This is a genomic window from Brevundimonas sp. FG8 (assembly GCF_057808845.1).
Genome location: NZ_JBMDIU010000010.1, coordinates 1 through 55,293, shown reverse-complemented (window position 1 = coordinate 55,293; position 55,293 = coordinate 1). Strand labels below are relative to the sequence as shown.

The 55,293-nt window shown below is 67.8% G+C and carries 54 protein-coding genes, 1 tRNA gene and 1 riboswitch (1 of these 56 only partly in view); of the genes, 26 read left to right on the top strand and 29 right to left on the bottom strand.

Features of this window, described 5'->3' with window-relative positions:
- Window positions 1-300, bottom strand: the 5' portion of a protein-coding gene (locus ACODRV_RS14545; protein WP_141627454.1) for a hypothetical protein. 21 nt of this gene lie to the left of the window's left edge; only the first 300 of its 321 coding nucleotides appear in the window; it begins with the start codon at window positions 298-300; its stop codon lies off the left edge, out of view.
- A gap of 116 nt (window positions 301-416) precedes the next feature.
- Entirely contained in the window at window positions 417-2,198 is a 1,782-nt protein-coding gene (gene sppA, locus ACODRV_RS14540; RefSeq protein ID WP_488908792.1) for a signal peptide peptidase SppA, read from the bottom strand.
- Between the two features lie 224 nt (window positions 2,199-2,422).
- On the opposite strand from sppA, the gene panD reads away from it, so the two are divergent.
- From panD to ACODRV_RS14525, 3 genes are all read left to right on the top strand, one after another.
- Window positions 2,423-2,776 carry an aspartate 1-decarboxylase gene (panD, locus tag ACODRV_RS14535; protein ID WP_141627456.1) on the top strand — a complete coding sequence of 118 codons (354 nt, stop codon included), beginning with the start codon at window positions 2,423-2,425 and terminating at the stop codon, window positions 2,774-2,776.
- A gap of 72 nt (window positions 2,777-2,848) precedes the next feature.
- The gene (locus tag ACODRV_RS14530) at window positions 2,849-3,604 is read left to right on the top strand and encodes an SIMPL domain-containing protein (protein ID WP_488908791.1); all 756 of its coding nucleotides are present in this window, start codon (window positions 2,849-2,851) and stop codon (window positions 3,602-3,604) included.
- A gap of 608 nt (window positions 3,605-4,212) precedes the next feature.
- Entirely contained in the window at window positions 4,213-4,488 is a 276-nt protein-coding gene (locus tag ACODRV_RS14525) for a hypothetical protein (protein WP_488908790.1), read from the top strand.
- 179 nt (window positions 4,489-4,667) lie between these two features.
- Here ACODRV_RS14525 and ACODRV_RS14520 read toward each other — a convergent pair whose 3' ends face one another.
- Window positions 4,668-5,468 (bottom strand): SIMPL domain-containing protein, encoded by an 801-nt coding sequence (locus ACODRV_RS14520; RefSeq protein WP_488908789.1) that lies wholly within the window; start codon window positions 5,466-5,468, stop codon window positions 4,668-4,670.
- Window positions 5,469-5,736: 268 nt separating this feature from the next.
- On the opposite strand from ACODRV_RS14520, the gene ACODRV_RS14515 reads away from it, so the two are divergent.
- Window positions 5,737-5,809: transfer RNA gene (locus tag ACODRV_RS14515), tRNA-Ile, on the top strand.
- Between the two features lie 134 nt (window positions 5,810-5,943).
- On the opposite strand, the gene ACODRV_RS14510 is transcribed toward ACODRV_RS14515, so the two are convergent.
- Together ACODRV_RS14510 and ACODRV_RS14505 are read right to left on the bottom strand one after the other, a co-directional pair.
- Window positions 5,944-7,440: a hypothetical protein gene (locus ACODRV_RS14510; protein WP_488908788.1), complete on the bottom strand. Its 1,497-nt coding sequence runs from the start codon at window positions 7,438-7,440 to the stop codon at window positions 5,944-5,946.
- A gap of 15 nt (window positions 7,441-7,455) precedes the next feature.
- The gene (locus ACODRV_RS14505; protein ID WP_141627459.1) at window positions 7,456-8,937 is read right to left on the bottom strand and encodes a tetratricopeptide repeat protein; all 1,482 of its coding nucleotides are present in this window, start codon (window positions 8,935-8,937) and stop codon (window positions 7,456-7,458) included.
- Between the two features lie 295 nt (window positions 8,938-9,232).
- Between ACODRV_RS14505 and ACODRV_RS14500 the strand changes: the two genes are divergently transcribed.
- The 6 genes from ACODRV_RS14500 to ACODRV_RS14475 all read left to right on the top strand — a co-directional run bounded on the left by ACODRV_RS14500 (window position 9,233) and on the right by ACODRV_RS14475 (window position 16,085).
- Window positions 9,233-9,733: a GAF domain-containing protein gene (locus tag ACODRV_RS14500; protein WP_488908787.1), complete on the top strand. Its 501-nt coding sequence runs from the start codon at window positions 9,233-9,235 to the stop codon at window positions 9,731-9,733.
- Between the two features lie 194 nt (window positions 9,734-9,927).
- Window positions 9,928-10,605 carry an SDR family NAD(P)-dependent oxidoreductase gene (locus tag ACODRV_RS14495; protein WP_488908786.1) on the top strand — a complete coding sequence of 226 codons (678 nt, stop codon included), beginning with the start codon at window positions 9,928-9,930 and terminating at the stop codon, window positions 10,603-10,605.
- Window positions 10,606-10,616: 11 nt separating this feature from the next.
- The gene (locus ACODRV_RS14490) at window positions 10,617-11,438 is read left to right on the top strand and encodes an HpcH/HpaI aldolase/citrate lyase family protein (protein WP_488908785.1); all 822 of its coding nucleotides are present in this window, start codon (window positions 10,617-10,619) and stop codon (window positions 11,436-11,438) included.
- Between the two features lie 96 nt (window positions 11,439-11,534).
- On the top strand, window positions 11,535-12,656 hold the full coding sequence (locus ACODRV_RS14485; RefSeq protein WP_488908784.1) for a beta-ketoacyl-ACP synthase III: 1,122 nt from the start codon (window positions 11,535-11,537) through the stop codon (window positions 12,654-12,656).
- A 111-nt stretch (window positions 12,657-12,767) separates the two neighbouring features.
- Window positions 12,768-15,023 carry a TonB-dependent hemoglobin/transferrin/lactoferrin family receptor gene (locus ACODRV_RS14480; protein ID WP_488908783.1) on the top strand — a complete coding sequence of 752 codons (2,256 nt, stop codon included), beginning with the start codon at window positions 12,768-12,770 and terminating at the stop codon, window positions 15,021-15,023.
- Window positions 15,024-15,044: 21 nt separating this feature from the next.
- Window positions 15,045-16,085: a DUF6607 family protein gene (locus ACODRV_RS14475; RefSeq protein ID WP_488908782.1), complete on the top strand. Its 1,041-nt coding sequence runs from the start codon at window positions 15,045-15,047 to the stop codon at window positions 16,083-16,085.
- 62 nt (window positions 16,086-16,147) lie between these two features.
- On the opposite strand, the gene ACODRV_RS14470 is transcribed toward ACODRV_RS14475, so the two are convergent.
- The 9 genes from ACODRV_RS14470 to petA all read right to left on the bottom strand — a co-directional run bounded on the left by ACODRV_RS14470 (window position 16,148) and on the right by petA (window position 25,572).
- Window positions 16,148-17,782, bottom strand: coding sequence for a saccharopine dehydrogenase family protein (locus ACODRV_RS14470; RefSeq protein ID WP_488908781.1), 1,635 nt, complete (start codon window positions 17,780-17,782; stop codon window positions 16,148-16,150).
- Window positions 17,782-18,207 (bottom strand): thiol-disulfide oxidoreductase DCC family protein, encoded by a 426-nt coding sequence (locus ACODRV_RS14465; RefSeq protein ID WP_141627466.1) that lies wholly within the window; start codon window positions 18,205-18,207, stop codon window positions 17,782-17,784. Before ACODRV_RS14465 ends, ACODRV_RS14470 begins: the two co-directional genes overlap by 1 nt.
- 42 nt (window positions 18,208-18,249) lie before the next feature.
- The gene (locus tag ACODRV_RS14460) at window positions 18,250-18,636 is read right to left on the bottom strand and encodes a RidA family protein (RefSeq protein ID WP_141627467.1); all 387 of its coding nucleotides are present in this window, start codon (window positions 18,634-18,636) and stop codon (window positions 18,250-18,252) included.
- Window positions 18,636-20,300 (bottom strand): M28 family peptidase, encoded by a 1,665-nt coding sequence (locus ACODRV_RS14455; protein WP_488908780.1) that lies wholly within the window; start codon window positions 20,298-20,300, stop codon window positions 18,636-18,638. The genes ACODRV_RS14460 and ACODRV_RS14455 overlap by 1 nt, the downstream gene beginning before the upstream one ends.
- A 94-nt stretch (window positions 20,301-20,394) precedes the next feature.
- On the bottom strand, window positions 20,395-22,041 hold the full coding sequence (locus ACODRV_RS14450; protein WP_141627469.1) for a M28 family metallopeptidase: 1,647 nt from the start codon (window positions 22,039-22,041) through the stop codon (window positions 20,395-20,397).
- 76 nt (window positions 22,042-22,117) lie between these two features.
- A complete protein-coding gene (locus ACODRV_RS14445; protein WP_141627470.1) occupies window positions 22,118-22,693 on the bottom strand; it encodes a DUF1579 domain-containing protein in 576 nt (191 codons plus the stop codon).
- Window positions 22,694-22,838: 145 nt separating this feature from the next.
- Entirely contained in the window at window positions 22,839-23,714 is an 876-nt protein-coding gene (locus ACODRV_RS14440) for a cytochrome c1 (protein ID WP_370450957.1), read from the bottom strand.
- A gap of 8 nt (window positions 23,715-23,722) precedes the next feature.
- Window positions 23,723-25,021, bottom strand: coding sequence for a cytochrome b (locus ACODRV_RS14435; protein ID WP_141627471.1), 1,299 nt, complete (start codon window positions 25,019-25,021; stop codon window positions 23,723-23,725).
- A 17-nt stretch (window positions 25,022-25,038) separates the two neighbouring features.
- Entirely contained in the window at window positions 25,039-25,572 is a 534-nt protein-coding gene (petA, locus tag ACODRV_RS14430; protein ID WP_141627472.1) for a ubiquinol-cytochrome c reductase iron-sulfur subunit, read from the bottom strand.
- 196 nt (window positions 25,573-25,768) lie between these two features.
- Here petA and ACODRV_RS14425 point away from each other — a divergent pair, with 196 nt between their 5' ends.
- The 3 genes from ACODRV_RS14425 to ACODRV_RS14415 are packed head-to-tail and all read left to right on the top strand — an operon-like array spanning window position 25,769 to window position 28,031.
- Window positions 25,769-26,218 (top strand): tRNA (cytidine(34)-2'-O)-methyltransferase, encoded by a 450-nt coding sequence (locus ACODRV_RS14425; protein ID WP_141627473.1) that lies wholly within the window; start codon window positions 25,769-25,771, stop codon window positions 26,216-26,218.
- Between the two features lie 59 nt (window positions 26,219-26,277).
- Window positions 26,278-27,078, top strand: a complete 801-nt coding sequence (locus tag ACODRV_RS14420) for an aspartyl/asparaginyl beta-hydroxylase domain-containing protein (protein ID WP_488908779.1) — start codon at window positions 26,278-26,280, stop codon at window positions 27,076-27,078.
- Window positions 27,066-28,031 carry an aspartyl beta-hydroxylase gene (locus ACODRV_RS14415; protein ID WP_488908778.1) on the top strand — a complete coding sequence of 322 codons (966 nt, stop codon included), beginning with the start codon at window positions 27,066-27,068 and terminating at the stop codon, window positions 28,029-28,031. Before ACODRV_RS14420 ends, ACODRV_RS14415 begins: the two co-directional genes overlap by 13 nt.
- 1 nt (window position 28,032) lies before the next feature.
- On the opposite strand, the gene ACODRV_RS14410 is transcribed toward ACODRV_RS14415, so the two are convergent.
- Complete coding sequence (locus tag ACODRV_RS14410; RefSeq protein ID WP_488908777.1) at window positions 28,033-29,292, bottom strand: dipeptidase; 1,260 nt, start codon at window positions 29,290-29,292, stop codon at window positions 28,033-28,035.
- Between the two features lie 101 nt (window positions 29,293-29,393).
- On the opposite strand from ACODRV_RS14410, the gene hemF reads away from it, so the two are divergent.
- Complete coding sequence (hemF, locus tag ACODRV_RS14405; protein ID WP_488908776.1) at window positions 29,394-30,269, top strand: oxygen-dependent coproporphyrinogen oxidase; 876 nt, start codon at window positions 29,394-29,396, stop codon at window positions 30,267-30,269.
- A gap of 4 nt (window positions 30,270-30,273) precedes the next feature.
- On the opposite strand, the gene ACODRV_RS14400 is transcribed toward hemF, so the two are convergent.
- The 3 genes from ACODRV_RS14400 to ACODRV_RS14390 are packed head-to-tail and all read right to left on the bottom strand — an operon-like array spanning window position 30,274 to window position 34,094.
- Window positions 30,274-30,864 (bottom strand): YdcF family protein, encoded by a 591-nt coding sequence (locus ACODRV_RS14400; protein ID WP_141627478.1) that lies wholly within the window; start codon window positions 30,862-30,864, stop codon window positions 30,274-30,276.
- 8 nt (window positions 30,865-30,872) lie between these two features.
- Window positions 30,873-33,368, bottom strand: coding sequence for an ATP-binding protein (locus tag ACODRV_RS14395; protein ID WP_488908775.1), 2,496 nt, complete (start codon window positions 33,366-33,368; stop codon window positions 30,873-30,875).
- Between the two features lie 36 nt (window positions 33,369-33,404).
- Window positions 33,405-34,094 (bottom strand): type 1 glutamine amidotransferase, encoded by a 690-nt coding sequence (locus ACODRV_RS14390; protein ID WP_488908774.1) that lies wholly within the window; start codon window positions 34,092-34,094, stop codon window positions 33,405-33,407.
- Between the two features lie 130 nt (window positions 34,095-34,224).
- On the opposite strand from ACODRV_RS14390, the gene ACODRV_RS14385 reads away from it, so the two are divergent.
- The gene (locus tag ACODRV_RS14385) at window positions 34,225-34,527 is read left to right on the top strand and encodes an antibiotic biosynthesis monooxygenase family protein (protein ID WP_488908773.1); all 303 of its coding nucleotides are present in this window, start codon (window positions 34,225-34,227) and stop codon (window positions 34,525-34,527) included.
- Between the two features lie 4 nt (window positions 34,528-34,531).
- Here the strand turns inward: ACODRV_RS14385 and rlmJ are convergent, their stop codons facing one another.
- Window positions 34,532-35,350, bottom strand: a complete 819-nt coding sequence (gene rlmJ, locus ACODRV_RS14380; RefSeq protein WP_488908772.1) for a 23S rRNA (adenine(2030)-N(6))-methyltransferase RlmJ — start codon at window positions 35,348-35,350, stop codon at window positions 34,532-34,534.
- A 143-nt stretch (window positions 35,351-35,493) separates the two neighbouring features.
- Between rlmJ and ACODRV_RS14375 the strand changes: the two genes are divergently transcribed.
- The gene (locus ACODRV_RS14375; protein ID WP_488908771.1) at window positions 35,494-36,483 is read left to right on the top strand and encodes a DNA topoisomerase IB; all 990 of its coding nucleotides are present in this window, start codon (window positions 35,494-35,496) and stop codon (window positions 36,481-36,483) included.
- Between the two features lie 3 nt (window positions 36,484-36,486).
- Here the strand turns inward: ACODRV_RS14375 and ACODRV_RS14370 are convergent, their stop codons facing one another.
- From ACODRV_RS14370 to ispH, 5 genes are all read right to left on the bottom strand, one after another.
- Window positions 36,487-36,783, bottom strand: coding sequence for a hypothetical protein (locus ACODRV_RS14370; RefSeq protein ID WP_488908770.1), 297 nt, complete (start codon window positions 36,781-36,783; stop codon window positions 36,487-36,489).
- 185 nt (window positions 36,784-36,968) lie between these two features.
- The gene (gene tdh / locus ACODRV_RS14365) at window positions 36,969-38,021 is read right to left on the bottom strand and encodes an L-threonine 3-dehydrogenase (RefSeq protein WP_488908769.1); all 1,053 of its coding nucleotides are present in this window, start codon (window positions 38,019-38,021) and stop codon (window positions 36,969-36,971) included.
- Window positions 38,021-39,211: a glycine C-acetyltransferase gene (locus ACODRV_RS14360; protein ID WP_488908768.1), complete on the bottom strand. Its 1,191-nt coding sequence runs from the start codon at window positions 39,209-39,211 to the stop codon at window positions 38,021-38,023. The genes tdh and ACODRV_RS14360 overlap by 1 nt, the downstream gene beginning before the upstream one ends.
- A 40-nt stretch (window positions 39,212-39,251) precedes the next feature.
- Complete coding sequence (locus ACODRV_RS14355) at window positions 39,252-40,166, bottom strand: DUF4232 domain-containing protein (RefSeq protein WP_488908767.1); 915 nt, start codon at window positions 40,164-40,166, stop codon at window positions 39,252-39,254.
- A 212-nt stretch (window positions 40,167-40,378) separates the two neighbouring features.
- Entirely contained in the window at window positions 40,379-41,350 is a 972-nt protein-coding gene (gene ispH / locus ACODRV_RS14350; protein WP_141627487.1) for a 4-hydroxy-3-methylbut-2-enyl diphosphate reductase, read from the bottom strand.
- Between the two features lie 150 nt (window positions 41,351-41,500).
- Here ispH and ACODRV_RS14345 point away from each other — a divergent pair, with 150 nt between their 5' ends.
- The 10 genes from ACODRV_RS14345 to ACODRV_RS14300 all read left to right on the top strand — a co-directional run bounded on the left by ACODRV_RS14345 (window position 41,501) and on the right by ACODRV_RS14300 (window position 52,032).
- The gene (locus ACODRV_RS14345; RefSeq protein ID WP_141627488.1) at window positions 41,501-42,187 is read left to right on the top strand and encodes a Tat pathway signal sequence domain protein; all 687 of its coding nucleotides are present in this window, start codon (window positions 41,501-41,503) and stop codon (window positions 42,185-42,187) included.
- A gap of 1 nt (window position 42,188) precedes the next feature.
- Window positions 42,189-43,991 (top strand): arginine--tRNA ligase, encoded by a 1,803-nt coding sequence (gene argS / locus ACODRV_RS14340; RefSeq protein ID WP_488908766.1) that lies wholly within the window; start codon window positions 42,189-42,191, stop codon window positions 43,989-43,991.
- Between the two features lie 29 nt (window positions 43,992-44,020).
- Window positions 44,021-45,028, top strand: coding sequence for an adenosine deaminase (locus ACODRV_RS14335; RefSeq protein WP_488908765.1), 1,008 nt, complete (start codon window positions 44,021-44,023; stop codon window positions 45,026-45,028).
- A 114-nt stretch (window positions 45,029-45,142) separates the two neighbouring features.
- On the top strand, window positions 45,143-45,604 hold the full coding sequence (locus ACODRV_RS14330; RefSeq protein WP_488908764.1) for a peptidase S1: 462 nt from the start codon (window positions 45,143-45,145) through the stop codon (window positions 45,602-45,604).
- 115 nt (window positions 45,605-45,719) lie between these two features.
- Window positions 45,720-45,817: riboswitch (glycine riboswitch) on the top strand.
- Window positions 45,818-45,958: 141 nt separating this feature from the next.
- On the top strand, window positions 45,959-47,071 hold the full coding sequence (gcvT, locus tag ACODRV_RS14325) for a glycine cleavage system aminomethyltransferase GcvT (protein ID WP_488908763.1): 1,113 nt from the start codon (window positions 45,959-45,961) through the stop codon (window positions 47,069-47,071).
- A gap of 24 nt (window positions 47,072-47,095) precedes the next feature.
- The gene (gene gcvH, locus ACODRV_RS14320) at window positions 47,096-47,461 is read left to right on the top strand and encodes a glycine cleavage system protein GcvH (RefSeq protein WP_141627493.1); all 366 of its coding nucleotides are present in this window, start codon (window positions 47,096-47,098) and stop codon (window positions 47,459-47,461) included.
- 64 nt (window positions 47,462-47,525) lie between these two features.
- Complete coding sequence (gcvPA, locus tag ACODRV_RS14315) at window positions 47,526-48,872, top strand: aminomethyl-transferring glycine dehydrogenase subunit GcvPA (protein WP_488908762.1); 1,347 nt, start codon at window positions 47,526-47,528, stop codon at window positions 48,870-48,872.
- Window positions 48,873-48,886: 14 nt separating this feature from the next.
- The gene (gene gcvPB, locus ACODRV_RS14310; RefSeq protein ID WP_488908761.1) at window positions 48,887-50,455 is read left to right on the top strand and encodes an aminomethyl-transferring glycine dehydrogenase subunit GcvPB; all 1,569 of its coding nucleotides are present in this window, start codon (window positions 48,887-48,889) and stop codon (window positions 50,453-50,455) included.
- A gap of 70 nt (window positions 50,456-50,525) precedes the next feature.
- Window positions 50,526-51,452, top strand: a complete 927-nt coding sequence (locus ACODRV_RS14305; protein WP_488908760.1) for an SDR family oxidoreductase — start codon at window positions 50,526-50,528, stop codon at window positions 51,450-51,452.
- A gap of 115 nt (window positions 51,453-51,567) precedes the next feature.
- A complete protein-coding gene (locus ACODRV_RS14300; RefSeq protein ID WP_370450958.1) occupies window positions 51,568-52,032 on the top strand; it encodes a DUF6789 family protein in 465 nt (154 codons plus the stop codon).
- A gap of 153 nt (window positions 52,033-52,185) precedes the next feature.
- Here ACODRV_RS14300 and ACODRV_RS14295 read toward each other — a convergent pair whose 3' ends face one another.
- The 5 genes from ACODRV_RS14295 to ACODRV_RS14275 all read right to left on the bottom strand — a co-directional run bounded on the left by ACODRV_RS14295 (window position 52,186) and on the right by ACODRV_RS14275 (window position 54,782).
- Window positions 52,186-52,701: a F0F1 ATP synthase subunit B gene (locus ACODRV_RS14295; protein WP_141627497.1), complete on the bottom strand. Its 516-nt coding sequence runs from the start codon at window positions 52,699-52,701 to the stop codon at window positions 52,186-52,188.
- Window positions 52,701-53,258 carry a F0F1 ATP synthase subunit B family protein gene (locus ACODRV_RS14290; RefSeq protein WP_488908759.1) on the bottom strand — a complete coding sequence of 186 codons (558 nt, stop codon included), beginning with the start codon at window positions 53,256-53,258 and terminating at the stop codon, window positions 52,701-52,703. Before ACODRV_RS14290 ends, ACODRV_RS14295 begins: the two co-directional genes overlap by 1 nt.
- 87 nt (window positions 53,259-53,345) lie before the next feature.
- The gene (locus ACODRV_RS14285) at window positions 53,346-53,570 is read right to left on the bottom strand and encodes a F0F1 ATP synthase subunit C (protein ID WP_029416762.1); all 225 of its coding nucleotides are present in this window, start codon (window positions 53,568-53,570) and stop codon (window positions 53,346-53,348) included.
- Between the two features lie 53 nt (window positions 53,571-53,623).
- Window positions 53,624-54,415, bottom strand: a complete 792-nt coding sequence (locus ACODRV_RS14280) for a F0F1 ATP synthase subunit A (RefSeq protein WP_488908758.1) — start codon at window positions 54,413-54,415, stop codon at window positions 53,624-53,626.
- A gap of 4 nt (window positions 54,416-54,419) precedes the next feature.
- Window positions 54,420-54,782 carry an AtpZ/AtpI family protein gene (locus tag ACODRV_RS14275; RefSeq protein WP_141627500.1) on the bottom strand — a complete coding sequence of 121 codons (363 nt, stop codon included), beginning with the start codon at window positions 54,780-54,782 and terminating at the stop codon, window positions 54,420-54,422.
- Window positions 54,783-55,293 lie beyond the last annotated feature (511 nt).

Genomic DNA, 55,293 nt, shown 5'->3' with positions numbered 1-55,293 from the left:
GCCATAGGCGACCCAGGCGTCGCCTTCCTTGCGGGCCTCGATCACCTCGTCACCGGCGCGGCGGTCGCGACGGGTCATGGTGCGGCGGGCGCGGAAGGCCAGACCGGCGAAGAAGACCAGCACCGCGGCGATCACCGCGATCACGGCCACGGCGGCAGCGGTCACGACGGCCAGCACCGCCCCGATCGCCATCGCGACCATGGTGGCGATCAGGCCGAACAGCCACACCACCGGTCCCAGCAGTCCGTTGGACGGACGACGGGCGGCGGCGCCGAAGAGCAGGGGGTCGGAAGGGGTCATTGGGTCACCAGTTGGGGCGCTGCGAACAACGCCGGACTCCCAATGTCGGTCCACAGGCCCGCGCGGTCAATGCGCCCACGCTTCACAGGCGAGTGTCCGGCCACGCCCGCCCCCGCTCAGTAAGGCTGATCCGCCAGCACCGACGCGCCCGAGGCCCGTTGACGCTCCACTTCGATGCGACGAACCGCCGCTTCGGCCTCGGGGTCGTTCATGACCCCGCCGATGCCCACCAGCACCCTCGCCGCCTCGCTCGACACGCCGAAAGCCTTCGACAGGGCCTCCCACGGCGAACCGGCTTCCGGATAGCGCTTGAAGCGCACATCGGTATCCGCGGAGATGTTGGCCAGCGACTTGGCCTTGGCGATGGCCTCTTCCAGACCGCCCAGTTGATCCACCAGCCCGATGTTCAGCGCCTGCGCGCCGGTCCACACCCGCCCGCGCGCGATCTCGCGCACCCGCGCGGGCGGCAGACGGCGCCCGGCCGAAACGCGGGCGATGAACTCTTCATAGGTCCGGTCGATCTGGGCCGCGAAGGCGGCGCGCTGACTGGGGGTGAACGCCTGCGACGGAGACATCGAGTCGGCATAGTCGCCGCCGATGCTCAGATGGCGCATGTCCACGCCGAACCGGCCCAGGGCGTCGGACAGCACGAACTTGCCGCCGTACACCCCGATCGAGCCGGTCAGGGTCGAGGGCTGGGCCACGATCCAGTTGGCTTCCGAGCTGATCCAGTATCCGCCCGAGGCCGCATAGTCGCCCATGGACACCACCACCGGCTTGCCCGCCGCCTTGGCCGCGCGCACGGCGGCCAGGATCTGTTCCGAAGCTTCCGGCGATCCGCCCGGCGACGAGACGCGGAAGACGATGGCCTTCACGTCCTTGTCCTCGATGGCGTCATAAATCGCCTTGGCCGTGACGTCCGAAGCGATGGAGGCGCCGCCGCCGAACGGGCTGCCGCCGTTGTCGCGGCCGGTCAGGATCGCCCCCTCGCCGCCGACGATGGCGATGGCGTCACGACCCGATCCGCCGCGTTCGCCCACGCTCCCGGCATAGGTGTGGAAGTCCATGATCTCCGCGCCCTTGCCCGCGCGGCGCTTGATCTCGGCCTCGGCCTCCTCGACCTGACCGATCTTGTCGATCAGCCTGCGCTGCAGGGCTTCCTGCGCCGACCACGGCCCGGCCTCGATGGCGGCCTTCAGCTGTTGCGGGGTCTGGCGACGGTCCTGCGCGGCATGGGCCAGCGCGGTGTCATAGATGGAGGTCATCCACGCCGTCATCGCCTCGCGGTGGGCGTCGGTGAAGTCGCTCTGCGTATATTCGTTGACCGCGTTCTTGTACTCGTAGCGCTGCTCGAACTGGGCCTCGACGCCGTATTTGTCGAACGCCCGGCCCAGGAACATCGCCTCGGCCGAGAAGCCCGTCAGCTGGAACCCGGCGGTGTTCTGCATCCACAGCTCGGACGCCGACGCCCCGACCATATAGCTCGACACCGTCGTCCCGACCGGCTGGAAGCCCTGGCTGTGCGCGATCACAATCTTGCCCGAACCGCGGAAGCGACGGATCGCCTGACGGATTTCATCCGCCGCCGCCGGCGTCGTCCCGCCTTCCGGCAGACGGATCAGCAGGGCCTTCACCTTGTCGTCCTTCTGGGCCTGCGCCAGCGTGTCGACGATCTGCACGGTCGACAGCCCGCCGCCCCCGAACACCGCGAATGGATTCGTCGGCGTCTGGTCGCTCAGTCCCTCGCGCAGGTCCAGCTCCAGCACCGTATTGCCCGGCACAGGCTCCTTGGCGCTCACCGAGGCCACGACGATGCTCAGGAAGACAAGCGGCAGGACGACGAAGAACAGCAGCAGCGCGGCGAACACGCCGCCCATGGTCAGGAAAAATTGCTTCATGGGGTCGACACGTCGTCTCAGGCGCGGGCCGGGTCATGGCCACATTTTGACCATAGAACGGCAGGGCTTGCGGTCAAATGAACGTCTCGTCACGGGCGAATGCGCCGCAGCACATTCATGGTGCGCTGCCGAAAGCGTGATTGATGCGCCGCGCTGAAATCCCTATATCAGCCGCCTGCGAGCGGGGGCCTATCGCCCCGCGTTGTATTCGGACCGCGCTCCCCATGCTGGTCACGCTTATGAAGGCCAAACTTCACCGCGCCACGGTGACCCAGGCCGACCTCGACTACGAGGGCTCCATCGCCATCGACATGGACCTGCTGGATGCGGCGGGCATCTTCCCGCACGAGCAGGTGGATGTGCTGAACATCACCAACGGCGCCCGCTTCACCACCTACGCCATCGAGGCCCCGCGCGGCTCGAAGGTCATCGGCGTCAACGGCGCCGCCGCCCGTCTGGTGCAGAAGAACGACAAGGTCATCGTCGTGACCTACGGCCAGCTGCCGTCCGAAGAAGCCCGCCAGTGGTCGCCGAACGTCGTCCTGCTGGACGACGACAACAACATCAAACACGCCTGATCGCGGGGGGCGGAGCCAAAGCTTCGCCGTATTTGACTGGTCGTTTCCTCCTCACCTGAGGAGGAGATCACCATGTCACGCCTGCCCGCTCTCGCCGCCGCCTGCGGCGGCCTGGTGCTCGTCGCCGCCCCCGCCGGGGCGCAGGACTGGCCGCGCCAACCGGCGACCATCAACGTCACCGGCACGGCCCATGTCGAGGGCGCGCCCGACCGCTTCTCCATCAGCGCCTCGATCAACGGGCGCGGCGCGGATCAGGTCTCCGCCCTCCGCGCCATGGCCGACGCCCAGACCCGCGTCACCGACGGCGTCACCCGACTGCGCGGCCTGACCTGGAGCGAGTTCTCCACCGGCAATCCCGTCGTCCAGCCGGTCTACTCGGAAGAGTGCCAGAACCGGGGCTATGGCCGTCAGGACGGCTGCGACCCCATCGGCTACGTCGTCACCCAGACCCTGTCCCTTGAAGGCGCTCCGGCCGAGCGCGCGGGCGATGCCGTTTCCCTCGCCGCCGAGCGCGGCGCGCGGGACGCCCGGTTGACCGGCTACAGCCTGTCGGATGACAGCGGCCTGCGCCGCGACGCCGCCCGCGCCGCCTTCGCCGATGCCCGCCGTCAGGCCGACGTTCTCGCCGACGCCTCGGGCCAGCGCATCGTCCGGGTCGTCAGCGTCAACCGCCCGTCCGTCGAGAGGGAGGCGGCCTACAATCCGACGCCGGTGGCGATGGCGATAAGCGGCGCCCAGAACTTCGAGTCTCCCACTGTCGCCCTGACCGTCACGCCCGCCCCGATCAAGGTGGAGTCCAGCCTCATGGTGGAGTTCGAGGTCGAGTAGCCCGCTTGACCTCGCGCCTGCCCCGAGGCCTTACCTGTATCGGTGGGGGCTACAGACACATGAAACATCTCACGGCGGGTTTCGCAGCGCTGATTCTGTGCTTGTCTCACGTGCCTGCTTCGGCACAGACAGCCGAAGGGTCACGCCCCGCCCTGCTCCAGCGAATTGATGATCTGGCGAGATCTCCGGGAAACCGCGCGGATGTTGAGCGTGTGTTCGGCGTGCGCCTGCGAGCGGTTGAGGTAAACCGCCTTCGCAACGACTACGAGTTCGGACGGGGTCGACGAGTCGATTGTCAAATCCCTCGACTTCCGCAGCCCAGGTCCGGAAAACACGGCGGGCATCCATTCCATACTTGTCATTGAGGTAGACGGCGTCTGCCTGCGCAGGGGCGATGTAGAGCCGCTGTATGCGTTGCGGCGCGGCCTGAATACATTGGATATTGACTACCAGAACCATAAGGAAGCCTGGGGAACGCTGTCGTTCGGCTTTCTCCATTCGACCGGTTGTTTGACGCGCGTCAGCTTCACCCGGTTCACCTGATCGCCCTCTGACGAGCCCTTGACCTCGCGCCCGCCACGGCCTTCCTTCGGCATCGGAGGAACCCGATGATCCAGACCATCTCCCGCCTGCGCTGGGTGCTGTACGGCGGCTATCTGCTGGCGGCGACGCTGGCGCTGATGATGGCGTTCACGCCGGGACTGGCCCTGCTGGGCCTGCCGCCCGAGCGGATCACCTTCGTCCCCGCCATGATCACCGGCGCGCCCTGGAGCCTGCCGCTGTTTCTGGTCAGGCTCGACTCGGTCACCACCCTGGCCATCACCATGGTCGCCAACCTGCTGAACGTGGCCATCGGCCTGATGCTGGTGAAATCGGGGGACTAGGCGAGTGGCGAGTGGCGAGTGGCGAGTGGCGAGTGGCGAGTGGCGAGTTGATCTGACGGCCGGGTGATCCACAAAAGAAAAGCCCCGCTCGGCAATCCGGCGGGGCTTCACTTTGAGTAGTGGCGAGTGGGAGCGGCCGACAGAAAACTCGCCACTCGCCACTCGCCACTTCCCAGCGCTTACCGCGCCAGATCGTACACACCCGTGATATCGATCCGCACCGTCAGCTCACCGGCCGAGATCGGGGTCATGTCGGCGGCGCCTTCCATCCGCGCCATGGCGTACATCGGGCGCGGCGGTTGCGGGGCGTAGCCGCCGCCCTCGGTCAGCGAGCGGATGCCGCCCAGCGGCGTGCCCAGAGCCTGCGAATACAGGGCCGCCTTGGCCTGCAGGTTGCGCACCGCGATCTGGCGCGCCTGATTTTCAGCCGCCGAGGGGTCCTTCAGGCCGAAGCTGATGCCGTTGATCTGGTTGACCCCGGCGGCCACCACGGCGTCCGCCGTCGAGCCGACCCTGGCCAGGTCGTTGATGATGACCGTCACCTGATTGCTGGCCTGATAGCCCCGCAGACGCGGCGGGTTGTTCTCGACGTAGTCATACTGCGCCGACAGGTTCAGGCCCGAGGTCTGGACGTCCCGCTCATTAATCCCGGCACGGCGCAGGGCTGCGATGACCTGATTCATCCGCGTGGCGTTCTGGGCCATCGATTCGGCGGCGGTCGGGGCTTCGGTCACCACGGCGAAGGTGATGGTCGCCATGTCCGGGGTCGCCTTGACCTCGCCATAGGCCGACAGGTTCAGGCTCGGGCGTTCCGTCACCGCCTGGATGGTCAGCGGCGCGCCGCCGTTCGGCTGCGACTGGGCGTGGGCGGCGGGGGCGCCGGCCAGCAGGGCGGCCGCGGCCATCAGGGCGCCGCCCATCATCAGGGCGCGGTTGGAGACGGCGGGCATCGCGGCGGCGACAGCGGCGGGGCGGTTCATCGGAGAGGCTCCATGAGAGACGAGGTGTTGTTGCGAACACCTTCATCGGCGTCCGTGTTCCAACCATGGCCGTTCCCGCCTGAACGGCCGGTCAGGGACCATTGGCAGAAACCGTTCATCTGCGTGACATCGCCGACAGATCGGCGGCGAAGGCGCGGCGCGGACGCTGTCATCGCCCCTCCGGACCGGATGACGCCAACCGGGCGCGTGCGACGAGCGCTTGGCAACCGCCTCCCCCGCCTGCTAGGCGAAACCCTCCTCGCTCCGGGGGCCCGTAGCTCAATGGTTAGAGCCGACCGCTCATAACGGTCTGGTTGGGGGTTCGAGTCCCTCCGGGCCTACTCGGGGCCATCCCCCCATGATCAGCCCGCCTCAAGCAGGGCGTCGAGGCTCGGAAAGCCTCCGTCCGGCCGTATGGAGCGACAGACCAGAGCCAACCGCCGTTCAATCGCCGGACCGCAACTCGTCTTCACCCTCACCGCCTCCAGAAGCCGCCGCCCCCGCCCCGGCTCCACCGATCCTCCCCGCGATAACGCTCGTCCTGCACATAGCGGCCATCCCGGTCGTACCAGCCGTCGCCGTTCTGGTAGTCGTCGTAGCCGTCCAGCGAATAGCCGTCGTCGTAGTAGTCGACGCCCAACATGCCGTCCTCCTGGCTCCACCAGCTGCGCGGGTACGAGCCGTGGGCGCATTCCCAGCCCTCGCCCGGACGCCAGTAGGGCTCGTACCGGCCGCGATAGCGGTCGCGGAACTGCGGGCGGCAGACATATTGCGACCAGACGCGATTGCCGCTGGCCTGCACATTGGCGCGCGGCTCGCGATAGATGACGTCGCGGACGCCCGCGAAGACGTTGTTGGTCACCACCGCATTGCCCGCGGCGGCGGCCACCCCGACCGCCGAGGCGCGGATGCGGCTGTCGCTCAGACGCAGCTCGCCGCTGTACAGCACCACGCCCTTGTCCGAGCGGCAGACCCGGCTTCCGCTGATGGCGACCGAGGCCCCCTCGACCACCACGCCCTCGACGAAGCCGCAGATGGCGGTGTTGCTGATCTCGACCCGGCCATAGTCCCGCCCGGCGCGCACGATCACGCCGATGCTGCGCGGGCCGAAGGCGTTGGGCGCGTTGGTCCCCAGAATGGTCGTGGCGTTCAGGACCGACGGCGGACCGGCCGTCGGGGTGATCTCCACCCCCGACTGCGAGCCCGAGATCACGGCCTCCCACAGGTTCAGGGTCGCGCCGTCGGCGACCACCGCCGGGGCGATGGTGCGGGCCTCGATCACCGCATTGCGAATGTCCAGCAGGCCGCCGTCGGCATAGATGGCCGTCTCGTCGCCCGCGTGGCGGAAGCCGACCCGGTTCATGACGATCTCGGCGCCGTAGCCCACGATACAGGCCGCGTCGCCCGCGCGCGGCGAGGCGAACAGCATGTCGCGGATCTCGACCCGCACCCCCGCCGCCACCGTCATGCACGGCAGGCCGTCCGGCGCCTGCAGCGCGGGCTGGGCGCCGGCCCAGTCGCGCGGGTCAAAACCGCCCTCGCCGATGATGGTCAGCGGCTTGTCGATGTTCAGCCAGCCGACGCAGGCGCCGGCGCGTGAGCGGATCACCAGCGTCCCGCCCGGCCGCACCCGGCGCACCGCGTCTTCCACCGCGCCCGAGCCGGGATTGCCGCCGCAGTCGACCAGCACGATCTCCTCCCCGCCCGGCCGCAGCGGCGGCAGGCCGGGCCGCCAGCCCGAATCCCAGTCCGGGCGGTGGCGACGATAGTCATAGCGATTGCGGTCCCGGCGCGGGCCCGACGCCCGGGTCGGCGGGTCCAGCAGGACGCCGAAATTGGGCCGCGTCTGGCTTTCCACCCGCGCCGCCGTCTGGGCGTGGGCCGTGTCCGGCGCACTGACCGTCATCAGGGCCGCGCCGGCGACGATCGCCGCCACGCCGCCGATGAGACCGAAGGGGTTGCGGGTCGTCATGGGTTCAGGCCCTCCTTAACGGCGCTGCGAACGGGAGACCTGGGCCAGCACGGCCTGCAGGCGTCCCGCCGACGGGCCGAAGCCCGCCAGGGCGGAATCGATGCGGAATGCGACGGCCTGGGCCTTGTCCTGATCCGCCACGCCCGAGACGCCGAGCGCGAAATAGCTGGACATGGCGAACTTGGCCTCCGGGCTGCCCTGCCGCGCGGCTTCCTCGAACCACTTGAAGGCGCGGGCGTAATCGGCCGGAACCCCGATCCCCTCGGCGTACATGACCGCCAGCACCAGTTGCGCCTCGGACGATCCGTTCACCGCCGCCAGCTGGATCGCCCGCACCCGCTCCAGATAGGACAGCCGCCCTTCCATCGCGTGGCCCAGCATGGCCTCCAGCGTCTCGATCTGCCGCTTGGACAGGTCCTCGGGCCGCTGCGGCGCGGTCTCGACCACGCCCAGATACCGCAGGGCGCGGCCCACATGAATGAAGGGTAGCTCGCTGGCCATGCGGCCCAGCGCATATTCATTGGCGTCGCCGCGCGGACGGCTTTCGTCCGAGAAGGGCACCCCCGACTGCGGCGCGCTGTTCGGATAGAATTCGAACGGCGGCGTCCATTGCCGCGCCTTCACCTCGACGAAGCGCTGGTACTGCGCCCGGTGCGGCGACGACCGCTCGAAGTCGCGCATCAGCACATAGGCGCCCACGTCCCCGGTCTGCACCGCCAGATAGTTGTACAGATAGGCGTCCACGTCATTGCGCTGGAACAGGCTCAGCGCCGCCGGATAACCGCGACGGTTGCGGTCTCGCCCCGGTCCCCGACCGCCCTCGCCGCGTCCCCACGCCTCGCGGGCCTCGCGGTTGTCCTCCGGCTCGCCGAACGGGCCGTACAGGCCGTCATGCAGACGGGCCAGGGTGCGGAAGCCCTCGGCGTCCTGTGTCGACAGCACATAGATGACCCGGTCACGCACCGCCGACCGCTCGTCCACCGTCATATTGCCCAGCAACCGGTCCAGCTTGCCGTAGGCCTCGTGCCGCTCGAACGCGCGGCAGTCGTCATAGCGCGACAGCGGGCGCCAGCCGCCCCAGCCGTCGCGTCGGGTGCGGTTGATCGGGGCGTATCCCTCGTCATTGGCCAGCGCCATCGCCAGCCAGGTCGCCGCCTCGATCGGATCTTCAATGTTCTTGTCGGTCGCGCGCACCGCCGAATAGCGCGCGCCCAGTTCCAGCTGGGCGAAGAAGTCATTCTGGAACGCCGCGCGACGCAGCACCCGCAGACCGGTCTCCTGGGCGTTGAACTCGCTGCCGCTCATCGAGGCCGGGCGCGGACAGCTGTTGGACGCGGCGTCGCCGCCGCCCTGCCAGAACCGCACGCCGTCCCGGCCGCACGACGCCATGCCCAGCGCCGCCAGCGCAAGCACGCCCACCGTGGCCGCGATCGCCACCGGCGCGCGCGAGCCGCGGGAACGCGAGCGTCGTCCGTGTTCGCCTTCCCCGTCCGCCATAAACCCCTCGCACACCCACCGGGCGTCTCCGCCCCCCGACGAGCCGGAATCAGGCCCGTTAACCAAGTTCGTTAACCATTGCGGGACTGCGACAGTCCGGGCCAGTTAACATCCTGTCAAGGTTAACGCTGTTTTGCGACAAAGCGTTGCCGCATCACGGCCATTTTGTGCCGTAGGAGGAGTTTTCCACCGAAATCAGCGCCTTGCGAATGCCCCTCAAAGGCGAGAACACCGGCCTCGCATCCGCTCCGGCCTGCGCCTATATGCCTGCGACGCCCCGCCGGAGTTTGCCCTGATGTCCTACGTCGCCCGCGACGACCGCCCCGCCGACAAGGCCGCCCGCTATGCGGAGGTCGAGGCGGAAATCCTCGCCGTGCTGGACGGAGAGCCGAACCGCGTCGCGCGCATGGCGACCGTCTCCTCCATGCTGGCCGACGCCTTCCCGGCCTTCTTCTGGACCGGCTTCTATGTGGTGGACGAGACGAAGACCGACGAACTGGTGGTCGGTCCCTATCAGGGCACGCTGGGCTGCCTGCGAATCGCCTTCGGTCGCGGCGTATGCGGAACCGCCGCCGCCACCCGGACCACCCAGATCGTCGATGATGTCCACGCCTTCCCCGGCCACATCGCCTGCGACGCCCGTTCGGCCAGCGAGATCGTGGTCCCGGTCCTCGACGCCTCGGGCGCCCTGATCGCTGTTTTCGATGTCGACGCGACCGTTACGTCCGCTTTTGACGCAACGGACCGTTATGCTCTGGAACAGCTGATGGCCAAGGTGTTCGCCGGGACCGCCTGAACCGTCTGCCCCGTCTATCCCGTCCATGCGGCGATAGACGGTCCCGCGGCGCTCCCTCCGGTCAGTTTTGTTGTTTTCGTTGCGTTTTTTCAAAACCCGATAGACGGGATAGACGGCATAGACTGTTTTTTAAAACCGTCTATCGCCCGCACTATTCGCACTGTTCGCACTCGTTTTTCCGCCGGAGAGTCTCAATGTCTGACCGCGTGATCCTTGTGACCGGAGGCCACGGCGCCCTCGGCTCCGCCGTCGTTCATGCCGCGCTGGCCGATGGGCTGAAGGTGGCGATCATCGACCACGCCCGGGGCCATGCGGTCCCCGACGGCGTGCTGGAGCTGGGGGGCGTCGACCTGACCGACCCCGCCGAGGCGGCGCAGGCCGTCAACGCCGCCGCCGACCACTTCGGCCGCCTCGACGCCCTGCTGAACATCGCCGGCGGCTTCGTCTGGCAGACCACCGACGACGAACAGCCCGCGTGGGAGAAGATGTTCGCCCTGAACCTCTCGACCGCCCTGAACGCCAGCCGCGCCGCCCTGCCCTGGCTCAAGGCCTCGCCGGAGGGCCGGATCGTCAACGTGGGCGCCAACGCCGCCATCAGGTCCGCCGCGGGCATGGGCGCCTACGCCGCGTCGAAGGCGGGCGTTCACCGCCTGACCGAAAGCCTGGCCGAGGAACTGAAGTCCACCGCCGTCACGGTCAACGCCGTCCTCCCCTCGATCCTCGACACCGCCCAGAACCGCGCCGACATGCCCGACGCCGACCCGTCGAAGTGGGTCGCCCCCGCCGACCTCGCCCGCGTCATCCTGTTCCTCGCCTCCCCCGAAGCCCGGGCGGTGACGGGGGCGCTTCTGCCCGTCACCGGGAAGGTTTGAGCCCCGGGCGTATGAGATCCGCCCTCTTCCTCCCCGCCGGCAACCCGCGCGCCGTCCAGAAGGCCCGCACGCTGGACTGCGACGTCGCCATCCTCGACCTCGAGGACGCCGTCGCGCCGGAGATGAAGGCCGACGCCCGCGCCGCCGCCGTTCAGGCGCTCCGCGACGGCGGCTTCGGCCCGCGCCTCGGCGTCCGCATCAACGGGCCCGACACCCCGTGGGGCGCCGATGACCTCACGGCCCTGTCCGACGCGGGCGTCACATTGGTCGTCGCGCCCAAGGTCGATGACGCCGACGCCGCTCGCGCCCTGACCGCCGCCCTGCCCTCCGACGCCGTCCTCTGGGCCATGATCGAAACGCCCCGCGCCCTGCTGAACCTGAGCGCCATCGCTGCAACCCCGCGGCTGGAGGCCCTGATGCTGGGGGTAAACGACCTGGCCGTCGGCCTGCGCACCGGCCCGGCGCCGGACCGTGAGCCGCTCAAGCCATGGCTGGCCGCCACCGTCGCCGCCGCCCGCGCCCACGGCCTGCTGGCCCTCGACGGCGTCTACAACGCCTTCACCGACGCCGAAGGCTTCGCCGCCGAGTGCGCGCAAGGCCGCCTCTATGGCTTTGACGGCAAGAGCCTGATCCACCCCTCCCAGATCGCCCCGGCCAACGCCGCCTTCGGCCCGTCAGAGGCCGAAATCGCCCACGCCCGCGCCATCGTCGCCGCCTTCTCCGCCCCCGACGCCAAGGGCAAGGGCGCGATCCGGGTGGATGGCCGCATGGTCGAACGCCTGCATTTTTCAGAAGCCGAACGTGTTCTCAGCCATCTCGACCGGGGCCGCTGACGGGCCTATCTAGTCCGTCCAGAAACAGAACGCGCAGGCGCCCCCTCAAGAAGCGTGGCGCCGCGCGCCGAGCGTTAGGGGCGCTTAAGGAAACCTATGACCCACGCCGTCATCGCCGCCACCGGCCTGTTCACGCCGGACCAGTCGATCTCCAACGAAGAACTGGTGGCCGCCTACAACGCCTACGCCGACCGCTTCAACGAGCGCCACAGCGCCGAGATCGCCGAGGGCGACGTCGCGCCCCTGACCCACTCCTCGGTCGAGTTCATCGAGAAGGCGTCCGGCATCAAGTCGCGCTTCGTGCTGGACAAGGCGGGCGTCCTCGACCCCGAGCGCATGGCCCCGAACATCCCCGAGCGCTCGAACGAGGAACTGTCGGTCCTCGCTGAAATGGCCGTGAAGGCCGCTCGGGACGCCATCGCCGCCTGGGGCAAGCCGGTCAGCGAGATCGGCGCCGTCCTGTGCGCCGCCTCCAACATGCAGCGCGCTTACCCGGCCATGGCCATCGAGATCCAGCAGGCGCTGGGCATCGAGGGCTTCGCCTTCGACATGAACGTGGCCTGCTCCTCGGCCACCTTCGGGCTCAAGACAGCGGCGGACTTCATCGCCTCCGGCTCGGTGAAGGCCGTGCTGATGGTCAATCCGGAAGTCTGCTCGGCCCACCTGAACTTCAAGGACCGCGACAGCCACTTTATCTTCGGCGACGTCGCCACCGCCGTCATCATCGAGTCGTCCGATCAGGCCGCCCCCGGCGGTTGGGACATTCTCGGCACGCGTCTGAAGACCAGCTTCTCGAACAACATCCGCAACAATTTCGGCTTCCTGAACAACGCCGCCCCCGAAGGCATCGGCGCCCCGGACAAGCTGTTCGTCCAGCAAGGACGAAAAGTCTTCAAGGACGTGGTGCCGATGGTCTCGGACATGATCGTCGATCATGCGGGCGAGCTGGGCCTCGACCCCACCGGGCTGAAGCGGATGTGGCTCCATCAGGCCAACATCAACATGAACCAGTTTATCGGCCGCAAGGTGCTCGGCCGCGAGCCCGAACCGGGCGAGAACGTCATCATCCTGGACGAGTACGCCAACACCTCGTCCGCCGGTTCGATCATCGCCTTCCACCTGCACAACGACGGCTTCGCCCCCGGCGACACCGGCCTGATCTGCAGCTTCGGCGCCGGCTACTCCGCCGGCACGGTCTTCGTCCGCAAGCGCGCCTGACGACAAAATTGCGATCAATTCGCAGAATCGTCAGACAGCCAGCCATCTGCGATTGATTCTGCAAATCGTTCGCAGTAATTGCCCCGCCTGTTCATCAAGCGGGGCTTTTCCATGCGTACCCTCCTCCTCTCCGCCGGGCTCGCCGCCCTGACCGTCGCCGCCGCGCCCTCGGCCATGGCCCAGACCACCGGGTCGCAGGAGGCCGCCCAGCTGCCCCCGGTCAGCGTTCTGGCCACTCGCACCGAGACCCGCACGGACGAGGCCCCGGCCACCGTCACCGTCATCACCGCCGCCCGGATCGAGGCCGAGCTGGCCACCGACATCAAGGACCTGGTCCGCTTCGAGCCGGGCGTCAGCGTCGTCAGCCAGCCCCAGCGCTTCGGCGCCGCCCTCGGCACGACCGGCCGTGGCGGCAACGAGGGCTTCACCATCCGCGGCATGGGCGGTGATCGGGTCCTGATCGTCGTCGACGGCGTCCGCGTCCCCGACGGCTTCACCTTCGGGGCCCAGAGCGTCGGTCGCGGCGGTTACTCGGACCTCGATCTGATGAAGTCGGTCGAAATCCTGCGCGGCCCTGCCTCGGCCCTCTACGGCTCGGACGGCGTCGCCGGCGCGGTGGCCTTCACCACCCGCGACCCCGCCGACCTGCTGCGTGACGGCCAGACCTTCGGCGCCCGCGCTCGCGTCGGCTTCAACTCGGCGGACGAAAGCACCACGACCTCGGGCGTCATCGCCGGTCGCGTCGGCGCCTTCAGCGGCATGGTCGGCTGGACCGGCCGCGACGGCGAGGAGACCGAGACCCAGGGTAAGATCACCGGCGAAGAGACCGTCATGGTCGGCGCCACGCCCTCGATCGTCTATTCGAACCGCACCGTCGCCAACCCGATGGAGTTCAGCTCGGACGCCTGGCTGGCCAAGCTGGTCTGGGACTTCGCGCCGGGTCAGAGCCTGCGCCTGTCCTATGACAACTTCCAATCGGAGATGGACGCCGATGTCCTGAGCGGCCGCACCACCCGCACCCTCGCCGCCCCGCCGACCGCCGCCACCGCCGTCCTCGGCCTCACCGCCCACGACACCACCGAGCGTGAACAGTTCCAGCTGGCCTACCGCCTGAAGGACGTGCTTGGCTTCGACAGCGGCCAGTTCACGGTCTACCAGCAGGACTCGACCACCCGTCAGTTCACCGCCGAAGACCGCGTCGGCACGGACCGCACCCGGGACAACACCTTCGACAACGAGGTGTTCGGCCTGTCGGGCGACCTGACCCGTACCTTCGGTTTCAACCGCATCACCGTCGGCGGCGACTGGTCCGAAACCACCCAGCAGGGCGTCCGCTCGGGCGCCGTGCCCCCGGCCGGCGAGACCTTCCCCACCAGCGCCTTCCCCAAGACCGACTTCACCCTGGGCGGCCTGTTCATCCAGGACGAGATCAGCCTTCTGGACGGCGCCCTGAAGATCATCCCCGCCGTTCGCTGGGACACCTTCGAGCTGAGCACCGCCAACGATCCGCTTTACCCGGGGCCGCGCGCCGACCAGTCGGACGACCATTTCTCGCCCAAGCTGGGCGTGGTCTGGTGGAGCAACGACCAGTTCGGCCTGTTCGCCAACTGGGGTGAAGGCTTCAAGGCTCCGACCCCGAGCCAGGTGAACAACTACTTCGCCAACCTGGCCTTCGGTTACACCTCGGCTCCGAACCCCGACCTGAAGCCGGAAACCAGCCAGAGCGTCGAGTTCGGCGCCCGCTTCCGCAACCTCTCCCTGCTGGGCGGGACCTTCGCCGGTCAGGCCGTGGTCTTCCAGACCGACTACTCGGACTTCATCAGCCAGCAGGTCGTCTCGGGCGCCGGCACCCCGGCTGATCCGATGGTCTATCAGTGGATCAACTTCACCGACGTCGAGATCAAGGGCTTCGAAGCCCGCGCCGACGCCTGGTGGGACAACGGCGTCAGCGTCCGCTTCGCCTTCGCCTATGCCGAGGGGGAAACCACCAGCGCCGGTGTGACCACCCAGCTGTCGACCATCGACCCGATCAAGGTCGTCTTCGGTCTGGGCTACGATGAACCGGCCGGTCGCTTCGGTGGCCAGCTGATCACCACCTGGTCGGACGCCAAGGACGTGGCCGACACCGATGGCCTGAGCTGCTACGCCGCCGGCTGCTACGTCGGCGACGACTTCGCTCTGGTCGACCTGACCGCTTACTGGAACGTCAACGAGCAGGTCACGGCCCGCATCGGCGTCTTCAACCTGCTGGACGAGAAGTACAGCTGGTGGAGCGACGTCCGGGGCGTCGCCGCCTCCTCGGCGGTCAAGGACGCCTACACCCAGCCGGGCCGCAACATCGGTCTGTCGCTGGCCTTGCGGTACTAAGCCTTCTTCCGGATAACGAGAATGACTCTCATTCAACGGACCCGTCACATGCGCCGCGCCCTGTTGCTCACCACTGTCCTGTCCGCCGCCCTCGCGGCGTCCGCCCCGGCCCTTGCCGAAGTCGCCCCAATAGCGAACCCGGGGGCGGCCCCGGTCACCACCCCGGCGACCAGCCAGTTCGAGCGGGATCGCCAGTCGATCCTCGCCCAGGCCGGCCAATGGCGGGTCCGGTTCGACATGCGGGAGAACGTCAGCTTCCGCGCCGGCTATGAGCCGCTGGAAGAGAAGCTGTCCGCCGGTAACGAGATCGTCCGCGTCGTCCATGACGACGGCGCCCGGATCAGCCTGCAGCACATCCTCGTCATGAGCGATGACGCGGGCAACCACATGGTCATCAAGCACTGGCGGCAGGATTGGGTCTATGAGCCCGAAACCGTCCTGACCTACGCCGGTCCGAACCAGTGGGTCCTGACCCCGGTGCCCGCCGACCAGCGCCGGGGCGCCTGGTCCCAGACCGTCTGGCAGACGGACGACAGCCCCCGCTACGGCGGCGTCGGCCACTGGAGCTATGACCATGGCCGGTCGGAGTGGACCTCCAACCCGACCTGGCGTCCGCTGGCCCGCCGCGACGCGGTCCGCGACCCGATCTACGACCGCTATCTGGGCACAAACCGCCACGCCCTGACACCGGAAGGCTGGGTCCATATCCAGGACAATGTGAAGATGGGTCCGGCCGAGGGCGAAGGGAGCGAACCCGTCGCCATCGTCCAGGAAGACGTCATCAACACCTACCGCCGCGTCGACAACTATGACCCGACGCCCGGCGACGCCTACTGGGCCGCGACCAGGGACTACTGGGCCGGCGTCCGGGCCGCCTGGGACGAGGTCGCTGTCCGCAACGGCGGCATCTGGCTCGAGGAAGAAGCCAACCGCGGCGCCGTCACCGGCAAGCCGCTGATGGACTGGGCCGACGAAATCCAGGCCGGAACCCTTACCACCGACGCCGCCATCGCACGGGCGCGTGAACTGATCGGCCGCGCCACCGTGGCCCCGGCGTCGTAGCCGAACCGTTCACGCGAAACGGGGGGGGAAGGGGGGACGCGGTACGGCGTCCCCCCCTTTTTTCATGCCCGCTGCAACCAGCCGCGATAGCGAACCAGCCGCCTCAGCAAGGGGGCGTTGATCGTCACGTCGAAGACGAAGCGGCCCTGCTCATCGACCTCCTCTAACGCGACGGCCGAGGGGCCGAGAGCCTTCGGCAGCGGGATCGGCCCCAGCCGCCAACCGATAACCTGATAGATCAGCCGCCCGCCTTCCGGCGTCAGGCTCAGGTCCATGCTGACCGGCCCGAACCGCTCGCGCACCACGCCGCCCAACCGGGCGTGCGACAGGACGCTGGCGAAGCGGTGTCCGCCGATCCGGCGTCGCCAGATCGACCGCTCCCCATCTGCATCGATGGCCACCTCGGCCTCGCAGTCCGCCTGCGCCTTCGGGAAGCCGACGATCCGGGCGACCAGCGCCGCCAGCGGCCCTGATGCGCCCTCCGTCATCGCCCTGCCCCGCCACACCGACCGCCCCGGCGTCTCATGCAGCGCCCGGACGGGTTCGGGCAGATCGTCAAAGGCCGGGCCGATGGCGCGGGGATACAGGCCGCGCTCCACGACCACTTCGGTCGCCAGCCTGTGTGGTGACATCTCCTGTGTGATCGCTTCCAGAGAGAGGACGCCGACACAGGCCCTCGCCCCCGGCGTAACCCGCCCGGCGATGATGGCGCGGATCACGGCCAGTGCGGGCAGGCTGGGCGTCACCGGCCCTTCCCCCGGCTCGGCGACCAGCCGCCACACCGCGCGCACGGCCCGCCCCTGCCCGTCCACGCCGAGCGCCTGCACGCGCATGGCGCCGCGATCAGATCCGCTCACGGAATGCAGGCTCGCCAACGCCAGCAGAGGTCTGGCCAGCGGCACGGGGTTTAACCGGAACAGGCTGACCAGCCGGCCCAGCAGCCACGCCTCGAGATGAAGGGGCCAGGGCTCCATGCCGGCCAGAAACAGCGCTCGGTCGCGGGGCCGGAACCGCTGAGGGAACAGATCAAGGTCCGGCGTCTCGCACAGCGACACTGAGCGCCGCCCCGCCGCCCCGAAGTCCCGCCGGTACAGCCCGCTCCAGCCGCGCCGGGTCGTCCATGCCCCATCCTCGAACACCCGCACGGGTCGGCCCATCCACGACAGGATGGCCTGCATGACCGAAAGCCCCTTGGGCGCCCGCGCGCCGGGCGAGATGGCGGCCTCCACGGACACGGCCTCCCGCCAGCCTTCGGTCAGATGATCCAGCACGGCGTTGGACAGGGCCGGGGTCGAACTACACCCGGTCAAGGCGACCACGCCCGCCGCTCTCGCCGCCGCATCCAGCGCAGGGAAGGCGGCGACGAAGTCCCGCCCGTCGGCCAGATCGACATAGTGCAGGCCTGCGGCGATGGCCGCCCGCGCCGTCGTCGGCTGCGCACCCTGAAACGGCCCGGCCATGTCGGCGACGATACTCGCGCCGGTCGCCGTCAGTTGCTCGGGGCTCAGGGTCGCGGTGTCCAGAACAGCGACCTCGACCGAAGCGCCCGAGAACGCCTTCCGCAGTCGCGCGGCCAGCGCCTCGGCCCGTTCCCGGCTGCGCCCCGCCACGACCAGACCGAAGCCGTGCCGCAACAGCCCCTCGGCCAGCCGCGAGCCGAACACCCCACCCGCGCCGATCACCAGAACCTTGGTCATTACAGGAAGCGTTTCCGGTCTTCTGGCGAAGGGATCATACAGGCATCGGTCCGCCCGAAGATCGCATAGCGATTGCGGGCGATCAGATCATAGACGGGGTTCCGCAACAGGCGCGGCACGACCTTCAGTCCCCTGAACGCCATCATCCCCGGCAAGGCGCCCAGCACCGTCAACGCCGCGTCAGACTTGAAGTGAATTCGCCCGTTCAGGACCACGGCGTTCGTCTGCGGCGCCTCCGGGTCGATCCCGTACCGCACCGCCAGCGCCTGACCGGCCTCCGACTGGATCGGCAGGAAGCGGAAGCGCTTCTCGGTGTCACGGTTGATCACAAACCGCACCCAGCGCGAACAGAAGATACAGACCCCGTCGAACAGGATCAGGCCGTCAGGTTCGTCAGGAGCGGGCTGGGGCGACCAACGGGTCATGGAGTGACAGTGGGCCTCTCGGTGAAGCTTCTCAAGGCGACGTCAAGCCGCCGCCACGGCCTCGATCTCGACCAGCCAGCCCTCTTCGAACAGGCCGGTGACAATGACCGTCAGCGCCATCTGCCGCCCGCCGAGCCGACGCAGGCGCACTTCGCGGTTCGGCAGGGCGTATGCCCGGTCAGACAGATAGGTCGTGACCTTCACCAGATTATCCAGCGTCATTCCCGCCGCGCGCAGCTGGGTCTCGACATTGTCCCAGACCTGTTCGCACTGGCCGGTGAAGTCCGCCGCCAGCGAGCCGTCCGGGGCGACCGGGATCTGGCCGGACAGGTAGAGCCAGCGGGTCGCCCCGCCGACTTCACAGGCCTGCGCATACTCGCCCTCCGCCGGCGGCGAGCCGTCGCCGGTCAGAGGGCGGATGGACAGCATCAGCGGCGCGCCGCGTCCGAGCGGGCGCGGACCTGACCAAACTCCGACGACGGCTTCCAGCCGGGCCATTCGTCGCTGTTCGCGAGGTCCAGACCCAGATGGTACAGCAGGGTCAGGTTCTCGACCGCCGAGGTGAAGTTCAGGTCGGCCGACCATTCGTCCGACGGCTTGTGGTAGTCGGCGCCGAACTTGGCGCGCCAGGCGGCCTCACCGGTCTCGCGACCGCCCTCGACCCAGTCCCAGCCGTGCCAGGGCATGATCGCCGGCACGCCCGCGCGGGCGAACGGGAAGTGATCCGACCGGTAGTAGAAGCCCTGCTCCGGCATGCCGTCGTCGGAGACGTAGCGGCCCAGCGGCGCCGCCAGAGCCTGCAGGCGATCTTCCAGATCATTCTGGCCCTTGCCGAAGATCGGCACGTCACGGGTCGAACCCGACAGCGGCAGCATGTCGATGTTGATGTCGGCCACGGTGGTCTCGAGCGGATAGACCGGGTCGGCGACATAGCCGTAGGCGCCCAGAAGCCCCATCTCCTCGGCCGCCATGTGGGCGAAGATGATCGAGCGCTTCGGACGCGGCGCGCGGCTCAACTGACGGGCCATCTCGACCACGCCGACGGTGCCGGACGCATTGTCCCAGGCGCCGTTGAAGATCTTGTCGTCACCCGGGGTTTCCGGATGCTGGGCCTCGCCGCCGACGTGATCCCAGTGCGCCGAATAGATGATCGTCTCGTTCGGACGCTCGGTCCCCGGGATTTTGGCCAGCAGGTTGTGGGTGACCAGGGTGTCGATGGTCTCGGACACATCGACCGACAGGCTGACACCGTTCAGCGCCACGGCCTTGAACGTCCCGCTGCCGGTGTTGGCGAAGCTGTCCATGCCCAGACCGGCGGCCGAGGCCATGGCGAAGGCGGTGTCGTGGTTGATGGCGCCGGAGAACTCCAGATCCGCCGCGCCCGGCGTCAGGGTGCGGGTGCGGTTGGCGCCGCGCATCATGCCCTGCCACTGGGGCGAGGACGCCGGCTGGGCGATCAGGGTGATGACCCCCACCGCCCCACGGCGGAAGGCCTCGTCCGCCTTGTATGCGCCCGACTGGTAATTGGTGGTGTACTGACCGTTGAACAGCTCGCCGTCCGGCTCGCCCGGGATGACCACCACGACCTTGCCGCGCACGTCGAGGTCGCCGTAGTCGTCCCAGTTCCGCTCGGGCGCCGTAATGCCATAGCCGGCGAAGACCACGCCCGCGTTGCGGATCGCGGCGCGGCCGTCATTGGTCACGGCGCGCAGGGTGATGTCGGTTCCGACGGTCAGGGCGTGCGACTGGCCGTCCGGGCCGGTCCAGCTGGACGTGCCGCCCGTGACGGGGGTGTAGCGCTTCAGCGCGACCGGTTGCAGCCATTGGCCGTTCGGACCGCCGGGCTCCAGCCCCATGGCCTCGTACTGGGCCTGCAACCAGGCCAGCGTCAGTCGCTCGCCCTCGGTGCCGGGATAGCGGCCCTGGAAGGAGTCGTCGCTGATCGTGCGGATGTCGCTGCTGATCCTGTCCGCCGAGAAGGCGGGCTCGACCGCCGCCGTGCCGCCGGCGCCCGCCGTCGCGCAGGCCGACAGCAGCAGCCCCGCGGACAGGACGGCGGCGATCGCCGAACCGCTCTTCAGTTTGCGAAACATGGTGAGACTCCCATCCCCAAAATCGATGGCGCGCACCTTAGGGCGGCCCCGAAAGACCGCCCCTTACTTTTTTGTCATCTAATCCGGAAGCGGATTAACGCCGCTGATCCGCCGTCGCGGCGCGTGCCGGACCGAACTCGGAGCCATCTTTCCACTGCGGCCACTCGCGGCTGTTCGCGAGCGCCGAGCCGACCGTGTAGAGCACCTGCAGGTCCTCGACCTGACCGCGCAGGTCCCAGTTCGGCGACCACTCGTCCGCCGCCTGATGGTAGCGGCTGCGGCCATACTCCGAGCGGCTGGCCTGGCGCTCGGCGATTGGCTCGTCACGGAAGTCGCCGCTGGAGCCGCCGTAGGTCATCGGCACGCCGCGCTTGGCCAGCGGGAAGTGGTCCGACCGGAAGTAGCCGCCCGAGGCCGGGTTGGCGTCCGGCAGGATGCTGCGTCCCTGGCTCTCGACCACGGCGCCGATCCGCTCATCGAGGTCCGACTGGCCGTAGCCCGTGATACCGTAGCGGGTCACCCGGCCATAGACGTTCATCGAGTCGACGTTGAACCCGCCCACGGTCGTGGCCAGCGGATAGACCGGGTTGGAGGCGTAATACTCCGAGCCCAGCAGGCCGCTTTCCTCGGCGGTGAAGCTGATGAAGACGATCGAGCGTTCCGGGGGCGGCCCCGATCCGAAGGCGCGGGCCAGTTCCAGCAGACCGGCGGTGCCGGTGGCGTTGTCGACGGCGCCGTTGAAGATGGTGTCGCCCTCGGCGTCCGGAGCGCCGACGCCGATGTGATCCCAGTGGGCGGTGTACAGGACGGTCTCGTCGGGGTGGGTCGTACCCGGCAGCCGGGCGATGACATTGTGCGTCGTCACCTGGGTCGAGGCCACGTCATACGTGCCGCTGAAGGTCGCGCCGGGCAGTTCGACAGGCCGGAAGTCGCGGCTGCGCGCGGCGACCTTCAGGGCCTCGAAGTCCAGACCGGCGCGGCGGAACAGGTCCACGGCCACGTCGCGCTGGATCCACGATTCCATCGGTACCCGCTCGGCGGCGGCGTTCTGACGGACGATGTCGAACTGCGGGCCCGACCAGCTGTTGGTCACGGTGGCCCAGCCATAGGAAGCCGGGGCGGTTTCGTGGACGATGATCACGCCCGCCGCGCCCTTCCGGGCCGCCTCTTCGTACTTGTAGGTCCAGCGACCATAGTAGGTCATGGCCCGGCCGCCGAAGGTGTTCAGCTCGGGCGCCTCGAAGTCGGCGTCGTTGACCAGAACAACGATGACCTTCCCACGGACATCGACGTCCTTGAAGTCGTTCCACTGACGCTCAGGCGCATCGATGCCGTAGCCGACGAAGACCAGCGGCTTGTTCATCAGGTGAACATGGTCGCCCGGCAGACGGGTCGAGATGACGATCTGCTGGCCCTGCGTCAGCGGAATGCTCTCGCCGCCGACGCTGAAGCCCGCGCGGATGTTCGAGGCGGTGAAGCGGTTCAGGGTGACGTCCTGCGTCCACTGCCCGTTCGGCCCGCCCGGCTGCATCCCGGCGGCGGCGTACTGGGCGCTGAGGAAGTCGATGACCTTCTGTTCCGCCGGCGTGGCGATGCCGCGGCCCTCGAAGCTGTCATCGGACAGAACGCGGGCGTCTTCCGAAAGGCGCTCGGTGCTGAAGGTCGGTGTCTGGGCGCTGACGCCCGTCGCGGTCAGCAGGGCGCCGGCGACCATCGCGGCAACGGAAACGGACAGACGCATGCTCGGGACACCCTCAGCCTTTTGAACAGGGTGCGGACCGTAGGGCGCCCGATCCGGGCTGTCGATCAGGCCGGGCTCACTGCGGCGACACGGCGCCTGCGCCGGGCCAGTCCGTGTCACCGACGCGGGTCAGGCGCAGTTCGATGAAGCGACGGGGCGGCTGGCCTTCAGCGACATAGTCCCCGACCTCGTGCCAGGTCCCGTCGCGCACGGTCGCCACGTACCGGATCTTCGCATTGGGTCCGGCGGGCATCTCCCAGCGAAAGCCGTCCCCGGTCAGTTCGAACGGGTACTCCCCGGTGTAACCATTGGCGTAGCTCCGGAAGCTGTACTTCCCGGCCCGCTCGTCCCACGACAGGATCGCGAAGGCGTTGAACTGGGTCGTGCCGTCGGCGGCGTATCCCCGCCCCTCGATCAGCTTGACCGAACCGCCCAGCAGCGGACCGACCCGCTCGGTCTGGGTCAGGACCGTGGTGTGACCGGGCATGGTGGTCGTCGCCGTGCCGCGCCACTCGCCGTTCAGAAAGTCGAGCGCTCCGACCCGCTCCCGTTGAGCATCGCTACCGGCGGGCTGCTGGGTCTGGGCGACGGCGGGCGGGGCGGCCAGCAAACTCAGGGCCATCAGGACGGGGGCAAGGGAAAGGCGGGGCATGGAAACCTCCGTGAACCTCGAAGCCGCTTTATGAGACAGGAACCCCCAATTTCGCAACACAACGTTTGGTCACGACCGCGACAATGAAAAACCCGCCGGAGCGAGGCTCCGGCGGGTCGGTCATGTCAGCCTGTAAAGCGGTCGCCTAGTGGGCGACGCCCTTCCAGATGCGGCGGTACGACAGATAGGTCACACCGGCGAACAGCAGAAGGAAGATCAGGGTGCCGACGCCGGCGCGCTTGCGCGCGACCTGCTTCGGATCCGAGGCCCAGGCGATGTAGGCGGCCACGTCCTTGGCGTAGTTCTCGACGGTCGGCGCGGTGCCGTCGTCATAGGTCACCTGACCGTTCCGCAGCGGGTTGGGCATGGCGATGAAGCCACCCGGCGGCACGTGAGCGCCTTCCGCGACGAACGGGGTCAGGTCGCCGGCCATGTACTCGTTGTAGTTCTGGCCCGGACGGATCTGCAGGCCGGCCGGCGGCGCCTTGTAGCCGGTCAGCAGCGAGTAGATGTAGTTGGCGCCGCCGTGACGGGCCTTGGCCATCACCGACAGGTCGGGCGGAGCCGCGCCGCCGTTCGCGGCGGCCGCGGCCGTCGCGTTCGGATACGGATTGGGGAAGCGGTCGGCGGCGGTGCCGTCGCGCATGATCGGCTCACCGGTTTCGGTGTCGATGTCCGCGATCTGCACTTCCTTGGCCAGAGCCTTGACGAAGCGGTTCTCGGCCGCGCTGGCCTGACCCGCCTCATAGAAGGGACCGCCCGGTTCCGCGAGCGTGCGGAAGTGCATCAGGTCCATGCTGTGGCAGGAGGCGCAGACCTCGCGATAGACCTTGTAGCCGCGCTGCAGCTGGCCCTGATTGAAGGCGCCGAACGGACCTTCGAACGAGAAGCCGCCGTCGCGCAGGGCGTGGCCGCCGCCGCCCGCCGCGAGGGCGGGACCGGAGGACAGGGTCAGGCCGGCCGCCGCGGCGATCAGGACCAGGGTCTTCTTCATGGAGCGCATCGGAGTCTTGAGGGTCATGTGCACTATCAGCCCTTCTGCTCTTCGGCGCCCGACAGAACGGGTTCCGAGATGGTCGCAGGGATCGGCAGCGGCTTCTCCTTCAGACCCACCAGCGGCAGGATCACCAGGAAGAAGGCGAAGTAGTACAGAGTCGCGAAGCGGGTCAGCCACAGGTAGCTGTTCAGCTTGCCGTCAACCAGGGTGAAGCTCGGCATGCCCGGGATGACCTGGGCGTCCGGCAGCTGGGCGCCGCACCAGCCGAGGATCAGACCGACCGCGACGAAGATGAGGAAGAAGACCCGCATCGTCGGACGGTAGCGCATCGAGCGCACCTTCGAGCGATCCAGCCAGGGCAGGACGAACAGCACGCCGATGGCGCCGAACATCGCCAGCACGCCGCCGAACTTGTCGGGGACAGCGCGCAGGATCGCGTAGAAGGGCAGCATGTACCACTCGGGCACGATGTGCGCCGGCGTCTGCAGCGGGTTGGCCGGGATGTAGTTGTCGGCGTGACCCAGGGCGTTCGGCATGAAGAAGACGAACGTCGCGAACAGCATCAGGAACAGGATGATGGCGAAGCCGTCCTTGACCGTGAAGTACGGGTGGAACGGGACCATGTCCTTCTTCTGACGGTCCTTCGGGATCAGGATGCCGACCGGGTTGTTCTGACCGGCGTGGTGCAGGGCCCACAGGTGCAGAACCACGCAGCCCGCGATCACGAACGGCAGCAGATAGTGCAGCGAGAAGAAGCGGTTCAGCGTCGCGTTATCGATCGCCGGGCCGCCGCGCAGCCAGATCAGGATCGGCTCGCCGATGCCGGGGATCGCCCCGATCAGGTTGGTGATGACCTCAGCGCCCCAGTAGGACATCTGGCCCCACGGCAGGACGTAGCCGAGGAAGGCGGTGGCGATCATCAGGAAGAAAATCACGCAGCCGACGATCCAGATCATTTCCCGCGGCGCCTTGTAGGAGCCGTAATACAGGCCCCGCAGCATGTGCAGGTAGACCGCCACGAAGAACATCGAGGCGCCGTTGGCGTGGGTGTAGCGGATCAGGTCGCCGCCGTTGACGTCACGCATGATGCGCTCGACCGAGGCGAAGGCCAGTTCCGTGTTGGGCACATAGTGCATGGCCAGCACGATGCCGGTCGCGATCTGGGTCGCGAGGCAGAGGGCCAGAATGCCGCCGAAGGTCCACCAGTAGTTCAGGTTCTTCGGGGTCGGCAGCGACATGTAGTCCGCACCGAAGCGGACGATCGGAAGACGCGTGTCGAGCCATTTCTCGACGGCGGTCTTGGGGACGTAGGTGGATTCGTGATCGCTCATCGTTCTCTCGTACGTCCTCAGCCGATCTTGATGCGGGTGTCGGACACGAACTCGTATTCCGGCACGACGAGGTTCAGCGGCGCCGGGCCCTTACGGATACGGCCCGAGGCGTCGTAGTGCGAGCCGTGACAGGGGCAGAACCAGCCGCCGTAGTCACCGGTGCCGAAGGTCGGGACGCAGCCCAGGTGGGTGCAGTTGCCCAGGACCACCAGATACTGGCCGTGGCCTTCCTTGGTGCGGGCGCTGTCGGGTTGAACCGGCTTGCCCTCGTTCGGTTCGGCCTGAAGCTTCTGCAGCTCGGCCGCCGAACGGTAGCGGACGAAGACCGGCTTGCCCTGCCACTTGATCACGACCTGCTGGCCTTCCTGGACCTTGGTCATGTCGAATTCGATCGACGCCAGAGCCAGGGTGTCAGCCGCCGGGTTCATCTGGTTGATCAGCGGCCAGACGACCATGGCGCCCGCGCCGACGGCGGCAGCGCCGGCTGCGATGTGGATGAAGTCCCGGCGGGTGGCGTCGCCGCCTTCGCCTTCAACGACCGATTCGGCCACGTGTCACTCCTCATACGCCGCATTCCACGCCCGAAGCGGAGCGTGGTGGAACGGCATGGATGCTTTAGCGGAAACCCGATCAACCCGCCCCGATCCGACTTTGCGGCGGTTCGACGCAAGTGGCTGACGCTACTTGCGAAACGGTCGCAAAATGAACCGCGACAAGCCCCCGGGCCGCGCGTATGAGGGCTCTAGAATGCGTCTCGTCCTTTTTCAACCAGCCATTCCGCAGAACGTGGGCGCCAGCATCAGGCTGAGCGCCTGTTTCGGCGTTGAACTGCACATAATCGAACCCACCGGCTTCCGTTTCGACGACCGGGCAATGAAGCGCGCGGCGCTGGACTATGGCCCGCTGAGCCATATGACGCGGCACGCGGACTGGGAGGCTTTCCAGAAGGATCGCGCGCCGGGACGGCTGGTCCTGTTCACGACGAAGGGGGCGACGCCCCTGTCCGACTTCACGTTCAAGACCGACGATGTGTTGCTCTTCGGCAGCGAACCGACCGGCGCGCCGGACTATGTGCATGACGCCGCTGATGAGCGGGTGGTGATTCCGTTGAAGGCCGGGGCGCGGTCGCTGAACCTGTCGGTCTCGGCGGGGATCGCGCTGTTCGAGGCTCTGCGGAAGACCGGCGGCCTCCCCTGAGGCCCCGACCCTGACGCGTCTGGACGCGCGAGGCGGAACAGCCAATACAATCGTCGGTCATGATCGACCGTTTCCGCCTGCCTCTGGACTTTGACGTCGCGCCCCTCCTCGCGGACCTGTCGGCCCTCTCGGGCGCGGGCTGGCTCCCGCATTTCAACACCGGCTTCTATGACGGCGACTGGAGCGGGGTCGCCCTGCGCGAGCCCGTCGATGGGAACGGCGGCCTTGTCGCCACCGGCCGGACTTTCAGCGACACGCCGCTGATGGAGCTTTGCCCGGCCGTCCGTGAGGTGCTGGCGGCGCTGAAGTGCCCCCTGAGGTCGGTCCGCCTGCTGCGATTGGGGGCGGGCGCGACAATCCGTGAGCATCGCGACTATGATCTGGGTTACGAGCAGGGCGAGGCGCGGCTGCATGTGCCGATCCTGACCAACCCGGACGTGGCCTTCCACCTGAGGAACCGTCAGGTCGAGATGAAGCCGGGCGAGACCTGGTATCTGGACCTGAGCCAGCCCCACCGGGTCTTGAACGGCGGCGCGACCGACCGCGTGCATCTGGTGATCGACGTGGCGGTGAACGATTGGCTGTGCGGCCTGGTCCCGTTCGAGGACGACGATCCCTTCCGCCCCTCCCCGCCCCTGATCGACGCAGAGACGGCGGCGAGCAATCTGGAGCGCTTCCGCGCCCGGGTCGCCGCGGAGCCGGGCCTGCACGCTATCCTGCGCGACACCACCGACCGCGACCTGTTCGTCGAGGAGGCGATCCGGCTGGGCCTGGAGCACGACCTGCCCTTCACCGCCGATGTGGTCCGTTCGGCCCTGGCGGAGGAACGCCGCCGATGGAACGAACAATGGATGAAGTGACTACGCTGGACGGCTGGTTGCCCGGCCGCATCTTCTGGGACGACGCCGATATCGAGGCCTCGGTCGTGGAGTGGATCTGGTGCGACAGCCCGCGCTTCACCGAGGCCTTTCTGGATGACACCTTCACCCGACTGATGCGCCACCCGGCCAACACCTTGTTCCGGCGACGCACGACACTGGCGGGGCTGGAGGCATGGGCGAAGCGATCACCCGGCATCCCGCCGACAGGCTTCATCTTCCACGTCTCGCGGTGCGGCTCGACCCTGCTGGCGCGCCTGCTGGGTGAACTGGACGGCGCGCTGATCCTGTCGGAGCCGGGTCCGGTGGACAGCCTGATCCGCGCCGGAGAGCGGCTGGACCGGGAACGTCAGATCACGCTGCTGAGGGCCGTGGTCAGCGCGCTGGGTCAGGCGCGGGCGCCGGGACAGGATCGGCTGTTCCTCAAGATGGACGCCTGGAACACGCTTCATCACGGCCTGATCCGCGAAGCCTACCCGACCACGCCCTGGGTGTTCCTGTATCGCGATCCGGTCGAGGTTCTCGTCAGTGCTCTGAACCAGCGCGGGGTGCACACCGTGCCCGGCCTGCTGCCGGGCCGCCTGTTCGGAATCGAGACGGAGCCTGATCCGGACGCCTATGCCGCAAGGGTTCTGGGGGCGATCTATGAGGCTGGAATCGAGGCGCTGGCGGCCTCACCCGGCCTGCCGGTTAACTATGCGGACCTGCCCGGCGCCGCATGGGAGGCAGTGGCCGGGCATTTCGGGATCACCCCGACGCCGGAGGAGATCGCGCGCCTGACCGCCCAGTCCGGACGCGATGCGAAGAGAGGCAACCAGCCCTTCACTGCAGACTCAGCGGCCAAGCGCAACGCGGCGCCCGACGCGCTGAAGGCCTTGGCGGAGCGCTGGATGCGCCCCGCCCATCATCGTCTGGAAGCCCTGCGGACCGCCTGACCTATTCCGGCGCGCCGCCATCGAAGGCCGCGAGGCTGGGACGCTCGCTCCGCTTGCTCGCCGCCACCGCCTCGACCGAGCGCATGACACGCAGGACGTTCTCCCCCGCCAGCTTGCGGATGTCGGCCTCGGTCCAGCCGTTCGCCATCAGGGCGGCGAGGATGCGGGGATAGGCATCCACGCCGTCCACTCCATCCGGCAGGGCGTCGACGCCGTCGAAATCTCCGCCCAGACCAACGTGATCAATCCCGGCAACATCACGCACATGCTGGATATGAGCCACGACGTCGGCAACGCCCGCACGCGGGATGGGGTTGGCGGCAGTCCAGGTCGCCATTCCGGCGGTGACCGCCGCCGGGTTGCCCGGATTGAGCGACTTCAGCCGGGCGTCCTCTGCGGCGCGGGCGGCGCTCCATGCGCGAACCGTCTCATTGATGAAGCCCGGTACGAAGGTGACCATCACCACCCCGCCGTTCTGCGGCATCAGGCGCAGGACATTGTCAGGGACGTTGCGGGCATGCCCCGTCACAGCGCGCGCCGATGAGTGGGAGAAGATCACCGGGGCCTCGGACACGCGGATGGCGTCCAGCATGGTGTCTTCTGACACGTGGCTGAGATCGACCATCATGCCGAGGCGATTCATCTCCTTGACCACCTGCTCGCCGAAGGGAGACAGGCCGCCCCACTTGGGCGCATCCGTCGCGCTGTCGGCCCAGGTCGTGGTCTTCGAGTGGGTCAGGGTCATGTAGCGAACCCCGGCCTCATGGAACTCGCGCAGCAGGCCGAGCGAGTCGTCGATCGAATAGCCGCCCTCGATCCCCATCAGGCTGGCGATCCGTCCACGACGATGGATGCGGACGATGTCATCGGCGGTCGTGGCCAGTTCGAAGACCTCGGGGTGGGCGGCGACCATGCGGCGAACCACGTCGATCTGCTCCCACGTCGCGACCGCCGCATCGGGCGGGGTCAGGCTGGCGGGCACATAGACCGACCAGAACTGGCCGCCGACGCCCCCGGCGCGCAGGCGCGGAATGTCGGTGTGCAGGTCTGTCGAGGCGTGAAGATCGTGGGTCAGATCAACCGCATAGGGGTCGCTGCCGTGCCCCTGACGCAGGGCCCAGGGCAGGTCGTTGTGGCCGTCGATCAACGGCGTCCGTTCAAGGATGCGCCGCGCCTGGACCTCGCCGGGACTGGTCTGGGCCATCGCGGGAAGCGCGACGGCGGACAGGGCGGCGGCGGCCAGAAGGACGGTGCGGAACATCGGCGAACTCTCCGGAAACGGGACCGTGACAGTGGCAGAGCGACAGCGAGGGTCAACGGCGACACTTTCGTCCGGCGCGCGGGCGGCCTAGTGAAGCCGCCATGACCGACGCCGCCGATCCCCTCGCGCAGAAGAAAGCCGCCGCCCGCCAGTGGTTCGAGGCCCTGCGCGACCGCATCCACGCCGGGTTCGAGACGCTGGAGGACGCGGCGCCTGCTGATCTTTTCACCGGCGAGCCCGGCCGCTTCGTCCGCACGTCGTGGGACCGCAAGGAAGGCGGTGGCGGCGTCATGGGCATGATGCACGGCCGCCTGTTTGAAAAGGTCGGTGTCCACGTCTCTACCGTTCACGGGACCTTCCCCGCCGACTATGCGAAGTCGGTGCCCGGCGCGGCGGAAGACCCACGCTTCTTCGCCACCGGCATCAGCCTGATCTGCCACCCGGTCAGCCCGCGCGTACCGGCGGTGCATATGAACACCCGTTTCATCGCCACGACGAAAAGCTGGTTCGGCGGCGGCGGCGACCTGACGCCTGTGCTGGACGTGGACCGCCATCAGGATGCGGCGGACACCGTCGCCTTCCACGCCGCGATGAAGGCCGCCTGCGACGCCCACGACCCGAGCTGGCATCCGAAGTTCAAGGCCTGGTGCGACGAGTATTTCTTCCTGCCCCACCGCAACGAGCCGCGCGGCACCGGCGGCATCTTCTATGACCACCACGACAGCGGCGACTGGGACCGCGACTTCGCCTTCACCCGCGATGTCGGCGAGGCCTTCCTGGACGTCTATTCGCGGATCGTCGCGGGCCGGATGACCGAGGCCTGGACAGCGGATGAACGTGAGGAACAGCTGGTCCGGCGGGGCCGCTACGTCGAGTTCAACCTGCTGTACGACCGCGGGACCATGTTCGGCCTGAAGACAGGCGGCAACGTCGACTCGATCCTCAGTTCCATGCCGCCCGTGGTGAAGTGGCCGTGAGCGGCTAAAGCCCCGTCGAAAGATATTGCGCGAGGAACCAGGTCTCCCGGGCCACGAACGGCGCCTGGGTCCGCCAGGTGCGATACCGGCTGGTCCGCGTCGGCGACGGCTCGACCGTCAGTCCCAGCCGCCGCGCAATGATCGTGGACCGGCGCATATGCAGGGGATCGGAGACCAGCAGGACCGTCCGCACGCCCCGCGCCTCCAGTATAGGCAGGGAGAAACGCAGGTTCTGGATGGTGGTGCGTGATCGTGTCTCGACCGCGATGTCCGCCGCCGTAACACCGTGTGCGATCAACCAGTCGCGACCGGCTTCGCCTTCACTGAGCGCGTCTCCGGGGCCACGCCCGCCGGTGACCACGACAAGACGCACCCGCCCGGCATGATAGAGCCCGGCGGCATGACGGAGCCGTTCTTCGAACACGGGCGTCGGGGTTCTGTTCGCAACCGCGGCGCCCAGCACCATAGCCGCATCCGCAGACGCACTTGAGGTCTGGTCTGCATACCGGGTGATCGAAAGCGCCAGTCCGGCGCCCGCCACGACCACGATCAGGAACGCCACGGCCGACAGCGCGCGCCAAAGCCGCCGCAACATACCGCGCCTCAAGCCGCCTCGGCCTGTTCCTCGCCTTGCAGGGCGGCGCCGATGGCGTCGAACAGGCTGGCGAGTGTGACCGGCTTGGTCAGGTGGCCGTCGGCGCCCGCCTGACGGCCCGCCTCGACGTGTTCGGCCATGGCGTTGGCGGTCAGCATGATCAGCGGCGTGCGCGTCAGCCCCTGCTCCATCTCGACTGCGCGGATAGCGCGTGTGGCGGTCAGGCCGTCCATGACCGGCATCTGCATATCCATCAGCACCAGATCGAAGCCGCCCTCGCGGAAGGCGTCCAGCGCCTGCTGACCATCCTCTACGGCCACCATCTCCATCGCGGAGGCGGCCAGCATGATCTCGACCACCTTGCGGTTGGCGGGGTGATCGTCGGCCAGCAGGATGCGCAGCGGGGCGGCCGAGACGTCGAGCGTGTCGCTGTTCGCGGCGGGTTCGACCGCCACCGCCTCGGCGGCGGGCAGTGGAATGTCGAACCAGAAGGCCGCGCCTTCGCCCGGCGCGCTTTCGCAATCCAGCGATCCGCCCATCAGATCGACAAGCGCGGTAGAGATGGCGAGGCCCAGTCCGGTGCCGCCGAAGCGGCGGGTGATCGACCCGTCGGCCTGCTGGAAGCGCACGAAGATGCGGCTTTTCTGCTCGGCGTCGAAGCCCACGCCAGTGTCGCTGACCCGGAACAGGGCGCGCCTGTCGCCGGTCGCCTGTACTGCAATGGAGACAGCGCCTTCAGCCGTGAACTTCAGGGCGTTGGAGACCAGGTTGTTCAGCACCTGACGCAGGCGGACCGCATCGCCCTCGACAAAGCCCGACAGGGCCGGGTCGAAATCGACATGCAGGGCCACCCCCTTGTCTTCGGCCTTGACCCGCCACAGGGCGGCGACATCGCCGACAGCCTGCTCAAGATCAAAGGCGACGGGCTCCAGGGTGACCTGACCGGACTCGATCTTGGCGCTGTCCAGAATGTCGGACAGCAGGCGTTCGAGGGTCGCGCCGGACGAGCGGATCAGCTCGACCATCTCATGTTCCTGCGGCTCCAGATCGCGACGCGCGAGGGAGTCGGCCATGGACACCACGCCGTTCAGCGGGGTGCGGATCTCATGGCTCATGTTCGCCAGAAACTCGGACTTGGCCCGATTGGCTTCCTCGGCGCGGCCGCGCGCCTGACGCAGGTGACCGGCCTGCCGCCACAGCCAGGCGACAGCGCCGACCGCGCACAGCATGAACAGCACCGCGATGATGGTGATCGCCAGTTGCAGCCGGGTGTTGGCTCCGGCGGTTTCCAGCTGACGACGGCGCTCGACCAGCTGCTGCTGCATGTTGCCAGTGACCTGATGGACCCCGGCGCTGAAACTGCGGGCGGCGTCGGTTTCGCCAGTCAGCATGTGGGCGCGCAGGATGCCGAAGGCTTCCTCGGCACGTCCTTCGGCGAACAGCACCTCGGCCTCGACGTGGTCCACCTCGGACTGCGCGCCCGCGCCGACCTCGATCCGGCGCAGCTTCTGCAAGTCCCGACGAGCTGCGGCGGTCTGGCCCAGACGCGCCCGCGCGATGGCTCTCAACGGCAGGGCGTCGCGAGCGAGGAAGGCCGCATCGCCCAGATCTTCGCCATAGGGCGCCAGGCAGGCCAGCACGTCCCGAGGCGACTGCAGGGCATTCGCCACGGTGGCGCACAGGCTGGCGTCGTAGACCTTCAGCGTCTGCAGGTCGGAGCGCTGGGCCAGACGGGTATGGGCGGCGAAGTAGCGTTGGGCCCGGTCCGTCGCACCGACCGAAACCGCCATCATGGTCAGGTTGTAGAGGCTGTCGAAATCCGGGCGGGGATAGGCGGGATCAGAGTAATCGATCTCGAACTTGCGGAAGGCGTCGGCGGCGCCCTCGACATCGTTGAGGTCCTTCAAACCCATGCCCGCCACTTCCCAGATGCCCGCCCGGGCCGTGTCGGCGAAGGGATCGGCGTCAGGAATATCCGCCTCGGCGCGGGTCAGGATCTGAAGCCCCTCGCCGATCCGGGCGTGATCGATGAGCCACAGCGCGGTCAGTCGGGTGGCGTGGGCGCGCACGAACCAGTCCCGGCCCCCGGTCGACATCCGACGCATCTCGGCGGCGACGGCGCCGTCGCCCTGGTCATAGCGGACCGTCAGGGCGTTCAGGTGGGCTATGTCGATGTACCGCAGGTCATTCTGCCGACGGGCCGCCTCGGCCAAACGCCGGTTCCAGACCAGCGCGCGGTCGAACTCGCCCTGATTCAGGATCGTCCAGGTGACGTGGTAAAGCCGGTTGAGACCTTCGCGGTCATTGCGGCGCATGGCCTCGCGACCGAAATCCTCCAGCGCGGCGAAGCTGCTGGAGGCCGCCCGGCGCTCCACGAAGTCGGCCAGCCGCAGCGCATCCTCGACCCCATGGGATGCGGGGGCGTCATGCGCGCGCGCGGAGGCCGCCCCTCCCGTCAAGGCGATCAGAACAGCGACAACGAACGCGAACCGGGACAACGACATGCTGCTCCGTCTTCGCACGCATTTCTTGAGTAAGGTTTACGGCTGGAAGAACGCCCGTATCCAATCGCTGACCAGCGCCCGGTCGTCGGGCTCTTTCAGACTGTCCAGAGCCCGATCAACCAGCGCGCCGTCGATCCGTCCCCGTCGCCCGGCGGTCAGATCGGAAGCATAGGCCGGGGTGAACTCGGGGTGCCCCTGGAAACTGATAGCCGCATCGCCCCACGCCAGACCGGCATAGGGCGTGAAGTCACTACGCAGCGTGACGCGCGCGTGGTCGGGAACCGCCACGACCTGATCCTGATGCGAGACCGGAATGGCCACCGTGGCAGCGGCGGGCTGCATCCACTCCGCCCCATCGGTCACCTGATAGCGGTGCAGACCGACGCCCCAGCCGCGCTCCGACTTCTCGACACGTCCGCCGAGCGCCTGCGCCATGGCCTGATGTCCGAAGCAGACGCCGACCAGCCGGGTCCGCCCGTGGGCAGCCCGGATCCATTTGAGCAAATCGCCGATCCAGGGATCGTCTTCGTACACGCCCGCCGCCGAGCCGGTGATGATCACCCCGTCGAAGCCATAAGCGTCAGCCCATTCCCCGCGCTGCACGTCGAACACCGTGGTCTCGAACGCTTCGCCCAGCAGTGTCCCGAACATGGTCGGATAATCGCCGTGGGCCGGAGCCAGTTCGGGCGGCGGGGCGCCGGTCTTGAGGATGGCGATACGGGGCATGCGGCTCTCCATTGGCCCAGCGATATGGCGCGTCGGGCCTGCCGGGCAAGATCGCCGCGCGACCGGAAAGCGCACCCCTTTTTGATGTCAGGCGTACAAAGCTGAAGCAAATCCGGGTTAGAGGGCGCCCATGTCTGATGCCGACCCCGTAGTCCTGATCAACGTCTATCGCTGCGCACCCGAGAAGCAGTCTATGCTGATGGAGCATCTGGCGGTCATGGTCACCGCCCAGCGCGGCGCGGAGGGGTTTGTCTCCGCCACCCTGCACAGGGGACTGAACGGCAAGGTCGCCGCCGTTCACGCCGTCTGGCGCTCCCGCGAGGACTGGAAAGCCATGGCGCGATCGCCCGAAGTGGTCGCGGCGATGGAGCCGATCATGGCTATCGCCACCTTCGAGCCACACCTCTATGAGCCCGGCGAAGTCATAGAATAGGCGGTCAGGCCATCCAGACCTCGGCCTTGGCCCCGGCGTCACCCAGCGTCGCGGCGACCCAGTCGCAGACCTGACGCGCCGCCTCCTCCGCGCCCGCGGGCGGGTTCAGGATGACCATGGCGCAGCCGTTCATCTTCATCGGATTGGTCAGGGGGCGCAGACGGGCCTCGGCCACCAAGACCCGCTTGGCCCCGGCCTCATCCAGCCGGCGCAGGAAGCCGTCGAAGGTCTCCATGTCCTTCAGCGGGGTCCAGACCGCGACCATGGAGCGGGGATCGGCGCGGACGATCGCGGCGGCGGTATCGGCGGCGCGGATGTAGTCGTCCGGCCGTTCAAAGGGCGGATCGATCAGAACGAAAACGCCCGGCGACCGCGCCGCCTCGGCGCGCGCCTGATCATAGCCGTCGCCGCCCCGCGCCGACGCCTGCGGGAAGGGGGTGAGCGCCTCAGTCAGCAACTCGAGCACCGGCGGGTTCAGCTCGAACCCGACATAGCGGTCATCGCGGTCCAGACGCCGCGCGACCAGCAGGGGCGAGCCCGGGTAAAGATTTGCCCCGCCATGCGGGTTCAACTCCTTCACCGCCCGGGCCAGCGCTTCGATAAGCGGTGGGCGCTTGTCGGCGGCCATCAGACGAACGATCCCGGCTTCGGCCTCCTTCGACCGCACAGCATCGCCGGCGAGGTCATAGACGCCGGCGCCCGCATGGGTGTCGAGCACCGTCACAGCCCCTGTGGCGCGACGGCGTTCCAGAAGCCAGAGCACCAGGGCGTGCTTGACCAGATCAGCGAAATTTCCGGCGTGGAAGCTATGACGATAGTTCATACGCCTGCCCTCCGCTTCCCTGCGCTTCGGGTCAAGAGGAACCCGCCGTTCGTGGCCCCGTTGGGATACGCCATGATCCGCCGCCCCGTCCTTTCAGACCCACAGCGCCCGGCGTTGATACGCGACGACGCGGAGGCCCCGGCGTGACGGACATCGCGGTTCCAGAGGGTCTGACATGGTGTTCCGACGAGAACACCGGCCTGTCCCGCAGAAAGTCGGGGCTCGGCTTTCGCTATCTGGACCAGAGCGGAAAGACGATCCGCGACCCGAAGATGTTAGCCCGCATTCGGGCGCTCGCGATCCCCCCGGCCTGGACCGACGTGTGGATCTGCCCCCGCGCCAATGGCCACATTCAGGCGACAGGGCGGGATGCCCGCGGTCGCAAGCAGTACCGCTACCACTCCGACTGGAGCCGTCACGCAGCGGAGAGCAAGTTTGATCGCCTGCCCGCCTTCGCGCGAAAGCTGCCGAAGTTGAGGGCGCGGGTTGAGGCCGATCTGGCGAAACGGGGCGTGACCCGGGACAAGGTGCTGGCAACGGCTGTGCGCCTGCTGGAGCTCACCCTGATCCGGGTCGGCAATGCCCAGTACGCCCGTCAGAACCGCTCATATGGTCTGACCACCCTGAACAAACGTCATCTGGAGATGGATGGAGCGGCCCTGACCTTCGCGTTCAAGGGCAAGAGCGGGGTGGAGCATGAGGTCAGGGTTCGAGACCGGCGGCTGGCGGCTGTGGTGCGGTCAATCCGCGACCTGCCCGGCCAACAGTTGTTCAAATACCGGGATGCGGAGGGCCATCTGTGCGCGATCACTTCGGACGATGTGAACGCCTATATCCGCGAGGCCATGGGCGAACAGTTCTCGGCCAAGGACTTCCGAACCTGGGCCGGGACGGTTTCGGCGGCAAGGGCGCTACGGGACACCGAGCCGCCGACCTCGCCGACGGATGCCCGGCGCAAGGTCACCGTCTGCGTGAAGGCGGTGGCCGGTCTGCTGGGCAATACGCCCACCGTCTGCCGGTCGTCCTATGTCCACCCCCGCGTCTTCGAGATGTTCGAAGCCGGCGAACTGAACGCCCTGCCCGGCCCCGAGGCCAAGGGGTTCGAGACAGCCCTCATCCGGTTCCTGCGCTGACAGTCAGGCGGTTTCCCAGTAACCGCGGCTGCGGGCGCTGATCGGCGCGCCCTTGGCCTCCACCTTGGCGAAGATGGTGGCGCGGAAGCCGTCGGCGGCCTGATCACTGCGCAGCCGCCGAAGGGAGCGAATAATCCGGGTGATGCGCAGATGGTTATGATCCTCGGCCTTGAGCCAGTGATCGTGGCGCAGGTAGAACAGGCGAAGCCGGTCGGTCGCCGCCGCGAGGGTGATCTGGGCCATGCCCGAACGGGCGATGGCCGCGACCTCGTCTTCCGAAAGCACCGGAGAGCCCGGCACGGCCGACGACGGCTCGGTCAGCGGGAAGACCCACTGGATGAAGTCGTGGCTTTGCTCAATGCCCGCGTCGTCGAGCCCGAGTATCTCGAAGATGGTGCGCCCGTGCGCATCGGTCCCCGCCCCCTCAAGGAAGGCGAGGACGGGAAAAGACGCCTCGGTCAGGACCGCCCCCTCAGTTCACGCCCTCAGGCGCTCTTGTCCCAGTTGAGAACGACCTTGCCGGACTGACCCGAGCGCATGGCCTCGAATCCCTCACGGTAGTTCTCGAACGACATCTGGTGCGTGATCAGGGGCTGGAGGTCCAGACCCGCCTTCAGCAGGCCCAGCATCTTGCGCCAGGTCGTAAACATCTCGCGGCCATAGACGCCCTTGATGGTCAGAGCCTTGAGGATGATCTGGCCCCAGTCGGTCTCCATCGGCTTCGACGGAATGCCCAGCAGAGCCATGCCGCCGCCCATGATGAGGGTGTCGACGCACTGCTTGAAGGCGATGGGGGAGCCGGACATTTCCAGCGCCACGTCGAAGCCGACCTTCAGGCCAAGCTCGTGCATGACGTCCTTCAGGTCTTCCTTGGTGGTGTTCACCGTGCGGACACCGGGGGCGACCTTCTGGGCCAGGTCCAGACGGAAGTCGTTGATGTCGGTCAGCACGACGGTGCGCGCGCCGGCGTGGCGGGCGACGGCGGCGGCCATCATGCCGATGGGGCCTGCGCCGGTGACCAGAACGTCCTCGCCCAGCAGATCGAACTGCTGCGCCGTGTGCACGGCGTTGCCGAACGGATCGAGGATCGAGCCGATCTCATAGGGCACGTCGTCCGGCAGCTCGATCACGTTGAAGGCCGGGGCCACGACGAACTCGGCGAAGGCGCCCTGACGGTTCACGCCGATGCCGCGGGTGTCCGGGTCGAGATGGAAGTGGCCGGCGCGGGCCGCTTCGGAGTTCAGGTCGATGACGTGACCCTCGGCCGAGACGCGCTGGCCGACCTTGAGGCGGCGATCCACATCCTTGCCGATGGCGACGATCTCACCGGCGAACTCGTGCCCGGTGATCATCGGGACCGGCACGTTCTTCCGGGACCACTCGTCCCAGTTCCAGATGTGGATGTCGGTGCCGCAGACTGCGGTGCGCTTGACCTTGATCAGCACATCCTCGTCACCCGGCGTCGGGATCGGAGCGTCGATCAGCTCAAGACCGACCTCCGGGCGGGTCTTGGCCAGGGCCTTCATGGTGTCAGTCATCAGATCACTCCCAGTTCCTTGCCGGCCGTCGTGAACGCCGCGACCGCTTGATCAATCTGTTCGAAGGTGTGCGCCGCCGACATCTGGGTGCGGATGCGGGCCTGGCCGCGCGGCACCACCGGGAAGCTGAAGCCGATCACATAGACGCCCAGTTCCAGCAGGCGGGCGGCCATGTCCTGAGCCAGCTTGGCGTCGCCCAGCATCACAGGGATGATCGGGTGTTCGCCCGGCTGCAGGGTGAAGCCCGCCTCGGTCATCGCCTTGCGATAGCGCGCGGCGTTGGCGAACAGCTGTTCGCGGAGCTTGTCTCCCTCCTCGCCGGCGGCGATGCGGATGGCCTCCAGCGAAGAGCCGCAGACGGCGGGGCTGAGGGCGTTGGAAAACAGGTAGGGCCGGGCGCGCTGCTTGAGCAGGGCCACGACATTCGACTTCGCGCAGATAAAGCCGCCCATGGCGCCGCCCAGCGCCTTGCCGAAGGTGCCGGTGACGAAGTCGACCTCGACATCGTTCCAGGCGAAGGAGCCGCGTCCCCGCGGGCCGAGGAAGCCGGTGGCGTGGCAGTCATCGACCATGATCAGGGCGTTGTACTGGTCGGCCAGCGCCCGGATGTCCTTCAGCTTCGCGATATAGCCGTCCATGGAGAAGGCGCCGTCGGTGGCGATGATGATCTCTTTCGCGCCGTCGGCGCGCGCCTGCTTCAGCTGGGCCTCCAGATCGGCCATGTCCGAGGTGGCGAAGCGGTAGCGCTTGGCCTTGCACAGGCGCACGCCGTCGATAATCGAGGCGTGGTTCAGGCTGTCGGAGATGATCGCGTCGTCGGCGCCGAACAGGGGCTCGAAGATGCCGCCGTTGGCGTCGAAGGCGGCGGCGAACAGGATGGTGTCCTCAAAGCCGAGGTAGTCGGCGATGGCCCGCTCCAGCTCCTTGTGGATTTCCAGCGTGCCGCAGATGAAGCGGACCGAGGCGGTGCCGGCGCCCCACTTCTCCTGCGCGCGGGTGCCCGCCTGCGTCACCCGCTCATCCCCGGCCAGGCCGAGGTAGTTGTTGGCGCAGAAGTTCAGGACATCGCGCCCGGCGACCTTGATGACCGGCCCCTGTCGGGAGGCGATCACGCGCTCGGGCTTGGTCAGCCCCTGGGCTTCAATGTCGGCGAGTTCCGCGGAGACGCGGTCATAGAAGGTCGCTGTCATGCGCGCTCCGCTACGCCGAATCCGCGCACTATTGAACCCCCTAAACGGTGGGCTCCGGCGCGGGCGTGGCCTCGGGGACCAGAGGACGGATCGGGCTGACCCGCACGCGCCCCCCGCAGGGAGCGAAGGCGAGGTCCAGCGAGGCCGCCGAGGTGTCGCCCGGCGCGGTGACCCGGATTCGGGCCACGTTCGGACAGCTGGTCTGGCCCTGCGCCTCGTTCGGCACGACGTTCCACGCCAGTTCAAAGGCCGCCCTGGCCTGCGGAGCCAGCACGACGGGCGCGGGCGCCTGACCGGCGCTGAAGTAGCTGCCGGGGCTCTGCTCGCTGCGGATGGCGGTCAGGTTGCGGCCCTGACGATCCTGCAGGACCACGCCCGGATAGCCGGTCAGGCTGCAGGCCGTGCCGCCGATGTTCTGGACGCCGATATTGGTGACGCGATTGCCCGCCCCGGCGTCGCCGCCCTCGTTGGACAGCTTCAACTGGGGCCCCCGGCAGGGCGGGGCGGCGGGCAAAACGCCGCCGGGCGCGGGCTCCGGCGTCGGCACGGGCCCGGTCACCATCGGACCGGGAGACGGACGGCTGCAACGCTCCAGCACCGCGGCGCCGACGTCCTCGTTCGGTCCCAGACGGCTGAGGGTCGCGCTCTCCGTCCCGTCGCGGTTTGCGGTCCACCATTCGACACCCGCGCCGACATAGCGGGCGCCGGACGCCGCCTGTACGGAACGCAGCACATAGGTCTGGCCCTTGTAAGCGAGCTGGGCGGAGGCGGTGTCGGGATAGATGACGTTGACCGGCTGGCCGCTTTCGCAGGCGTAGCTGACCGGGGGTGTGGTCTGCGCGGTCGCGGCGGGCGCGCCGGTCACCGGCGCGGGCGGCGATTCGGCTTCCTGCGTACAGGCCGAGACGGTCAGGGCCATAACGGAGACGACGGAGACGGCGGCGGTCAGACGCATGAGGTTCCCTTTCCCGGCCTGAGGGTTAACGTCAACGAACGGCAAAGGCTCCGCTTGTGCAAGCCGGTCTAAGCTCGACCGACCCCTCCACCATGCTTCGCCTCCGGCTCGCACGCCCCCCTCCCCAGCTTCGCTGGAGAGGTGAGTGTTCGCGTTCACCTCTCCACGGAGTGGGGAGGTGGCTCGACGGCGAAGCCGACGAGACGGAGGGGTCAGGTCGTCAGAACACGCGGCAGCTTGAAGGTCACGGTCTCGCGGGCGCCGTCATCCTCAACCACATCGGCGTCGAAGCGGTCGCGGACGGCCTGAACCAGATCCTCGATCAGACGCTCGGGCGCCGAGGCTCCGGCGGTGATGCCCAGCGTCGACACGCCGTCCAGCCAGCTCCAGTCGACATGGCCGGCGTCATCCACCAGGCGGGCGTCCTTCGCCCCCGCCTTGATCGCCACCTCGACCAGCCGGACCGAGTTGGATGAGTTCCTGGACCCCACCACCAGAACCAGATCGCACCCCTCGCCGAGGCGTTTGACGGCCTCCTGACGGTTGGTGGTGGCGTAGCAGATGTCTTCCTTGTGAGGATCGGGCAGTTCGGGGAACCGGCGCTTGAGCGCGCCGAGGATTTCGGCGGTGTCATCCACGGACAGGGTCGTCTGGGTGGCGTAGGCCAAGGGGGCGTCGCCGGGACGCTGGAACGCCTCGGCGTCCTCAACCGTCTCGATCAGGCTGATGGCTCCGGCCGGAAGCTGGCCCATGGTGCCGACCACCTCCGGGTGGCCCGCATGGCCGATCAGAATGATGTGGCGACCGGCGGCGTGATGGCGCTCGGCCTCGACGTGGACCTTCGACACCAGCGGGCAGGTGGCGTCGAGATACAGCATCTCCCGCGACCGCGCGGTTTCCGGCACGGACTTGGGCACGCCGTGGGCGGAAAAGACCACGGGCCGGTCATCCGGGCAGGCGTCCAGTTCCTTGACGAAGACCGCGCCCATCTCGCGCAGCCGCTCGACCACATGCCGGTTGTGCACGATCTCGTGGCGGACATAGACCGGCGCGCCGTACTTCTCGATGGCGCGTTCGACGATCTGGATGGCGCGATCCACCCCCGCGCAGAAGCCACGCGGGGTGGCCAGACGGACGGTCAGCGGACGCTTTTCGGCCGGTCGGATCGGCTGGTGCACGGTCATGGGCGGGAACCTAGTCGCTCGGACCGCTCGCCGCCACCGTCGTTTCCGTGCGCGGCGGGTTTGCCGCGCCTCTGTTTAGCCGCTATCAGCGGCAAGCGTGCGGACGGCGTCGGGCTGTCGCCGCCTCCTCGTGATCTGGAAGAGCATTTGATGCGTCGCGTCCTGAAGGTTTCCCTGGCCTCGGCTCTTGTCGCCGCCACCGTGTCGAGCATTGCTCCCGCCGCCGTCGCGCAGACGTCGTCGCGACCCGGCGGTCCGCAGCAACAGCAACGCCCGGAAGCCGGCGAGCAACAGACCGGCGCCCGCCGCGCCCGCATCGCCCCGCTGCGCCGTCGTTCGGCCGCGGGCCCTTGCCCCTATGTGAAGGTGCTTTACGACGCCGCCCGCTATGTCGAGATGACAGGGGACCGCGTCTCCGCCGCCAATGTCGCCTACACCGGTGAAATCGAGGGGCTGGTCGCCGACTGCACCTACGACAGCGACTCGCCCATCACGGTTCAGACCCGCGTGCTGTTCAACCTGGGTCGGGGGCCGCAGGCGCAGGGCGCCGGTCGCACCTATCGTTACTGGATCGCCGTGACCGAGCGGAACACCGCCGTGCTGGACAAGGTCTATTTCGATCTGCCGGCGAACTTCGAGAACGGCCAGAACGTTACCAGCGTCAGCCAGGACAACACCATCGTGATCCCGCGCGCCTCGGCGAGCACCAGCGGCGATCACTTCGAGATTCTGGTCGGCTTCGACGTGACGCCGGAGATGGCCGAGTTCAACCGCTCGGGCAGCCGCTTCCGCATCACCGCGGGCACCCCTGAACCGACCGCAGCTCCGGCCCAGTAGAATGACCGATCTCAAGACGGAACTGGGCGAAGCGGTCGTAGCCGCCTTCGCCGCCGAAGGCGTGGACGCGGCGCTTGCGCGGGTCACCCCCTCTGACCGGCCCGATCTGGCCGACTTCCAGTCCAACGGGGCGCTGGCCGCCGCCAAGGCGCTGAAGGCCAATCCGCGCGAACTGGCGGCCAAGGTCGCCGCGCGACTGGAAGGCGATCCGCGTCTGGCCTCGATCGAGATCGCCGGACCGGGCTTCATCAATCTGAAGGTCGCGGACGCCGCGCTTGCGAAGCGCGCCGAGAACGTCGCCGCCGACGCCGAGCGTGCGGGCGCCGCCGTCGTGGATGAGGCGCGCAAGGTCGTGATCGACTACGGCGGGCCGAATGTCGCCAAGCCGATGCACGTCGGCCACCTGCGCAGCGCCATCATCGGCGAAAGCCTGAAGCGCCTGTTCCGCTTCCGCGGCGATGAAGTCACCGGCGACGCCCACTTCGGCGACTGGGGCTTCCAGATGGGCCTGCTGATCGTCGCCTGCGGCGATGAGGGTCTGGCGGACGCCTTCATGGTCGAGGGTGATGGTCCCTTCCCGGCGGAAAGCCCCGTCACGCTGGCCGATCTGGATCGGCTGTATCCGCTGGCCGCCGGCAAGGCCAAGGAAGACCCCGCCTTCCGCGACCGCGCCCGCAAGGCGACGGCGGAACTGCAAGGCGGACGTCCCGGCTATCGCGCCCTTTGGCAACATTTCGTGGCGGTCAGCCGCGAGGCCCTGAAGCGCGAGTACGGCGATCTGTCGGTCGATTTCGACCTGTGGAACGGCGAGAGTGACGCCGATCCGCTGATGCCCGAGATGCTGGAGCATCTGAAGGCCACCGGCCTGCTGGTCGAGGATGACGGCGCGCAGGTCGTGCACGTCGCCCGCCCCGGCGAGACCCGCAAGAAAAAGTTGCCCGACGGCTCGGTCATCGAGGCCCCGTCGCCCCCGCCCCTGCTGGTCATCAGCTCGGAAGGCTCGGCCATGTACGGCACGACCGATCTGGCGACGATCCTGGACCGCAAGAAGGCCATCGGCCCGGACCTGGCGCTGTACGTCGTCGATGAACGTCAGGCCGAGCATTTCGAACAGGTGTTCCGCGCCGCCTATCTGGCCGGCTACGCCGCCGACAAGTCGCTGGAGCATCTCGGCTTCGGCACAATGAATGGTCAGGACGGCAAGCCCTTCAAAACCCGCGCCGGCGGCGTCCTGAAGCTGCGCGACCTGATCGATCAGGCGACCGACAAGGCGCGCGAGCGCCTGAAGGAAGCGAAACTGGGCGACGACCTGTCACCCGACGAGTTCGAGGCCATCGCCCACAAGGTCGCCATCGCGGCCCTGAAGTTCGCCGACCTGTCGAACGCCCGGACCACCAGCTACGTCTTCGACCTCGACCGCTTCATGAGCTTCGAAGGCAAGACCGGCCCCTATCTGCTGTATCAGGCGGTCCGCATCCGTTCACTGCTGCGCAAGGCGACCGATCAGGGTCTGGCGCCCGGCGCCATCGTCATCGGCGAACCGGCCGAGCGTGATCTGGCCCTGACACTGGACGCCTTCTCGCAGGCGACGGTCGAAGCCTACGAGAAGCGCATGCCACACGTCGTGGCCGAGCACGCCTATCGGCTGGCCCAGTCGTTCTCGAAATTCTACGCGGCCTGCCCGGTGCTGATCGCGCCGGACGAGGCGACCAAGGCCTCGCGTCTGGCGCTGTCGAAAGCGGCGCTGGACCAGCTGGTGATCGCCCTGCGTCTTCTGGGAATCGACACGCCGGAGCGGATGTAGGCTAAGTTTCTCCCGCAAGGAGAAGTCTCATGTCGCTCGACGCCTACATCGCCGGTCTGCCCAAGGCCGAACTGCACCTTCACATCGAGGGCTCGCTGGAGCCCGAGCTGATGTTCGAGCTGGCGCAGCGAAACGGCGTCTCGATCCCGTTCGACAGCGTCGAGGCCGTGCGCGCGGCCTATGACTTTTCGAACCTGCAGGACTTCCTCGACATCTATTACGCCGGGGCCAACGTCCTGCTGACGCGCAAGGATTTCGAGGATCTGGCCTTCGCCTATTTCCAGCGCGCGGCGGCGGACAATGTGCGCCACGCCGAGATCTTCTTCGATCCCCAGACCCACACGGACCGCGGCGTCGAGTTCGGCGTGGTGGTCGAGGGCCTGATCGCAGGCATGGACCGGGCGAAGACCGAGCTGGGCGTCACGTCCGGCCTGATCCTGTCGTTCCTGCGCCACCTGACCGAGGAAGAGGCTTTCGCCACGCTGGAGATGGCCAGACCGTATCTGCGCCACTTCATCGGGGTCGGACTGGATTCGTCCGAGGTCGGGCATCCGCCGTCCAAATTCCAGCGCGTCTTCGCCGCCGCCCGCGATCTGGGCCTGAAGCTCTGCGCCCACGCCGGTGAGGAAGGCCCGCCCGCCTATGTGCATGAGGCGCTGGACCTGCTGCACATCGACCGCATGGACCACGGCAACCGCTCGATGGAGGACGAGAGCCTGATCCAGCGGCTGGCGAAGGAGCAGATGACCCTGACCGTCTGCCCGCTGTCGAACCTCAAGCTCTGCGTCGTGAACGACCTGAAGGATCACCCGGTCCCCGAGATGCTGCGTCGCGGCCTGCACGTCACCCTCAACTCGGACGACCCGGCCTATTTCGGCGGCTATGTGAACGCCAACTACGCCCGGCTGGCCGAGGCCGTGGGCCTGACCCGTGAGCAGGTGACGCAAATGGCGATCAACAGCTTCGAGGGGAGCTTCCTGCCGGACGCGGACAAGGCAGCACGGATCGCCGAGGTGAAGGCTTACGAAGCGGCCTGACTTATCAAGCGTCACCGTTCATAGTGAGTTCAGATACCGGAGGTCATGTGTTCGAAGCCGGACACAACCGGGACAGTCTGCGGCGCCATCGCCGTGTTCAAGTGGGGGACTTCAATGATCAAACGCCTTTCCGTGCTGGCGCTCGTCGCCGCCCTGACCGCCACCGCCGCGCCCGCCGTCGCGCAGGACGCCAGCCAGAACGCCAATTTCGGCGCGCGTCGCCTCTCGGCCGGCTTCACCCCGGACCCGTACTCCATCGACGTCGTCGCGGGCGGCAGCATCGACGCGTCGCGTCTGGGCGGTTCGTGCGTGGGCAAGATCAGCAACGCCCCGGACTTCGAACTGACCTACTCCGCCGGCGGCCTGCCGCTGGCCTTCCGCACCCGCTCGGGCGAAGACACCACCCTGGTGATCAACGGTCCGGACGGCCGCTGGTACTGCGATGACGACAGCTGGGGCGACGGCGACGCCCAGGTGATTTTCCGCAATCCGCAAAGCGGCGTCTACGACGTCTGGATCGGCACCTATGGCGACAGCCCGGCCTCCGGCGCCCTGATCATCACTGAAACGCCGTAAGGCATCGTTCGGGATTTTGATCAGAAAGAAGCCCTCGGCCCTACGCCGGGGGCTTTTTGCTGCGGGCAACCCCATACCCGCGCTTGACTTGGCCCCGGAGTCGGGGTCTTGGAACCCTGCTCTCGCGGGAGAGACCGGGGCTGTCACGGCAGGCCCGGAGCCGAAGGCGCAACCGCCCCGGAAACGCTCAGGCAAAAGGACCGCGAAAGCGCACGGACGCTGGAAAGTCGCACGAGTTGCGCGCCGACGGAGCAAGGCGGCCAAGGCCGTCGGAATCTCTCAGGCTTCAGGACAGCGGGGGCGCGAGGACGGCGGAGCTTTCCGTTTCAACACGCGACCCCGAGAGTCTGGACCATGACCGATCAAACCCTGAAGACTACGCCCCTGAACGCCGCGCACCGGGCCCTCGGCGCCCGCATGGTCGGCTTCGGCGGCTATGACATGCCGGTCCAGTACGAGGGCGTTCTGGCCGAACACCGCTGGACCCGTGAACACGCCGGCCTGTTCGATGTCTCCCACATGGGCCAGTGCAAGATCACCGGCGAAGACGCCATCGCCCAGTTCGAGCGCTTCGTGCCCGGTGACTATGCGATCCTGAAGGCGGGCAAGCAGAAGTATTCGCTGCTGCTCAACACCGATGGAGGCATCATCGACGACCTGATGGCCGGCAAACCTGACCACGACGGCCTCTTCGTCGTCGTCAACGCCGGTAACAAGGACGAGGATTTCGCCTTCTGGGAAGCCAACCTCGAAGGCGACGCCCAGCTGACCGTGCTGGACCGCGCCCTGATCGCCATTCAGGGGCCGGAAGCCGCCGAGGTCATGGCCAAACATGATCCGGTCTTCGGCGACTTCGGCTTCATGGATTGCGCCCGCCTGATGATCTTCGGCGTGGACTGCTACGTCTCTCGCTCGGGCTACACGGGCGAGGACGGCTACGAGATTTCGGTCCCGGCCGCCGACGCCGAGCGCATCTGGAACCTGTTGCTGGAAGACGCCCGCGTGAAGCCCATCGGCCTCGGCGCCCGCGACAGCCTGCGCCTGGAAGCCGGCCTGCCGCTGCACGGCCACGACATTGACCCGACAACGAGCCCGGTCGAGAGCGCGCTGACCTTCGCCCTGTCCAAGTCGCGCAAGGAACGCGCTGACTTCAACGGCGCCGAGCGCGTCCTCAAGGAACTGGCTGACGGCCCGAGCCGCGTCCGCGTCGGCCTGAGCGTCAAGGAAGGCGCCCCGGCCCGTGAGGGCGCCGAGATCGCTGACGCTGACGGAAACGTCATCGGCAAGGTCAGCTCGGGCGGCCCCTCGCCGACCTTGGGTCGCAACATCGCCATGGGCTATGTGCCTCCGGCCTACGCTGAACTGGGTACGGACCTGAAGGTCATCGTCCGGGGCAAGGCCGCCGCCGCAGAAGTCATCGCCATGCCGTTCGTGGCGCAACGCTATTACCGCAAACCCAAAGCCTGATTTGGGGCCTGAGAGGATCAGACCATGAAGTTCACCAAGGATCACGAGTGGGTCAGCCTGGACGGTGACATCGCCACCGTCGGCATTTCCAAGCACGCCGCCGACGCCCTGGGCGACGTGGTGTTCGTCGAAACCCCGGAAGCCGGCAAGACCGTCTCGGTCGGCGACAGCTTCGCCGTCGTTGAATCGGTCAAGGCCGCCTCGGACGTCTACGCCCCGGTGTCGGGTGAAGTCGTCGAAGGCAACGCCGCCCTGGCCTCGGCCCCGGAAACCGTCAACGCCGACCCGGAAGGCGAAGGCTGGTTCGCGAAGATCCGCATCTCGGACGCTTCGCAACTGGACGCCCTGATGGACAAGGCCGCCTACGACGCCTTCCTCGCCACCCTCTAAGACCCATCGGGCCCTCTGATCAAAGTCAGAGGGCCTTTGGCCATTCACGGCCCAGGACAAGACCATGCGTTATCTCCCCCTGACGCCCGACGACCGTACGGCGATGCTCGCCACCATCGGCGCCAAATCCATCGACGATCTGTTCGTGGATGTGCCCGCCGGCGCCCGTCTGGACGGCCCGGTGGACCTGCCCCGTGTGGCGGGCGAGCTGGAGGTTGAACGCGCCCTGTCGGCCATGGCCAACAAGAACGCCTCGGCGGGCTCCGTGCCGTTCTTCTGCGGCGCCGGCGCCTACAAGCACCACGTCCCGGCAACCGTGGACCACATCATCCAGCGGTCGGAATTCCTGACCAGCTACACCCCCTACCAGCCGGAAATCGCGCAGGGCACCCTGCAGTACCTGTACGAGTTCCAGACCCAGGTCGCGAACCTGACCGGCATGCCGGTGGCCAACGCTTCGCTCTATGACGGCTCGACCGCCATGGCGGAGGGCGTGCTGATGGCGACCCGCGTGACCCGCCGCAACAAGGCGATCATCTCGGGCGGCGTTCACCCGCACTACGTCCGCGCGACCGAGACCGTCGTGCACGCCGTCGGCGTCGAGACCCAGGCCCTGCCCGCCGCCATCGACGCCGAGGCCGCCGTGATCGACCAGATCGGCCCGGACACCGCCTGCGTCGTCGTCCAGACCCCGAACGTCTTCGGCGCCGCAACCGACGTGACCAAGATCGCCGAGGCCGCCCACGCCGCCGGCGCCCTGCTGATCGTCGTGGTGACGGAGGCCGTGTCGATGGGCCTGCTGAAGTCGCCCGGTGAAATGGGCGCCGACATCGTCGCGGCCGAGGGCCAGTCGATCGGCAACGCGCTGAACTTCGGCGGCCCCTACGTCGGCCTGTTCGCCACGCGCGAGAAGCTGATCCGCCAGATGCCCGGCCGCCTGACCGGCGAGACCGTGGACGCCGACGGCGAGCGCGGCTTCGTGCTGACCCTGTCGACCCGCGAGCAGCACATCCGCCGCGACAAGGCGACGTCGAACATCTGCACCAACTCGGGCCTCTGCACCCTGGCCTTCACCATCCACATGAGCCTGCTGGGCGAGACGGGCCTGCGCAAGTTGGCCCTGCTGAACCACGAGAAGGCCGTGGCCACCCGCGACGCGCTGGCCGCCGTCCCGGGCGTGGAAATTCTGACCCCGCGCTTCTTCAACGAGTTCGCGATCAAGCTGCCGAAGCCGGCCGCCGAGGTGGTCGACACCCTGGCCGCCCATCATGTGCTGGCGGGCGTGCCCTACAGCCGTCTGGCCCCGGACGCCGGCATGGACGACGTCCTGCTGGTCGCCGCGACCGAGACGACCCTGGACACTGACATCAAGCTTCTTGCCGTTGCACTCGGCAAGGTGCTGGCGGCCTGAGCGGAGACAAGACGATGAGCACCATGAACACCGTCGGCCGCCCGACCACGCCGAACGAAGTCACGACGAAGCCCGCCACCCTGACCGGCGGCCGCGGCCTGCTGCAGAACGAAGCCCTGATCTTCGAGGGCGACGGCTGGGGCAAGACCGGCGTCGACCTGCCGGAGCCCAAGGGTTCGGCCTCGGACCTCGGCGATCTGGTTCGCCAAGACCCGATCGGCCTGCCCGGCCTGTCGGAGCCGGAAGCCATGCGCCATTACGTGCGTCTGTCGCAGAAAAACCACGCCATCGACCTGGCCATCTATCCGCTGGGCTCGTGCACGATGAAGCACAACCCGCGTCTGAACGAGAAGATGGCGCGCCTGCCCGGCTTCTCGGACATTCACCCGCTGCAGCCGATGTCGACCGTGCAAGGCGCGCTGGAGCTGATGGACCAGCTGTCGCACTGGCTGAAGACCCTGACCGGAATGCCCGCCGTCGCGCTTTCTCCGAAAGCGGGAGCACACGGCGAACTGTGTGGCCTGATGGCCATCCGCGCCGCCCATGAGGCCAAGGGCGAGCACGAGCAGCGCCGCAAGGTTCTGGTCCCGACCTCGGCCCACGGCACCAACCCGGCCACTGCCGCCTTCGTCGGCTATTCGGTGGTCGAGGTCGCCCAGACCGACGACGGCCGCGTGGACGTGGCTGATCTGGCCTCCAAGCTGGGTCCGGATGTCGCCGCCATCATGGTGACCAACCCGAACACCTGCGGTTTGTTCGAGCGCGACATTCTCGAGATCAGCCGCCTGACGCACGAAGCGGGCGCTTATTTCTACTGCGACGGCGCCAACTTCAACGCCATCGTCGGCCGGGTGCGCCCGGGCGATCTGGGCGTCGACGCCATGCACATCAACCTGCACAAGACCTTCTCGACGCCGCACGGCGGCGGCGGGCCGGGCGCGGGTCCGGTGGTGCTGTCGGAAGCGCTCGCGCCCTTCGCCCCGGCTCCGTGGGTTGTCCACGACGACAACGGCTATCGGCTGGTGGAGCGCGAGGAAGACGAGGCCCAGCAGGCCTTCGGTCGTCTTTGCGCCTTCCAGGGCCAGATGGGCATGTATGTCCGCGCGCTCAGCTACATGATGAGCCACGGCTCGGACGGCCTGCGTCAGGTCGCCGAGGACGCCGTGCTGAACGCAAACTACATCAAGGCCCGCCTGTCGGACCTGATGAGCCCGGCCTTCCCCGACGGCCCCTGTATGCACGAGGCCCTGTTCGACGACGAATGGCTGAAGGGCACGGACATCACCACGCTCGACTTCGCCAAGGCGATGATCGACGAGGGCTTCCACCCCATGACCATGTATTTCCCGCTGGTCGTCCACGGCGCCATGCTGATCGAGCCGACCGAGACCGAGTCCAAGGCTGAGCTGGATCGCTTCATCGAAGCCATGCGTCTGCTGGCCGGCGCGGCCAAGGCCGGCGACGTCGACCGATTCAAGGGCGCGCCCTTCCACGCCCCGCTGCGTCGTCTGGACGAGACCCGCGCCGCCCGCTCGCCGGTGCTGCGCTGGACCGCCCCGGAAGGCTCGAACCAGGCGGCCTGATACGCTGTGTCGCCCCTTCCCCGCCGGGGAAGGGGCTGACGCCGCTCTGGCGGCGCACCAGGTCTGTGCGATGCACTGGACCTCTGAAGACATCCCTGATCTCACCGGCAAGCTGGCCATCGTCACCGGAGCGACCGGCGGGCTGGGGCTGGAGACCACGCTGGCGCTGGCCGGCAAGGGCGCCGAGGTCGTGCTGGCGGACCGAAACCCTGCCAAGGGGGCCGGCGCCCTCGCCGTGATCCGCAAGGCCGTCCCTCACGCCTTGATCCGGTTCGAGCCCGTCGATCTGGCCGACCTGTCTTCGGTCAACGCCTTCGCGGACCGGATTCTGGCCGCGGGCCGCCCCGTCGACATCCTGATCAACAACGCGGGCGTCATGGCCCTGCCGATTCGGCAGACAACCGTGGACGGGCATGAAATGCAGTTCGGGACCAACTATCTGTCCCACTTCGCCCTGACAGCCCAGTTGCTGCCCCTGCTGAAGGCGGGGCGGGCGCGCGTGGTCCAGTTGGCCAGCATCGCTCACAAGGGCGGACGCATCCGGCTGGACGACCTGAACCATAGTCAGGGCTACCGTCCGTGGCCGGTCTATCAGCAGTCCAAGCTGGCCATGCTGATGTTCGCCATCGAACTGCAACGGCGCAGCGATGCAGAGGGGTGGGGCCTGACCAGCGTGGCGGCTCATCCCGGCTTTGCTCGCACGGACCTGATCGCCAACGGCCCGGCGCAGGGCGGCGGCAGCCTGTTCGGCGCTGTGACGCGACTGCTGGAGCGCCTTGTCAGCCATTCGGCCGCCGAGGGAGCCCTGCCGATCCTGATGGCCGCCACCAAGCCCGATGTGACGCCCGGCGGCTACTACGGCCCGCAGGGGTTCATGGACCTGAAGGGCCCGCCGGGGCGGGCGGCGGTTCGCCCGCAGGCGCTGGACAGGGCGGTTGCGGCGCAACTGTGGGCCCGGTCAGAGGCCCTGACCGGCGCGGCCTTCCGTACCCGGTGATTTCTCCCGCAAATGCGAAGCACGGCAAAGTGAACGCCGGTCTTCGCAGGAGGCGTATGCTCAACCTCGCGTTATCAAGAACCGAAACAGGCGTTGGGAGGCGCTGCTGGTCATGATGTCACGCGTACAAAAGGGTTTGGTCGCCGGTTTCGCGGCCACAGTCGCCGTTTCGATTCTGGAGGCCATCAACATGGCCTTTGGACACTGGGCGGTCAGTTTCCCCCAGCTTCTGTCTGTCATGCTGAAGGCGCCGGACAATCCGGTCGTCGGGTGGATCGCTCACATCGTCGCCGGGACGGTGGTGCTGGGGCCGCTGTTCGGCATCCTGTGCCCCCGATTGCCGACGGATACGCCTGAGTCCAAGGGCATCCTCTTCGCGGTGGGGGCCTTCATCCTTATGGGCCTGTTCCTCGCGCCGATGATGGGCGTGGGCACGTTCTTCATGCGCGCCGGCTTCGGCACCCTGGCCTGGATGATCGCCACCCACGCCCTGTTCGGGATCGTGATGGGCAACGTCTACGGACGGCTGGTGCGGCGCGACAAGCAGCATCTGGCGGCCGACGCGGTCGCTGTTCACTGACCAGAAAAAGGCCCCGCCGGATCGATCCGACGGGGCCTTCTATTCCTGGCCGCGGTCAGAAGGCTCCGCCTTCCCGACCCGACGCGGCTTGGGGCTTCGCGCATGCCCGGCGCTCAAGCAGCGAGTCGCCGCGCGGCGATCGGTTGCGCCCTTCTAGTTCAGCCGCGTGCCCAGTTGGGCGATAGCGGCGTCAAGCAGCGGATCGGTGCTCTGGCCGGCCAGCCGGGCGGTCAGGATGTCTTCGGCGGCCTTGGCGGCCAGATCGGCGGCGGCGGCCTTCACCTCGGCGGTGGCCTGGGCCTCGGCCTGGGCGATACGGCGCTCGGCCAGAGCCTGACGGCGGGCCAGCGACTCTTCCAGCTTCACCTTGGCTTCGGCTTCCAGACGACGGGCGTCGTCCTCGGCGGCCTTCAGCATGGCGGCGGCCTGGGCTTCAGCCTCGGCCTTCTCGGCGCGAATCTGGGCCAGCAGGGCTTCGGCTTCGGCGCGCAGACGGGCGGCCTCGTCCAGCTCGGCCTGAATGGTGTTGGCCTTGAGGTCCAGCTGGGCGGCGATCAGCTTGGGAACGCCGGCCCAGACGAGGATGCCGAAGAACAGGATCAGACCGATGGCGACCCACAGTTCCGGGTTGCCGACATTGTACATGTGCGGGTCGAGGAAGTGAGGCATCAGGCGGCTCCCTTGCCGGCGGCGGCCAGCTCGGCGGCCGTGGGGGCCTTGCCGGTCAGGCGCTCGACGATGGCCGAGGCGGTGTCATTGGCGATGGCGCCGACGTTTTGCATGGCGGCGTCCCGGGTCTTGCCGATGGCGGCTTCAGCTTCGGCGATACGGGCCGAGACAGAGGCTTCCTCGGTCGCCTTGCGAGCCGCGGCCTCGGTGGCGATGCGGTCGGCGGCGGCCTGGGCGGTGGCCCGCGACTCGGCGCGGGCGCGGGCGACGTCCGCCTTGGCGGCTTCGGCCTGTTCAGCCGCTTCCGCCTGCACATTGCGGGCGGTGGCGACGGCGCCGGAAATGGTGTCGGCCCGTTCGTCCATCACGCGGCGGATGCGCGGCGCGAAAACCTTGCTGATCAGCAGGTACAGGACGACGAACAGAACCAGCAGGTAGGCGATCTGCCCGAACCAGTGCTGGGTTTCGAACTGCGGCAGGCCGCCTCCGCCGCCGTGGCCTTCGGCCTCGGTCGTCGCGTGAGCGTCGGCGTGCGGGTCAATCGGGGTGGTGGCCATCAGGAGTCCGTTTGGTCTGGAAAAGGCGACGACGGCGGAACGGACCTGCGGGTCCGCTCACGCCGCCGTTTCAGCGTGATCGCTGGATCAGCCCAGCCAAGCCAGGATGCCCAGAACGAAGGCCAGGATGCCCAGGGCTTCGACCAGGGCGGCGCCGACGAACAGGTTGCCGACTTGCGAGGCGGCGGCCGACGGGTTGCGCAGGGCGCCGGCCAGGAACTGGCCGAAGATGTTGCCCACGCCGATGCCGGCGCCGAGCATGCCCAGGGTGGCCAGGCCGATACCGAAGTACTTGAAGGATTCGGCTTCCATGATGAGTTTCCTATTCAGTCAGGGTTGGTTTGGAAGGAAGACTGGGCGGGCTTTTAGTGGCCGTGGCCCAGGTTGACCACATCGTTGAGATAGATGCTGGCCAGAACGGCGAAGACGAAGGCCTGCAGGAAGGCCACCAGGAACTCCAGGGCGGTCAGACCGACCACCATGCCCATCGACAGGGCGGCGACCGGCAGACCCAGCAGGCCCATGCCGCCCGCGGCGGCCAAGGCGCCCATCGAGACGACGAAACCGGCGAAGATCTTCAGCGCGATGTGGCCGCCCAGCATGTTGCCGAACAGACGAAGCGCGAGGGTGACCGGACGCAGCAGGAAGGAGAGAAACTCGATGATGCCGACGACGGGGCGAATGGCGACCGGCGCGCTGGTCGGCCAGAACAGCAGGAAGAAGCCCAGACCGTGCTTGGCGAAACCGATGCCGATCACCAGCAGGATCGTCAGCAGGGCGAAGGTGCCGGTGACAGCCAGCTGCGAGGTCGCCGTGAACGTCAGGAACATGCCCAGCAGGTTCATGCCGAGGATCAGCATGAACAGGGTGAAGACGAACGGGAAATACTTGCGGCCTTCGTGACCGATGATCGAGTCGGTGACGCCGTTGACCAGACCGAACAACTGCTCGCCCGCGGCCTGCATACGGCCCGGAACGACCTTGGCGTTGGAGGTCACCAGCGCGAGGAAGCCGACGACCAGCAGGAAGGCCAGGGTCATCGCGACGTGCGAGTTGGTCACGGCGAGATGCACCGTGCCGACGACCGGCAGGGTCACTTCACCGAAGTCCAGACCCGGAAGGGCGTGAATCTCGAACTGTTCGATCGGATCGGCCACGCGCCTATCGCTCCTCGTCTTCATCGTCGAACGGGATGGATTTGGGTTCCACACCGGCCGCTTTTGCCTGCGCCATCAGCCGATCGGCTGTGCGACGCGCCATGTAAATCGACAAGGCGAAGCCCAGAAGGACACCGCCAATGATACCCCAGGGTCTGGTTCCGAAGAGCCAGTCCGCCCCGAAGCCGACCGCCAACCCCAGAAACACGCCGCCGAACAGGTCAGCGACGATCTTCCAGGCCTGATTGGCCACCGCCATGCCCGCGATCTCCGAAGAGGTCGGCGGCGCATTGCGCGTCTCCAGTTCGGATGCGCTCTTGGTGAGACGAGCGATCGCCTCTTCGCGCGATTCCGGTGGCAGGGACATGTGGGCCTCAGCGCTCCGACGGGGATGCCGGAGGGGGGTCTGAATTCGGCGCGGAACCTATAGGCGACACCCCCGCAGGTCAAGGCGGCTTGGGATTGCCTCAGGTCCTTGAAATTCCGCACGATTATTTCTCCCGAAACGAGGCGTGGCGAACGGTCGCTGCGCCGGGGCCGGATTCGGGGATCGGGCGTGGCTTTCGGATTGCGGAAGACCGTTGAGGCCGTCGGCGCGGGTTCACCACAACGAACACAACGGAGGCACAACGAGCACGACGGGACCGGGGCAGGGATGACAAGCATGCGGTCTCGCCCCGCCGCGAAACGCGGCAGGTCGAGTGGGAAGGGCGCGGGACGCCGGGCCTCGCCCGGTGTGTGGTGTTTTGTTTTACCGTTTCGACGAGAGCGACGTCCCGCGCGGCCGTTTTCCACACGCCCTCCGGCTGGCGGCCTTTGCTTGGGGCCTTGCCGGATCACCGCCGGGATCATTGCTGACCCCGACGCGGGGCGGACTT

Bases quoted from the DNA above. Each gene is read 5' to 3' on its own strand.
- ACODRV_RS14305 (WP_488908760.1), top strand. From the start codon at position 50,526: ATGCACTGGACCTCTGAAGACATCCCTGATCTCACCGGCAAGCTGGCC.
- ACODRV_RS14360 (WP_488908768.1), bottom strand. From the start codon at position 39,211: ATGACAGCGACCTTCTATGACCGCGTCTCCGCGGAACTCGCCGACATT.
- ACODRV_RS14425 (WP_141627473.1), top strand. From the start codon at position 25,769: ATGCGTCTCGTCCTTTTTCAACCAGCCATTCCGCAGAACGTGGGCGCC.
- ACODRV_RS14390 (WP_488908774.1), bottom strand. From the start codon at position 34,094: ATGCCCCGTATCGCCATCCTCAAGACCGGCGCCCCGCCGCCCGAACTG.
- argS (WP_488908766.1), top strand. From the start codon at position 42,189: ATGACCGATCTCAAGACGGAACTGGGCGAAGCGGTCGTAGCCGCCTTC.
- sppA (WP_488908792.1), bottom strand. From the start codon at position 2,198: ATGAAGCAATTTTTCCTGACCATGGGCGGCGTGTTCGCCGCGCTGCTG.
- ACODRV_RS14525 (WP_488908790.1), top strand. From the start codon at position 4,213: ATGATCCAGACCATCTCCCGCCTGCGCTGGGTGCTGTACGGCGGCTAT.
- gcvH (WP_141627493.1), top strand. From the start codon at position 47,096: ATGAAGTTCACCAAGGATCACGAGTGGGTCAGCCTGGACGGTGACATC.
- ACODRV_RS14345 (WP_141627488.1), top strand. From the start codon at position 41,501: ATGCGTCGCGTCCTGAAGGTTTCCCTGGCCTCGGCTCTTGTCGCCGCC.
- tdh (WP_488908769.1), bottom strand. From the start codon at position 38,021: ATGACTGACACCATGAAGGCCCTGGCCAAGACCCGCCCGGAGGTCGGT.
- ACODRV_RS14520 (WP_488908789.1), bottom strand. From the start codon at position 5,468: ATGAACCGCCCCGCCGCTGTCGCCGCCGCGATGCCCGCCGTCTCCAAC.
- panD (WP_141627456.1), top strand. From the start codon at position 2,423: ATGCTGGTCACGCTTATGAAGGCCAAACTTCACCGCGCCACGGTGACC.
- hemF (WP_488908776.1), top strand. From the start codon at position 29,394: ATGACCGACGCCGCCGATCCCCTCGCGCAGAAGAAAGCCGCCGCCCGC.
- ACODRV_RS14285 (WP_029416762.1), bottom strand. From the start codon at position 53,570: ATGGAAGCCGAATCCTTCAAGTACTTCGGTATCGGCCTGGCCACCCTG.
- ACODRV_RS14455 (WP_488908780.1), bottom strand. From the start codon at position 20,300: ATGTTTCGCAAACTGAAGAGCGGTTCGGCGATCGCCGCCGTCCTGTCC.
- ACODRV_RS14505 (WP_141627459.1), bottom strand. From the start codon at position 8,937: ATGGCGGACGGGGAAGGCGAACACGGACGACGCTCGCGTTCCCGCGGC.
- ACODRV_RS14510 (WP_488908788.1), bottom strand. From the start codon at position 7,440: ATGACGACCCGCAACCCCTTCGGTCTCATCGGCGGCGTGGCGGCGATC.
- ACODRV_RS14450 (WP_141627469.1), bottom strand. From the start codon at position 22,041: ATGCGTCTGTCCGTTTCCGTTGCCGCGATGGTCGCCGGCGCCCTGCTG.
- ACODRV_RS14465 (WP_141627466.1), bottom strand. From the start codon at position 18,207: ATGACCCGTTGGTCGCCCCAGCCCGCTCCTGACGAACCTGACGGCCTG.
- ACODRV_RS14500 (WP_488908787.1), top strand. From the start codon at position 9,233: ATGTCCTACGTCGCCCGCGACGACCGCCCCGCCGACAAGGCCGCCCGC.
- ACODRV_RS14410 (WP_488908777.1), bottom strand. From the start codon at position 29,292: ATGTTCCGCACCGTCCTTCTGGCCGCCGCCGCCCTGTCCGCCGTCGCG.
- ACODRV_RS14295 (WP_141627497.1), bottom strand. From the start codon at position 52,701: ATGCCTCACTTCCTCGACCCGCACATGTACAATGTCGGCAACCCGGAA.
- ispH (WP_141627487.1), bottom strand. From the start codon at position 41,350: ATGACCGTGCACCAGCCGATCCGACCGGCCGAAAAGCGTCCGCTGACC.
- ACODRV_RS14440 (WP_370450957.1), bottom strand. From the start codon at position 23,714: ATGACCCTCAAGACTCCGATGCGCTCCATGAAGAAGACCCTGGTCCTG.
- ACODRV_RS14330 (WP_488908764.1), top strand. From the start codon at position 45,143: ATGATCAAACGCCTTTCCGTGCTGGCGCTCGTCGCCGCCCTGACCGCC.
- ACODRV_RS14470 (WP_488908781.1), bottom strand. From the start codon at position 17,782: ATGACCAAGGTTCTGGTGATCGGCGCGGGTGGGGTGTTCGGCTCGCGG.
- ACODRV_RS14445 (WP_141627470.1), bottom strand. From the start codon at position 22,693: ATGCCCCGCCTTTCCCTTGCCCCCGTCCTGATGGCCCTGAGTTTGCTG.
- ACODRV_RS14460 (WP_141627467.1), bottom strand. From the start codon at position 18,636: ATGCTGTCCATCCGCCCTCTGACCGGCGACGGCTCGCCGCCGGCGGAG.
- ACODRV_RS14480 (WP_488908783.1), top strand. From the start codon at position 12,768: ATGCGTACCCTCCTCCTCTCCGCCGGGCTCGCCGCCCTGACCGTCGCC.
- ACODRV_RS14475 (WP_488908782.1), top strand. From the start codon at position 15,045: ATGACTCTCATTCAACGGACCCGTCACATGCGCCGCGCCCTGTTGCTC.
- ACODRV_RS14355 (WP_488908767.1), bottom strand. From the start codon at position 40,166: ATGCGTCTGACCGCCGCCGTCTCCGTCGTCTCCGTTATGGCCCTGACC.
- ACODRV_RS14415 (WP_488908778.1), top strand. From the start codon at position 27,066: ATGGATGAAGTGACTACGCTGGACGGCTGGTTGCCCGGCCGCATCTTC.
- ACODRV_RS14395 (WP_488908775.1), bottom strand. From the start codon at position 33,368: ATGTCGTTGTCCCGGTTCGCGTTCGTTGTCGCTGTTCTGATCGCCTTG.
- ACODRV_RS14290 (WP_488908759.1), bottom strand. From the start codon at position 53,258: ATGGCCACCACCCCGATTGACCCGCACGCCGACGCTCACGCGACGACC.
- ACODRV_RS14530 (WP_488908791.1), top strand. From the start codon at position 2,849: ATGTCACGCCTGCCCGCTCTCGCCGCCGCCTGCGGCGGCCTGGTGCTC.
- gcvPA (WP_488908762.1), top strand. From the start codon at position 47,526: ATGCGTTATCTCCCCCTGACGCCCGACGACCGTACGGCGATGCTCGCC.
- rlmJ (WP_488908772.1), bottom strand. From the start codon at position 35,350: ATGAACTATCGTCATAGCTTCCACGCCGGAAATTTCGCTGATCTGGTC.
- ACODRV_RS14335 (WP_488908765.1), top strand. From the start codon at position 44,021: ATGTCGCTCGACGCCTACATCGCCGGTCTGCCCAAGGCCGAACTGCAC.
- ACODRV_RS14435 (WP_141627471.1), bottom strand. From the start codon at position 25,021: ATGAGCGATCACGAATCCACCTACGTCCCCAAGACCGCCGTCGAGAAA.
- ACODRV_RS14420 (WP_488908779.1), top strand. From the start codon at position 26,278: ATGATCGACCGTTTCCGCCTGCCTCTGGACTTTGACGTCGCGCCCCTC.
- ACODRV_RS14385 (WP_488908773.1), top strand. From the start codon at position 34,225: ATGTCTGATGCCGACCCCGTAGTCCTGATCAACGTCTATCGCTGCGCA.
- ACODRV_RS14400 (WP_141627478.1), bottom strand. From the start codon at position 30,864: ATGTTGCGGCGGCTTTGGCGCGCGCTGTCGGCCGTGGCGTTCCTGATC.
- ACODRV_RS14275 (WP_141627500.1), bottom strand. From the start codon at position 54,782: ATGTCCCTGCCACCGGAATCGCGCGAAGAGGCGATCGCTCGTCTCACC.
- ACODRV_RS14490 (WP_488908785.1), top strand. From the start codon at position 10,617: ATGAGATCCGCCCTCTTCCTCCCCGCCGGCAACCCGCGCGCCGTCCAG.
- gcvPB (WP_488908761.1), top strand. From the start codon at position 48,887: ATGAGCACCATGAACACCGTCGGCCGCCCGACCACGCCGAACGAAGTC.
- ACODRV_RS14300 (WP_370450958.1), top strand. From the start codon at position 51,568: ATGTCACGCGTACAAAAGGGTTTGGTCGCCGGTTTCGCGGCCACAGTC.
- gcvT (WP_488908763.1), top strand. From the start codon at position 45,959: ATGACCGATCAAACCCTGAAGACTACGCCCCTGAACGCCGCGCACCGG.
- ACODRV_RS14485 (WP_488908784.1), top strand. From the start codon at position 11,535: ATGACCCACGCCGTCATCGCCGCCACCGGCCTGTTCACGCCGGACCAG.
- ACODRV_RS14495 (WP_488908786.1), top strand. From the start codon at position 9,928: ATGTCTGACCGCGTGATCCTTGTGACCGGAGGCCACGGCGCCCTCGGC.